At 47.3% G+C, this 41,460-nt stretch carries 38 protein-coding genes and 2 tRNA genes; 10 read left to right on the top strand and 30 right to left on the bottom strand.

The genetic code is table 11. The features are described from left to right. Positions 1-85 precede the first annotated feature (85 nt). The 23 genes from A1OO_RS22420 to rpmH form a co-directional block, all read right to left on the bottom strand. Positions 86-162: transfer RNA gene (locus A1OO_RS22420), tRNA-Arg, on the bottom strand. A gap of 2 nt (positions 163-164) precedes the next feature. Then, a tRNA-Gln gene (locus tag A1OO_RS22425) sits at positions 165-239 on the bottom strand. Between the two features lie 125 nt (positions 240-364). Then, positions 365-1,726 (bottom strand): bifunctional UDP-N-acetylglucosamine diphosphorylase/glucosamine-1-phosphate N-acetyltransferase GlmU, encoded by a 1,362-nt coding sequence (gene glmU, locus A1OO_RS22430; protein ID WP_017005034.1) that lies wholly within the window; start codon positions 1,724-1,726, stop codon positions 365-367. 205 nt (positions 1,727-1,931) lie between these two features. Then, on the bottom strand, positions 1,932-2,354 hold the full coding sequence (locus A1OO_RS22435) for a F0F1 ATP synthase subunit epsilon (protein ID WP_016961818.1): 423 nt from the start codon (positions 2,352-2,354) through the stop codon (positions 1,932-1,934). An 18-nt stretch (positions 2,355-2,372) separates the two neighbouring features. After that, positions 2,373-3,776, bottom strand: a complete 1,404-nt coding sequence (gene atpD / locus A1OO_RS22440; RefSeq protein ID WP_016961817.1) for a F0F1 ATP synthase subunit beta — start codon at positions 3,774-3,776, stop codon at positions 2,373-2,375. Positions 3,777-3,812: 36 nt separating this feature from the next. Continuing rightward, complete coding sequence (gene atpG, locus A1OO_RS22445) at positions 3,813-4,679, bottom strand: F0F1 ATP synthase subunit gamma (RefSeq protein ID WP_016961816.1); 867 nt, start codon at positions 4,677-4,679, stop codon at positions 3,813-3,815. A gap of 46 nt (positions 4,680-4,725) precedes the next feature. Next, complete coding sequence (gene atpA, locus A1OO_RS22450; protein WP_016961815.1) at positions 4,726-6,267, bottom strand: F0F1 ATP synthase subunit alpha; 1,542 nt, start codon at positions 6,265-6,267, stop codon at positions 4,726-4,728. A gap of 16 nt (positions 6,268-6,283) precedes the next feature. Next, on the bottom strand, positions 6,284-6,817 hold the full coding sequence (gene atpH / locus A1OO_RS22455) for a F0F1 ATP synthase subunit delta (RefSeq protein WP_016961814.1): 534 nt from the start codon (positions 6,815-6,817) through the stop codon (positions 6,284-6,286). A gap of 15 nt (positions 6,818-6,832) precedes the next feature. Then, positions 6,833-7,303, bottom strand: a complete 471-nt coding sequence (gene atpF / locus A1OO_RS22460; RefSeq protein ID WP_016961813.1) for a F0F1 ATP synthase subunit B — start codon at positions 7,301-7,303, stop codon at positions 6,833-6,835. Between the two features lie 47 nt (positions 7,304-7,350). After that, a complete protein-coding gene (atpE, locus tag A1OO_RS22465) occupies positions 7,351-7,608 on the bottom strand; it encodes a F0F1 ATP synthase subunit C (protein ID WP_005372317.1) in 258 nt (85 codons plus the stop codon). A gap of 68 nt (positions 7,609-7,676) precedes the next feature. After that, positions 7,677-8,486, bottom strand: a complete 810-nt coding sequence (gene atpB, locus A1OO_RS22470; RefSeq protein WP_016961812.1) for a F0F1 ATP synthase subunit A — start codon at positions 8,484-8,486, stop codon at positions 7,677-7,679. 8 nt (positions 8,487-8,494) lie between these two features. Further along, positions 8,495-8,884, bottom strand: coding sequence for a F0F1 ATP synthase subunit I (locus A1OO_RS22475; protein WP_016961811.1), 390 nt, complete (start codon positions 8,882-8,884; stop codon positions 8,495-8,497). Positions 8,885-9,063: 179 nt separating this feature from the next. After that, positions 9,064-9,957 carry a ParB/RepB/Spo0J family partition protein gene (locus tag A1OO_RS22480; RefSeq protein ID WP_017005035.1) on the bottom strand — a complete coding sequence of 298 codons (894 nt, stop codon included), beginning with the start codon at positions 9,955-9,957 and terminating at the stop codon, positions 9,064-9,066. A 9-nt stretch (positions 9,958-9,966) separates the two neighbouring features. Beyond that, a complete protein-coding gene (locus tag A1OO_RS22485; protein WP_016961809.1) occupies positions 9,967-10,767 on the bottom strand; it encodes a ParA family protein in 801 nt (266 codons plus the stop codon). A 22-nt stretch (positions 10,768-10,789) separates the two neighbouring features. Continuing rightward, a complete protein-coding gene (gene rsmG / locus A1OO_RS22490; protein WP_016961808.1) occupies positions 10,790-11,404 on the bottom strand; it encodes a 16S rRNA (guanine(527)-N(7))-methyltransferase RsmG in 615 nt (204 codons plus the stop codon). A 6-nt stretch (positions 11,405-11,410) separates the two neighbouring features. Continuing rightward, positions 11,411-13,300 (bottom strand): tRNA uridine-5-carboxymethylaminomethyl(34) synthesis enzyme MnmG, encoded by a 1,890-nt coding sequence (gene mnmG, locus A1OO_RS22495; protein ID WP_017005036.1) that lies wholly within the window; start codon positions 13,298-13,300, stop codon positions 11,411-11,413. A 418-nt stretch (positions 13,301-13,718) separates the two neighbouring features. Continuing rightward, entirely contained in the window at positions 13,719-14,165 is a 447-nt protein-coding gene (gene mioC / locus A1OO_RS22500) for an FMN-binding protein MioC (protein ID WP_016961806.1), read from the bottom strand. Between the two features lie 67 nt (positions 14,166-14,232). Then, on the bottom strand, positions 14,233-15,360 hold the full coding sequence (locus A1OO_RS22505; protein WP_241819259.1) for a GGDEF domain-containing protein: 1,128 nt from the start codon (positions 15,358-15,360) through the stop codon (positions 14,233-14,235). A gap of 99 nt (positions 15,361-15,459) precedes the next feature. Beyond that, positions 15,460-16,824 (bottom strand): tRNA uridine-5-carboxymethylaminomethyl(34) synthesis GTPase MnmE, encoded by a 1,365-nt coding sequence (gene mnmE / locus A1OO_RS22510; RefSeq protein ID WP_016961804.1) that lies wholly within the window; start codon positions 16,822-16,824, stop codon positions 15,460-15,462. Positions 16,825-17,010: 186 nt separating this feature from the next. Further along, positions 17,011-18,630, bottom strand: coding sequence for a membrane protein insertase YidC (gene yidC, locus A1OO_RS22515; RefSeq protein WP_016961803.1), 1,620 nt, complete (start codon positions 18,628-18,630; stop codon positions 17,011-17,013). Positions 18,631-18,632: 2 nt separating this feature from the next. Then, on the bottom strand, positions 18,633-18,893 hold the full coding sequence (yidD, locus tag A1OO_RS23180) for a membrane protein insertion efficiency factor YidD (protein WP_083248064.1): 261 nt from the start codon (positions 18,891-18,893) through the stop codon (positions 18,633-18,635). Continuing rightward, complete coding sequence (rnpA, locus tag A1OO_RS22520; protein ID WP_026024076.1) at positions 18,857-19,216, bottom strand: ribonuclease P protein component; 360 nt, start codon at positions 19,214-19,216, stop codon at positions 18,857-18,859. Before rnpA ends, yidD begins: the two co-directional genes overlap by 37 nt. A gap of 13 nt (positions 19,217-19,229) precedes the next feature. Beyond that, on the bottom strand, positions 19,230-19,364 hold the full coding sequence (gene rpmH / locus A1OO_RS22525; RefSeq protein ID WP_002540783.1) for a 50S ribosomal protein L34: 135 nt from the start codon (positions 19,362-19,364) through the stop codon (positions 19,230-19,232). 539 nt (positions 19,365-19,903) lie between these two features. Here rpmH and dnaA point away from each other — a divergent pair. Genes dnaA through gyrB form a run of 4 tightly spaced genes read left to right on the top strand, consistent with a single transcriptional unit; the run spans position 19,904 to position 25,915 of the window. Continuing rightward, a complete protein-coding gene (dnaA, locus tag A1OO_RS22530) occupies positions 19,904-21,292 on the top strand; it encodes a chromosomal replication initiator protein DnaA (protein WP_016961801.1) in 1,389 nt (462 codons plus the stop codon). Position 21,293: 1 nt separating this feature from the next. After that, on the top strand, positions 21,294-22,394 hold the full coding sequence (gene dnaN, locus A1OO_RS22535; RefSeq protein ID WP_016961800.1) for a DNA polymerase III subunit beta: 1,101 nt from the start codon (positions 21,294-21,296) through the stop codon (positions 22,392-22,394). A 1-nt stretch (position 22,395) separates the two neighbouring features. Beyond that, positions 22,396-23,478 (top strand): DNA replication/repair protein RecF, encoded by a 1,083-nt coding sequence (recF, locus tag A1OO_RS22540; RefSeq protein WP_016961799.1) that lies wholly within the window; start codon positions 22,396-22,398, stop codon positions 23,476-23,478. A gap of 19 nt (positions 23,479-23,497) precedes the next feature. Beyond that, positions 23,498-25,915 (top strand): DNA topoisomerase (ATP-hydrolyzing) subunit B, encoded by a 2,418-nt coding sequence (gyrB, locus tag A1OO_RS22545; RefSeq protein WP_026024077.1) that lies wholly within the window; start codon positions 23,498-23,500, stop codon positions 25,913-25,915. Between the two features lie 381 nt (positions 25,916-26,296). Here gyrB and A1OO_RS22550 read toward each other — a convergent pair whose 3' ends face one another. The 3 genes from A1OO_RS22550 to glyQ all read right to left on the bottom strand — a co-directional run bounded on the left by A1OO_RS22550 (position 26,297) and on the right by glyQ (position 30,834). Then, positions 26,297-27,547, bottom strand: a complete 1,251-nt coding sequence (locus tag A1OO_RS22550; RefSeq protein ID WP_017005039.1) for a valine--pyruvate transaminase — start codon at positions 27,545-27,547, stop codon at positions 26,297-26,299. Between the two features lie 286 nt (positions 27,548-27,833). Next, positions 27,834-29,915: a glycine--tRNA ligase subunit beta gene (glyS, locus tag A1OO_RS22555; protein WP_017005040.1), complete on the bottom strand. Its 2,082-nt coding sequence runs from the start codon at positions 29,913-29,915 to the stop codon at positions 27,834-27,836. Position 29,916: 1 nt separating this feature from the next. After that, a complete protein-coding gene (gene glyQ, locus A1OO_RS22560) occupies positions 29,917-30,834 on the bottom strand; it encodes a glycine--tRNA ligase subunit alpha (protein WP_016961795.1) in 918 nt (305 codons plus the stop codon). 364 nt (positions 30,835-31,198) lie between these two features. Here glyQ and A1OO_RS22565 point away from each other — a divergent pair, with 364 nt between their 5' ends. After that, entirely contained in the window at positions 31,199-31,756 is a 558-nt protein-coding gene (locus A1OO_RS22565) for a TMEM165/GDT1 family protein (protein WP_017005041.1), read from the top strand. A 97-nt stretch (positions 31,757-31,853) separates the two neighbouring features. Then, positions 31,854-32,117: a hypothetical protein gene (locus A1OO_RS22570; RefSeq protein ID WP_017005042.1), complete on the top strand. Its 264-nt coding sequence runs from the start codon at positions 31,854-31,856 to the stop codon at positions 32,115-32,117. 57 nt (positions 32,118-32,174) lie between these two features. On the opposite strand, the gene tusA is transcribed toward A1OO_RS22570, so the two are convergent. Next, positions 32,175-32,420, bottom strand: coding sequence for a sulfurtransferase TusA (gene tusA, locus A1OO_RS22575; protein WP_026024078.1), 246 nt, complete (start codon positions 32,418-32,420; stop codon positions 32,175-32,177). A gap of 395 nt (positions 32,421-32,815) precedes the next feature. On the opposite strand from tusA, the gene A1OO_RS22580 reads away from it, so the two are divergent. After that, positions 32,816-33,757, top strand: a complete 942-nt coding sequence (locus A1OO_RS22580; protein WP_017005043.1) for a LysR family transcriptional regulator — start codon at positions 32,816-32,818, stop codon at positions 33,755-33,757. A gap of 53 nt (positions 33,758-33,810) precedes the next feature. Here the strand turns inward: A1OO_RS22580 and A1OO_RS22585 are convergent, their stop codons facing one another. The 3 genes from A1OO_RS22585 to fadB all read right to left on the bottom strand — a co-directional run bounded on the left by A1OO_RS22585 (position 33,811) and on the right by fadB (position 38,349). After that, a complete protein-coding gene (locus A1OO_RS22585; RefSeq protein ID WP_016961776.1) occupies positions 33,811-34,791 on the bottom strand; it encodes an MDR family oxidoreductase in 981 nt (326 codons plus the stop codon). 196 nt (positions 34,792-34,987) lie between these two features. Beyond that, entirely contained in the window at positions 34,988-36,151 is a 1,164-nt protein-coding gene (gene fadA, locus A1OO_RS22590) for an acetyl-CoA C-acyltransferase FadA (RefSeq protein ID WP_016961775.1), read from the bottom strand. Positions 36,152-36,183: 32 nt separating this feature from the next. Continuing rightward, positions 36,184-38,349 carry a fatty acid oxidation complex subunit alpha FadB gene (fadB, locus tag A1OO_RS22595; protein WP_016961774.1) on the bottom strand — a complete coding sequence of 722 codons (2,166 nt, stop codon included), beginning with the start codon at positions 38,347-38,349 and terminating at the stop codon, positions 36,184-36,186. Between the two features lie 260 nt (positions 38,350-38,609). On the opposite strand from fadB, the gene A1OO_RS22600 reads away from it, so the two are divergent. From A1OO_RS22600 to hemG, 3 genes are read left to right on the top strand one after another with little or no spacing between them, the layout of a single operon-like run. Continuing rightward, the gene (locus A1OO_RS22600) at positions 38,610-39,236 is read left to right on the top strand and encodes a YigZ family protein (protein ID WP_016961773.1); all 627 of its coding nucleotides are present in this window, start codon (positions 38,610-38,612) and stop codon (positions 39,234-39,236) included. Positions 39,237-39,279: 43 nt separating this feature from the next. After that, complete coding sequence (locus A1OO_RS22605; RefSeq protein ID WP_016961772.1) at positions 39,280-40,737, top strand: TrkH family potassium uptake protein; 1,458 nt, start codon at positions 39,280-39,282, stop codon at positions 40,735-40,737. A gap of 18 nt (positions 40,738-40,755) precedes the next feature. Then, the gene (hemG, locus tag A1OO_RS22610; protein WP_017005044.1) at positions 40,756-41,280 is read left to right on the top strand and encodes a menaquinone-dependent protoporphyrinogen IX dehydrogenase; all 525 of its coding nucleotides are present in this window, start codon (positions 40,756-40,758) and stop codon (positions 41,278-41,280) included. The last annotated feature ends 180 nt before the right edge of the window (positions 41,281-41,460 follow it).

Here is a 41,460-nt window from a genome sequence, read left to right on the forward strand (position 1 = left end):
CGCCAGAACCTAAATCTGGTGCGTCTACCAATTTCGCCACTTCCGCAAACCTAGTTCTCTCTCACCTTTCCCTTAAGGGAGAAGATGGTGCGCGCGGGAGGATTCGAACCTCCGACCGCCTGGTTCGTAGCCAGGTACTCTATCCAGCTGAGCTACGCGCGCATTGGCTGGGATACCTGGATTCGAACCAGGGAATGGCGGCATCAAAAGCCGCTGCCTTACCGCTTGGCGATATCCCAACTGAGGCGCGTATAATATTGCGGAATAGGAAAGCCGTCAACCCCCTATTTTTCGTTTGCTGATGTTTTAACCAACCAAATAAAAAAACACCGCAAATGCGGTGTTCTTATGGCTAAATAGTCAGTTATTTTTGCTTGATCGGACGCTGCCAATCAGCAATCGCACGGGCTTTGGTACGCGTAATTACCAATTGGCCTTCTTCCACATTATTGGTCAATGTCGTGCCTGCACCAATCGTTGCGCCTTTTTTGATGGTAACTGGCGCGACCAACTGACTGTCTGAACCGACAAACACATCATCTTCAATAATGGTTTTGTGCTTATTCGCACCATCGTAATTACAGGTGATCGTACCTGCACCGATATTCACACGATCGCCAATTTCAGCATCACCGAGATAAGTCAGGTGGTTGGCTTTAGAGCCTTTGCCTAAGCGTGCGTTCTTCACTTCAACAAAATTACCGACATGGGAATCACCCACTAGCTCAGCCCCGGGACGCAAACGAGCAAAAGGACCAACAGTACAATCTTCCCCAACAGAGGCGCCTTCGATGACACTCATTGGGCGCACTAATGTGTTATCGTCAATTTCACAATCTTTCAGTACACAGCCAGCACCGATAACCACGTTATCGCCCAAGGTAACAAAGCCTTCAATCACAACGTTCACGTCAATTTCAACGTCAATGCCGCACTGCAGTTGACCACGTAAGTCAAAACGCGATGGATCACGAAGCATCACGCCGCTTTCCAACAGCTTCTCAGCCTGAGCTGCTTGAAACGCGCGCTCAAGACGCGCCAATTGAATACGGTTGTTAACGCCCTCCACCTCAATGACACTTTCAGGGTGCACGGCTTCAACTGCACGCCCTTCGTTATGAGCAATAGCGATAACGTCAGTCAGGTAGTATTCACCCTGAGCGTTTTCATTTTTCAACTGGGACAGCCAGCGACGCAGATCACGGCCAGTGGCGACCATTACGCCAGTATTAATCTCTTTGATCAGCTTTTGTTCTTGCGACGCATCTTTGTCTTCAACAATCGCGACCACTGGCCCATTGCGACGCACAATACGTCCATAGCCTGAAGGGTTATCAAGCACCACCGTGAGAAGAGCAATACCGCCGTCGGGTTGTGCCTCTAGCAAGTTTTCGATGGTTTGCTCTGAGATTAATGGCACGTCTCCATAAAGAATAAGTATCTGCTCATCATCCCTAAATTCCGATGCCGCCTGATTAACGGCATGACCCGTGCCAAGCTGCTCAGCCTGAAGTACCCAGTTAACTGGCTCTTGAGACAATGATGCTATCATCGCATCACCACCATGCCCGTAAACAAGATGCAGATCTTGAGCGCCTAATGAGCAACACGTATCAATGACGTGCTTCACCATCGGCTTACCTGCAAGCGTATGCAATACTTTAGGCAAATTGGAATACATGCGGGTTCCCTTGCCCGCCGCAAGAATCACAGCACTGAAATTCATGGGAAACTTATCCTTGGAATAAAAATGTCACATCACAATAATGGCACGTATTGTAACGACTCGTGGTGTAAAACGGCATGCTCGATAACGATAAAATCTTAATTTTCCGTCACTTTGTAGCAAAAAGCAGGCTTATTCTCGCCATTAATATAGAAAAAAGGCGACCATTCGGTCGCCTTTTCAGCTTGCTGTGTTACCTGGCTATTTAGCGTGCCTTTTTGGTCAGCTCGATAACTCGTAGCTGGGCAATCGCTTTGGCCAGATCACTGGCCGCCTGAGCAAAGTCCATGTCTCCGTGCTTATTGAGGATACGATCCTCAGCACGACGCTTCGCTTCTTCTGCCTTCGCCTGATCCAGATCGGCACCACGAATTGCGGTGTCCGCCAACACAGTGACTGTGCTTGGCTGTACTTCCAACATGCCGCCAGAAAGATAAATAACCTCTTCGTGGCCGTGCTGTTTAGTAATACGGATCATGCCTGGCGTAATGGCGGTCAGCAGCGGGGTGTGGCTTGGGAAAATACCCAGCTCACCTTCGCTACCAGTTACCTGAATAGCTTCGGCTCGACCAGAAAACAATTGTTTTTCTGCGCTTACTACATCCAGATGGAAGGTCATCGCTGCCATATCGCCTCCTAACAACCGTTACAGGTTCTTCGCTTTTTCGAGGACTTCTTCGATAGCACCACAGTACAGGAATGCCTGTTCTGGGATATCGTCATACTCGCCACTCATCATGCCTTTGAAGCCATTGATGGTGTCTTTTAGCGAAACGTAAACACCTGGTTGACCAGTAAAGACTTCTGCTACGTGGTAAGGCTGAGTCAGGAAGCGCTCAATCTTACGTGCACGAGATACAGCAAGCTTATCGTCTTCTGATAGCTCATCCATACCCAAGATAGCAATGATGTCTTTTAGTTCTTTGTAACGCTGAAGAATTGACTGAACGCCACGCGCAACATCATAGTGCTCTTGGCCGACCACTAATGGGTCCAACATACGAGATGTTGAATCCAGAGGATCGATCGCAGGGTACATACCCATAGATGCAATGTTACGTGAAAGAACAACGGTTGCATCCAAGTGAGCAAACGTGGTTGCAGGAGATGGGTCAGTCAAGTCATCCGCAGGGACGTAAACGGCCTGAACAGATGTGATAGAACCACTCTTGGTAGACGTGATACGCTCTTGAAGCACACCCATTTCTTCTGCCAGTGTAGGTTGATAACCTACCGCAGAAGGCATACGACCTAGCAGTGCTGATACTTCAGTACCGGCCAAGGTGTAGCGATAGATGTTATCAATGAACAGCAGTACGTCACGACCTTCGTCACGGAACTTCTCAGCCATTGTCAGGCCAGTCAAAGCAACGCGTAGACGGTTACCTGGTGGCTCGTTCATTTGACCGTAAACCATGGCTACTTTTGATTCAGCCGGATTTTCGATGTTTACAACACCTGCTTCCTGCATTTCAAAGTAGAAGTCGTTACCTTCACGGGTACGCTCACCAACACCTGCAAATACTGACAAACCAGAATGCTGAAGTGCGATGTTATTGATAAGTTCCATCATGTTAACGGTCTTACCTACACCCGCACCACCGAACAGACCGATTTTACCGCCCTTAGCGAACGGACACATCAAATCGATAACTTTAACGCCGGTTTCCAGCAGTTCAGTCGCGTTTGATTGGTCTTCGTAGCTTGGCGCTTCACGGTGAATAGAGTAACGCTCTTCTTCACCAATCTCGCCACGCTCATCGATTGAATCACCCAGGACGTTCATGATACGACCTAAGGTTGCTGTACCTACTGGTACTTCAATTGGCTTGCCTGTGTTCTCTACTTCCAGTCCACGACGCAGACCATCTGACGAACCCATCGCGATGGTACGGACGATACCACCACCCAGCTGCTGCTGAACTTCCAGCACCAGACGCTCGCCTTCACGTTTCACGTCCAGGGCGTCATATACCTTAGGTACAGACTCCTGTGGAAACTCTACGTCGACTACCGCACCGATGATCTGAACGATCTTACCTGTAGCCATCGTTATTCCTCTAAAAATATTTCGTTGACCCTTGCCTTACACCGCCGCTGCACCGGAGACAATCTCCGATAGCTCTTGTGTAATTGCAGTCTGACGGGCTTTGTTATACACCAGTTGCAGATCATCAATGATGTCACCTGCATTATCTGTTGCAGCCTTCATCGCAACCATTCGCGCAGCTTGTTCACACGCAAGGTTTTCAACCACGCCTTGATAAACTTGAGATTCGACATAGCGAACTAACAAGGTATCCAGCAGAGGTTTTGGCTCGGGCTCATAAATATAATCCCAAGAGTGGCTGCGTTTCATTTCTTCGTCTTCTGACTTAGGCAAAGGCAGCAATTGATCGATCACTGGTGCCTGCGTCATCGTATTTACAAACGTGTTGTAAACTAGATACAAGCGATCCAGCTGGCCTTCATCATATTTTTTCAGCATGACACCGACAGTACCAATCAAGTCTTCAAGTGACGGGTTATCGCCCAAACCTGAAGCTTGTGCTGATACTGGTGTACCGTAGTTGTTAAAGAATGCCGAGGCTTTAGAGCCAATCAGGGCAGTATCAACTTCTGCGCCTTTTTGAGTCCACTCCTGCATCCCATTGATAGCACGTTTGAACAGGTTAATGTTCAAGCCACCACACAGACCACGATCTGAAGATACGATGATGTAACCGACGCGCTTGGCTTCTCGCTCTTCCAGATATGGATGACGATACTCTAATTTACCAAGGGCGACATGACCGATCACTTTGCGCATAGTAGTCGCGTATGGACGGGAGGCTTCCATGGCGTCTTGCGAACGACGCATTTTAGAAGCGGCAACCATTTCCATCGCTTTGGTGATCTTCTGTGTGCTTTTAACACTTCCGATCTTGTTACGAATTTCTTTTGCGCCGGCCATCGTTACTCTCCGTTGTTAGAAGGCCGCAAAGGCGGCCTTCTACGCATTACCAGGTTTGAGTTGCCTTGAAGTTTTCAACCAATTTGGTCAATTGAGCTTCAATATCGCTGTTGTAGTCACCCTTCTCTTCGATCAGGGCTACCAGCTCGGCATACTGTGCCTTAGCATATGCAAGCAGAGCAGCTTCGAAATCAGCCAGTTTATCCAGAGCAACGTCTGTCAAATAGCCTTTTTCAGCTGCAAAAATCACCATGCCTTGTTCAAAAACAGACATTGGTGCGTATTGCTTCTGCTTCATCAACTCAGTCACTTTCTGACCATGATCTAGCTGTTTCTTCGTTGCTTCATCAAGGTCAGACGAGAATTGTGCGAATGCCGCCAATTCACGGTACTGTGCCAATGCCGTACGGATACCACCAGACAGTTTCTTAATGATCTTCGTCTGAGCAGCACCACCTACACGCGATACTGAAATACCTGGATCAACCGCCGGACGAATACCGGAGTTGAACAGTTCAGACTGCAGGAAGATCTGACCATCAGTGATCGAGATAACGTTGGTAGGTACGAATGCAGATACGTCACCCGCTTGGGTTTCAATGATAGGTAGCGCAGTCAAAGAGCCTGTTTTACCTGTCACTTCACCGTTGGTGAATTTTTCAACGTAGTCAGCACTTACACGTGCTGCACGCTCTAGCAAACGCGAGTGGAGATAGAAAACATCACCTGGGTAAGCTTCACGACCTGGTGGACGACGCAGCAGCAACGAAATCTGGCGGTAAGCAACAGCTTGCTTAGACAGATCATCATATACGATCAGTGCATCTTCACCGCGATCACGGAAGTATTCACCCATCGCACAACCTGCATAAGGTGCCAGGTATTGCAGTGCAGCAGCTTCAGACGCTGATGCCACAACAACGATGGTGTTTTTCAGTGCATCGTGCTCTTCCAGTTTGCGAACCACGTTAGCGATGGTTGACGCTTTCTGGCCGATAGCTACATAGATAGAGAAGATGCCAGAGTTTTTCTGGTTGATGATCGCATCGATTGCCAGTGCTGTTTTACCAGTCTGACGGTCACCGATAACCAGCTCACGCTGACCACGGCCGATTGGAATCATAGCATCGACTGCTTTATAACCAGTTTGTACTGGTTGATCGACCGATTGACGAGCGATTACACCCGGTGCAATCACTTCTACAGGAGAAGTCAATTTCGCGTCGATTGGACCTTTGCCGTCGATTGGTTCGCCAAGTGTATTCACGACACGACCCAACAGCTCAGGACCCACTGGCACTTCAAGAATGCGGCCAGTGCCGGTCACTTTCATGCCTTCCTGAAGGTCGGCATAAGGACCCATGACAACCGCACCTACAGAATCACGCTCAAGGTTGAGCGCGAGTGCAAAGCGGTTGCCAGGTAGTTCAATCATTTCCCCTTGCATAGCATCAGCAAGGCCATGGATGCGAATGATACCGTCACTGACTGACACGATGGTACCTTCGTTGCGTGCTTCACTAACAACGTTGAATTTTTCAATGCGTTGTTTGATCAGATCGCTTATTTCCGTGGAATTAAGTTGCATGCTCCAATTCCCCAAATCAAGACTGCAATGCATCGCTCAGTCTGCGGATACGACCGCTTACTGAGTTATCGATGACCAAGTCTCCAGCTCGAATCACAACCCCGGCAACCAGGGTCTCGTCTACACTACAGTTCAGCTTCACTTTGCGCTCAAGACGGGCTTCAAGTTTGCTGGTAATAGCATCCAATTGCGCTTGATCAAGCGCGATAGCAGAGAAGACATCAACGTCAATCTGCTTTTCGTAGTCTTGGCGCAGTGCCAAGAACTGGATACATACTTCCGGCAACGCTGTGAGGCGTCCGTTTTCAGCCATTACCTTAATCAGGTTTTGGCCAAGTTCATTGAGCTGTTCGCCACACACAGAGATAAAAATCTCAGTCAACTTTTCAGCTGAATGCATACCACCGATGTAATCAACGATGGTTTCATTGCGGGCAACTTCGGCAGCAAATGTCAGCATTTCAGACCATTGGTCAAATTCGCTTTTTTCTACCGCCAGATCGAAGGCTGCTTTAGCGTAGGGGCGTGCGATAGTTGTCAGTTCAGACATTGCGGCCCCTCCTTCTTAAAGTTCTGCAGTGATTTTATCGAGAATATCTTTATGAGCAGACTCATCAATAGAGCGCTCCAGAATTTTCTCAGCACCGATCACGGCCAGAGTTGCAACTTGCTTGCGAAGTTCATCACGGGCACGGTTGCGTTCAGCTTCGAGTTCAGCCTGTCCTTGGTGAAGGATATTTTCGCGCTCAGAATTCGCTTCCTCACGGGCTTGGTCGATTATTTGTGCTTTACGCTTGTTTGCCTGTTCGATGATCTCACTTGCAGAGCGCTTTGCTTCTTTCAATTGATCGGAAGCATTAGCCTGGGCCAAGTTCAGGTCTTTTGCGGCACGTTCAGCGGCCGCTAAACCGTCAGCAATTTTCTTCTGACGCTCTTCAATCGCTTGCATGATTGGTGGCCATACATATTTCATGCAGAACCAAACAAACATCGAAAACGCGATTGCCTGACCAAACAGAGTTGCGTTTATATTCACAACAGCGACTCCTCACTAGTTAGCTATACAGGATCCGTTCAGCTAAATTAGCCAGCCAGTTGACCTACAAATGGGTTTGCGAAAGTGAACAGCAACGCAATAACGATACCGATCATTGGTACAGCATCTAGCAGACCTGCAATGATGAACATCTTAACTTGCAGCATTGGAGCCATTTCTGGTTGACGCGCTGCACCTTCAAGGAATTTACCGCCAAGCAGTGCGAAACCAATCGCGGTACCCAGGGAAGCAAGACCTACAATGATGCCAACGGCAATTGCAGAAAAGCTCAATAAAGTTTCCATCACTATCTCCAGTTTCTTGTTGTCGGCTTATATGCCGGAAGGTCTAACAAAGTTGCTTACTAAAACTATTAATGATCTGAATCTTCATGCGCCTGAGACAGGTACACGATAGTCAACATCATAAAGACGAACGCTTGGATGGTAATAACCAAAATGTGGAATATTGCCCACGGTAATGAACCCAACCATTGCGCCCACCACGGCAGAAGTGCCGCAATAAGGATAAATACCACCTCACCGGCGAACATGTTACCGAACAAACGCATACCCAATGAAATCGGTTTCGCCAATAGCGATACCACTTCGAGAAGCAGGTTGAAAGGAATCATACTCCAGTGATTGAACGGGTGAAATGCCAGTTCTTTCGCAAAACCGCCCAAGCCTTTGATCTTAATGCTGTAATAAATCATCAAGAAGAAAACGCCTAGCGCCATTGCTAAGGTGATGTTTACATCTGCCGTTGGTACCACTTTTAGATAAGGAATACCAAGCCAGTGCTCCGCTGGATAAGGAAGAAAATCGATTGGAATTAAATCCATCGTATTCATCAAGAAAATCCAGACGAAAATGGTCAGAGCCAGAGGTGCAATCAGTGGATTCTTTCCATGGAAGGTTTCACGAACGTTTTCATCAACGAACTCAACCAACATTTCCACAAAACACTGAAGCTTGCCTGGTACTCCGGTTGTTGCTTTCTTTGCCACAGAACGGAACAGCCATAGGAAGCCGACGCCGATCAGGACAGAGAAAAACAGGCTATCAATGTGCACCGACCAGAAACTACCTTCACCCGCTAAACCTAATTTGTCCGTAGACAGATTGGTTAGATGGTGAGAGATATAACTGGATGGTGTAAGCGCTTCACCTGACGCAGCCATAACTCATCCTATTTGTTGTTGTTAATGAATAAAACTGGTGCAAGGATATTAATTCCAAGTACCAGCAAATAGGCCAGTTTGAGGGGAACAAGTTCCACCTCGGCATACAGGTAAACAACGGAAAATAAAACGACCGTTAACAGGATTTTGAGCACTTCACCGCCGAAAAAAGATGCAACGATAAGTTTTGCGGCTCTCGCCCCACTAAACAGGAATGCACACAATGCAAAGGCTGCGTTGGCTATCACAAAGATGCCACCGCCAATGAGTGCGGAAATTCCCCAGTCGACATTGATGGTGGTCACCATCAAGATTGCCGTTGCTAACACGACGCACAACTGTAACAGCAGCAACCTTGTCGCAAGCTTGCGACCTGGTCGCGTGAGCGTCGATACCATGTATTCGTTCCTCGATTCCTTTCCTCTTAGCACTTAGTCGTGCTGGGAAAACTGCGAAAATTATACGGGTCACCCTTTCGAATGCAATCTCATCACATCAAAAAGAGAGGCTAAATTTTACAACAGGGTAACCTGATCACAGTAAGCAAAAATTTGTAACAAAAACCCAACGCGTTGCGTCACAATTTCTCATCGAGAATTGCAAGAATTTGCATAAGTTTTTCGTTCTGGTCAAAGTTGATGACAAGCTTACCACTGCCTCCTTTGCCCTGAGACAAAGAAACTTTGGTACCAAGCTTATTCATGAGCCTATCTTGTACAGCCAAAATTTGATCTGACAGAGGCTCAGTTATCTTTTCAACCACGGGCGATAGTAACTTTTTCACCAGCGCTTCGGTTTGTCTTACTGTGAGTTTTTTATTAACGGAGGCAAGTGCTGCTTCAATTTGCGATTCACCTTCCAAAGCCAGCAATGCGCGTGCATGGCCCATTTCAAGTTGTCTACCCGACAACAATTTTTTCACGCCAACTTCCAGGCCATTCAATCGCAGTAAATTACTGATGGTAGTACGGGATTTACCGAGTGCCTCGGCAAGCTGTTGGTGGGTGAGGGAAAAATCCTGGATAAGTCGGTTAAGCGCTTCCGCTTCTTCCATCGCATTGAGATCTTCACGTTGAATATTCTCAATCAGAGCAATGGCACTGGCGGCTCTATCGTTTAACTCACGCACCAAGCAAGGCACATGGGTGAGGCCCGCTAATTTAGAAGCGCGAAAACGACGCTCACCAGCAATGATTTCATACTGCTGGTTGCCAACTTGACGCACGACCAGTGGTTGGATAACACCTTGTGCTTTAATAGATTCAGCCAGCTCTTCTAGCGCTTCTGACGCCATGTCCTGACGAGGTTGATAAACCCCTGGACGCAACGCAGTCAGCGGTAGATGCTGTAACTCGCTGTTACTAATAGCTTCACGGGTATCAGCATTCAGGTCTACGCGTGCCTGTGCTTTTGCACTGGTTGCAAGAAGCGCATCTAACCCTTTGCCCAATCCACGTTTGGTCGCGTTCATTAAATATCCTTAAGACGCATTAGCAATATCTGCAGCTTGTCTGGCCTGCTCTTCACGGCGCAGTATTTCACCAGCTAAAGCCAAATACGATTTGGCGCCACTGGAATACTTGTCGTAGTACATGGCGGGTTTACCATGACTTGGTGATTCTGCAAGACGAACATTACGTGGAATCACGGTGCGATAAACCTTGTCACCAAAGTGTTTCTTAATTTGATCAGACACTTCAGTGGCCAGACGATTCCGCGGATCGTACATGGTTCTTAGCAATCCTTCTACATGCAAGTCGGCGTTTACTACGCTGGCAAGCTTACTAATGGTGTCCATCAGCGCAGTCAGACCTTCCAATGCGAAATATTCACACTGCATGGGAACCAACACAGAGTTTGCCGCCGTCATGGCGTTGATTGTAAGAAGGTTAAGAGAAGGGGGACAATCAATGAAGATGAAATCATAGTTTTCACGAACGTCTGCAAGGGCATTTCGCAACCTGACTTCACGAGCAAACACTTCCATGAGTTTGATTTCAGCCGCCGTCACGTCACCATTGGCAGCAATCAAGTGATAACCACCGGTTGTTTCTGTTACGACGACATCGTTAAACGGCGTTTCTTCAACCAGCAACTCATAGGCGGTGGCATGCACGTCGTATTTGTCCACACCACTAGCCATGGTTGCATTGCCTTGAGGATCAAGGTCTATAACTAGCACCTTACGCTGTGTCGCGGCTAACGACGCAGCCAAATTAATACAGGTCGTTGTTTTACCAACGCCCCCTTTTTGGTTTGCTATTGCTATGACTTTTCCCACAAGTAGACCTCGCCGAGTGATCCTATCTAGCCAAGATTACTAGATGACGTTGTCCTTCCAATCCGGGAACACTCAAAGGTTTGATACCGGTCACAGAACAATCAGCCGGAAGCTCATCAATCTCGACCTGATCAACTTGTCCTTTCAGCGCAAGGAAGTGTCCGTGCTCTGATGGCAAGTGATGGCACCAGTTAACCATGTCACTCATAGAGGCAAATGCACGACTCAATACGCCATCAAAACCCAGATCTGGCTGGAAGTCTTCAACGCGGCTTTGAATCGGCGTCACATTGTCAATTTTTAACTCGTGGATCACCTGACGAATAAAACGAATACGCTTTCCTAGGCTATCAAGCAAAGTAAACGATTTATCAGGATTAATTATCGCCAATGGAACCCCCGGCAAGCCAGGACCCGTGCCCACATCGATAAAGGTTGATCCTTCCAGATGTTGGCTAACCACAATACTGTCCATAATATGCTTAATGATCATCTCTTGAGGATCACGCACAGACGTCAAATTGTAGGCTTTATTCCATTTGTGGAGCATTTCAACGTAACCAATGAGCTGGTCTTGTTGATAAGCAGGGATATCCATCCCTGCTTGTTCAATTAATTTTGCTAGTGTTTGTTTCACAGAAAATCAGGCTCCCTTTTTGAGCATGCCTTGCTTTTTCAGGTGTACCAGCAGAATCGAAATAGCTGCTGGCGTGATCCCTGAAATACGTGATGCCTTGCCGACAGTTTCAGGACGTGCATCCTGCAATTTGGCGACGACTTCGTTAGACAACCCTTTGATATGTTTGTAGTCCAATGCAATAGGGAGAGATGTGTTTTCATGGCGAACTGACTTTTCAATCTCGTCTTTTTGACGGTTGATATAGCCTTCGTATTTGATCTGAGTTTCAACTTGCTCACGTGCTTGTTGATCCTCGTTCGCAGGACCAAATGCTGGGATTGAAACCAGTTGATCGTATGTCATTTCCGGACGACGTAATAACTCTTCACCATTGGCCTCACGAGACAACGGAGCCTTGAGGATCATGTTGAGAGCCTGAGCATCCTCAGAGGTTGGGCGAATCCAAGTACTGCGAAGACGCTGTGCTTCCAGCTCCATGTTTTCAAGTTTTTGATTGAAACGCGCCCAGCGCTCGTCGTCTACGAGACCAAGTTGACGGCCCGTTTCGGTCAAACGCAGATCAGCATTATCTTCACGAAGCAATAAGCGATATTCCGCACGGGATGTGAACATGCGATACGGTTCTTTCGTGCCCATGGTCGACAAGTCGTCAATCAATACGCCCATGTAGGCTTGATCACGACGAGGACACCAGCCCTCTTTGTCTTGTGCAAATAACGCAGCATTTGCACCTGCAAGCAAGCCTTGTGCCGCCGCTTCTTCATAACCAGTAGTACCGTTAATCTGGCCAGCAAAGAACAAACCTTTTATAAATTTAGTTTCAAAGGTTTGTTTCAGATCGCGTGGATCGAAGAAATCATACTCGATCGCGTAGCCCGGACGGATCACTCGAGCATTTTCAAAACCCTTGATCGTATGGATGATCCCCATCTGCACATCAAATGGCAGGCTGGTGGAGATCCCATTTGGGTATAACTCATGGGTTGTTAACCCTTCTGGCTCAACGAAAATTTGGTGTTTGTCTTTGTCGGCAAAGCGCATCACTTTGTCTTCAATGGACGGGCAATAACGTGGGCCAATACCTTCAATCACCCCGGAATACATTGGGCTGCGATCTAAGTTATTGCGGATCAGTTCATGTGTATTTTCATTGGTATACGTGATGAAACATGGCACTTGACGAGGATGATCTGCCGCCTTACCCATGAAAGAAAACACTGGGCGTGGATTGTCACCATGCTGAGTATCCATCACGCTGAAATCGACAGTACGAGCGTCAATGCGAGGTGGTGTACCGGTTTTTAGGCGATCAACGCGAAAAGGCAATTCACGCAGTCGATCAGCTAATGCGATAGATGGCGGATCGCCTGCTCGGCCACCGGAGTAGTTTTCCAACCCAATATGGATTTTTCCACCAAGGAAAGTACCCACCGTCAAAACAACGGATTTTGCTCGAAACTTAAGCCCCATTTCAGTCACAACGCCGGTGACTTGATCTTGTTCAACAATGAGATCAATAACGGCCTGTTGGAAAAGCATTAAGTTCGGTTGGTTTTCCAATGTCTCTCGAACGGCCGCTTTGTAGAGCGCGCGGTCAGCTTGTGCACGAGTAGCGCGCACTGCAGGACCTTTTGAAGCGTTCAGCGTTCTGAATTGGATCCCACCCTTGTCGATTGCACGGGCCATTAGGCCACCGAGCGCATCGACTTCTTTCACCAGATGTCCTTTTCCGATCCCGCCAATAGCCGGGTTGCATGACATTTGCCCCAATGTATCGATGTTGTGCGTTAGCAGAAGGGTTTGTTGACCCATACGTGCAGCGGCTAGTGCAGCTTCCGTACCTGCATGACCACCACCAACAACGATGACATCAAAGTTATCCTGGTAAAACATGGTGTGACCTCAAAAAGGAAATGGTTGATTTGGGTATTGCGAAAAAGAGGATCATTCTACCGCTTTTCCAGAAGGGTGAGAACCAAAAGTGTGATCTTTGATCGAGCGGGAAGCTCTTAAATATATATAAAGATCTTTATATAGATCTTTGTATTGATCATTATTAAGGAAGACGATCTCTGTGGATAACTGGTAAATGATCAATATGATCATTCATTTAAGGCGGATCGTTTTCTGTGTGTGAGCTTGGATCAAGTTATGTACTTCCTGGGATCAAAATGGGTACTTATCAACAGGGGGGTAAAAGTGCCAAAGTTGTTATTGGGATAACTATAGGTTGATCACCGTTTAGATCCATAGTTATCCACAATTTACAGGTCACAAAATAGAATAAAATTTACCCTCTTAGCGGGCAATTTTATTCACAGAGTTGGTTTTTGTACTGTGATAACCACAATTCGGCTGGTTCTTCTGGCAATGGATGCGTGCATATATCGATATCAAGTCGGTCAATTACACGCTTTGCACCAAGTGTTTTCAGCTGTTTGTCGGCATTGATTCCTGCACCGCAAAAGGTGTCATAACTCGAATCTCCTATCGCAATGACGGCATATTCTAAGCCTGATAAATCCGGTTTATCTGTGTTTAAGGCTTCCATTAGTGGCAATAAATTATCAGGGTAGTCACCCGCACCATGTGTTGAGGTGATCAGTAACAGACATTTACTGCTTGTTACATCAACTAATTCTGCTTCATTAATGACCTTAACCGTATATCCCTCTTGCTCCAGTAGAGCGGCCAAATGGTCGCCAACGTATTCGGTACCACCCAGTGTGCTTCCGGTGATCAGGGTTATTTCACTCATAGACTCTTCTCTAAACCAGTGTAAATACGGGTAGCTAGTATTGAAGTCAGGCTATGGGCAAGTCAAGTTAACTGGGTTGACAAAATTCGTCGCGAAACAGGGGATTGATACCTTTGGGGGAGAGAGATTGGATTTTATTTTTTCCACGTTTCTTGGCGTTTGTCATCGCAACCAACGCCGTATCGATCAACTGATAGCCCGCAAGACAGCCTTCATTAGATGTAGTCACGCCTAAACTCGCTGTGCGTTTAACGGCTGTGTTATCCAACAAAACGACGCTACGACTGATGGCTGCTTTTAACTGTTCGGCGATACGCATGGCATCGTTTGCTGGTGTTTCACTCAGCAGCACAACAAAGTTATCAGCATGCATTCTGCCCAATGGTGTTATTGGGGAAAGGTTTTCTTTCAATAGGTTAGCGACATGGATGAGCACTTGGTCGCCAGTACTTCTACCATGCATTTCATTTATTTGTCGGAAACCGTCAAGATTTATCGCAATGATTGATAACGGTTTTTTCTTACGTTGTGCGCGGAAAAATAGCTCGTCAGCTTGTGTGTAGAGGCTTTGGCTATTGGCAGTTTCAGTCAAAAGATCTTCATGGACAAGCTTCCGTGATGATTCATCAATGGTATGTAAATCAACAAGATAAAAATCGGTGAGCGCCACGGAAGCCATGACTAAAACAAGAATGACACAGAGATAAGCTGCACGAGCATCAGCATCGGTTAGTGAAAGGATTGGATCTGATGATGGAATTGTTTTTGCTAAAAACAACAAAATGATAGCGATCAATGATAACCCATATCGAGGAAGACGCTCACTGGGATCAAACACCAATACTACCGCCGTTGGCACCACCAGCAGTAGAAGTTCAGTTTCAAAGTTATCTGATAGTACAAACAAAGGCAGTGTAAATTGCTGGATGAAGAAGACGAAAAACACCCAGTATTTAGCCAGCCATAGCATTCCTTCTCGCGTTAAAACAAAGGCAATAAAATAGAGGAAAGCATAGAGACCGTTGAGTAATGCGGCTGATGCATTGTCGAAAGCAAACCAGAATAATGCTGAAAAAAGTAAGGTCCCGCCTGCACATAAGCCTGCCAATAGGTTCACCATCCGTAAATGGTGAACCTGCAATTTGTCGCAACGTTCTATCCCTAAATTGAGTATAGGGCTCAGGCTATTGATCATTTAATGGCTTGAATAACGGGTAGTTGACAATAAGTGTAGCAAAGGAGGGATGAATCGTGAGGGGAGAAAAAAGCTGCCGATTGGCAGCTTTAAGTGTCTTTATTTACCAATACAGAATGAACTGAATATTCGTCCAAGAAGATCATCTGAGCTGAATTCACCCGTGATTTCGCCAAGGTGTTGCTGTGCAATGCGCAGCTCTTCAGCCAGAATTTCACCAGCCATATAGCCTTCAAGCTGCTCTTTTCCTATATCAAGGTGGCGTGCGGCTGCATCGAGCGCTTCCAAATGACGACGGCGTGCCATAAAGCCTCCTTCGGTGGCTCCTGAGAAGCCCATACAAGCTTTGAGGTGATCGCGAAGCGAATCTACACCAGTGCCTGTTTTGGCACTCAAGCGGATAAGGGTAGGCTGACTGGCGTGACAAATACCCAGTGTTTCGCCAGTCATGTCCGCTTTGTTGCGGATAACTGTCATGCCGATATTAGCCGGTAAGCGGTCAATAAATTCTGGCCAAATTTCTTCAGGTGATGTGGCATCTGTGGTGGTGCCATCAACCATAAATAGCACGCGATCAGCTTGTGCTATTTCATCCCAAGCGCGCTGAATACCGATACGCTCTACTTCATCTGACGCGTCACGTAAGCCTGCTGTATCGATAATGTGCAATGGCATGCCATCGATGTGGATATGCTCACGCAAGACGTCACGGGTGGTGCCAGCGATGTCAGTGACAATCGCACTTTCTTTCCCGGATAAGGCATTAAGAAGACTGGACTTACCTGCATTTGGTCGCCCTGCAATCACGACTTTCATCCCTTCACGAATGATAGCGCCTTGGTTGGCTTCTTTGCGCACATCACTTAGCGTGTTGATAATGCCATTGAGATCGTTAGCGACTTTGCCGTCTGATAGAAAGTCGATCTCTTCGTCGGGGAAGTCGATGGCCGCTTCTACATAGATACGCAAGTGGATCAGCGCTTCCACCAGCTGATTAACTTTGTTAGAAAATGCACCCTGTAGACTTTGTAGAGCGCTTTTTGCGGCTTGCTCAGAGCTGGCATCAATCAAATCAGCAATGGCTTCTGCTTGAGCAAGGTCGAGCTTGTCATTTAAAAAAGCGCGTTCAGAGAACTCACCAGGGCGTGCGGTACGCACACCGTCAATGGTTACGATTCGTTTGATCAGCATGTCCATAATCACAGGGCCTCCATGGCCTTGTAGTTCTAGCACATCTTCGCCTGTAAATGAGTTTGGTGATTGGAAGTACAGTGCAATGCCTTGATCAAGAGCGGTGCCTTCTTCATCTTTGAACGGCAGATATTCAGCACGACGAACAGGAAGCTCTCGACCTGTCACGGCCATGGCGACCTGTTTCGCTTTTGGTCCTGAAACGCGAACGATACCCACACCGCCGCGTCCTGGCGGGGTAGCTTGTGCGACGATAGTGTCTGTGTAACTCATGGTAGCTAAACCTGCTGATGAAAAATGTTGCTAGTGTAACCCCAAACTTCTCCAATATGCAGGTTTCAGCATCAATCTCGCTGATAGTGCATTGATGAAATGTGGAGATCCAATCGAGATAAAAAAGGCCTATGGACATAAACGAAGAAAGGCGGCCAATGGCCGCCTTGTCATCATTCGTTACCACTACTTACGGCTGTGAAGGCCTTTCTTCTCGAGCGCACGATAGATCAACGTTTGCTGGATAAGTGTCACGACGTTCGACACCAGCCAGTACAGAACAAGACCTGCAGGGAACCACAGGAAGAAAACGGTGAACATGACAGGCATGAACGTCATTATCTTCTGCTGCATTGGATCCGTTACTGTACTAGGGCTCATCTTCTGAATCAGGAACATAGATGCACCCATTAGAAGTGGCAGCACATAGTATGGATCTGGCGCCGACAAATCTTGAATCCACAGCATGAACGGAGCATGACGCAGTTCTACAGATTCCATTAACGCCCAATAAAGCGCGATGAAGATTGGCATTTGCAGGATAAGTGGAAGACAGCCACCCAACGGGTTAACTTTTTCCTTCTTATACAGCTCCATCATCTCTTGGCTCATGCGTTGGCGGTCATCACCAATGCGCTCACGCATCTCAGCCAATTTTGGCTGCAGCATACGCATTTTTGCCATTGAGGTGTACTGCGCTTTGGTCAGCGGGTACATGGCACCGCGGACGATAAACGTCAGGATGATGATCGCAACACCCCAGTTACCAACAAAGCCGTAGATGGTTGCGAGTAACCAATGCAGCGGGCTCGCAATGAACCATAACCAACCATAATCAACGGTAAGATTAAGATTCGGCGCGGTGGCTTCCATTTGGTCCTGAAGTTTAGGACCTACCCACAATGTTGCATCCATGGTGGTTGTTGTACCTGGTGCAATGGTGGTGGTTGGATAGCGAACACCGATAAAGCCTTGACCATCGCTGGTACGGGTATACAAGTTTGCATCACCGTCAGCATGAGGTATCCAAGCGGCAACAAAGTAGTGTTGCATCATGGCGGCCCAGCCGTCTTTAGAGATAGTCAGGTTAAGGTTCTTATCCTGCATATCATCGAAGCTGTATTTTTTGTATTTGGTGTCATCGGCTGAATACGCGCCACCTGTGTATGTCGGCATGGTCAAACTACCACCGTCATCCATCAGATTTTGTTTCAGCTGAGCATACATTTGAACCGTGGCTGCTTTATCGCTTTTGTTGTCGATAGTGTAATCAACATCAACTGCGTAGTTGCCGCGTTTCAGGATGAATGTTTTGGTGTAAGTAATGCCATCTTTCACCACTGTCATCGGTACACGCAATTCATCTTGGCCGTTGGCCATAGAGAAATCAGTGCCGTTTGTGGTGAATTCAGCGCGACCTTTAAGGGTGTCGATACCGTCAGGACCAATTAGGCCACTTTGAGCAACGAAAACATGATTAGGCTGATTTTTCAGTAGTAGGAACTTGTCTTTCGAATCAAATTCCGCGTCATACTTGTTCAACTCGGCACGGACAATGTCACCGCCTTGTGTGTCAACGGTCAGCGTCAGCACGTCACTATGGAGGGTGATAAGCTTGTTAGAGACGGAATCCTGCGTCAGAGGCTGAGACGCATCTGAGCCGGCAGGTACATCACCACTGTGTTGTGCTTGCTGTGTTACGCCCTGACCCTGTGGTTGAGGGTTGTTAGTTTCGTTCCAGTTGAGATACAACATGAATGAAACAAACATAAGGGCAATCAACAGGATATTACGTTGAGAATCCATTGCTAATTGTCTCGATTGTTAGGATGACGCGGGGGCACAGGATCGTACCCACCATGATTAAGAGGATGGCATTTTAATAAACGTTTGCTCGCTAACCAACACCCTTTTGCAACACCGTGATGGTTGACCGCTTCTATGGCATATTGTGAGCATGTCGGCGTGAACCGACAGCGAGGCCCTAGCAGTGGGCTAATGAGGAGTTGGTACCCGCGAAACAGCCCTACGACTATTTTTTTCGCGGTGGTTGAGATAAACGTTGCCATAACTTATCGAGCAGCATTCTCAATTCTTCGTTACTGAGCTCGTTAGCACTTTTCTTTGCGATCACAACAAAATCCTTCGCTGGCAGCGAGTGCTGACGCAGACGAAAACTTTCGCGAACGAGACGCTTAAAGCGATTACGGTCAACGGCAAGTTTGATTTGTTTTTTTGGCACAGCCTGACCTAAACGTGGACGGTCAAGAGTGTTTTTGCGGGCAAGTATAGTTAAGTGTGGCGAGCCAGCGCGATGAGGTTGCTGGAAGACAGAGTTGAAATGTTCGGGAGTTAACAGACGTAACTCCCGAGAAAAAGCTAGCTTATTCACTAATCAATAAAGATTATTTTGAAAGCTTGCTACGGCCTTTCGCACGGCGAGCGGCGATTACCTTACGACCGTTCTTAGTTGCCATGCGCGCACGGAAACCGTGAGTGCGCTTACGCTTTAGAACTGAAGGTTGAAAAGTGCGTTTCATGGTTTCTACCTTAAATTACTGATCAGTTTTTAGGTTTGTTAACCCGACGTGGGACAAAGTCCGACGCCTCTCAACAAAGAGGGCGGATTGTAAACATTGACTGAGTTATAGTCAATCGTAAAACCACGAATGGTTTTACAACACTCCGGGCGCGCAATTATACGTGGTCATCTGTTAATCGCAAGGATCCTTTATCGATCTTATCCACTTTATTCTGTGTGTTAGCTGTGATGTTCGCGAGGTAATAAAGGTATAACTCGGGCATAACTTTTTTAGCGTGATCTATATAGAAGAGATCAACCGAGATTCACAGTGGTACACGGCGTTATTTAGAAGATAGGATCTTTGCCCATTTATTCCACTTTTGCATAATTCTGTGAGTAAGTAGGGGGTCAACTGTGTTGATCGGCGAGTTAAATGTGCGATCTGTGTGTATAACTTAGATCTTATTCACTGCAAAAGGGATCTTCTCGCTAGCGATCCTCGTCGTAGAAGTATAAAATTGCTTCCCTTTTCTTTTATCAAGTGTGGAGTCAGACGTGTCATCTTCGCTTTGGTTGCAGTGCCTTCAGCGCCTTCAAGAGGATCTCCCTGCAACAGAATTCAGCATGTGGGTTCGACCGCTTCAGGCGGAGTTAAATGACAATACCTTGACTTTGTTCGCGCCAAATCGTTTCGTTTTAGATTGGGTTCGCGATAAATACCTGAATAGTATCAATCAGTTATTGAATGAGTTTTGCGGTAATGACGTGCCCATGCTGCGCTTTGAAGTCGGCAGTAAACCTGTCGCATCCGTGACACGACCGAGTCAGCCTGTTGCCCCCGTGCCAGCTGCACCCGTCGCAAGACCTAGCGTAGGCCGTACTTGGGAGCCTGCGCCTTCACCGGTTCAATCTGACGCTAACCATCGCTCAAATGTTAACCCTAAACACAAGTTCACCAACTTTGTTGAAGGTAAATCTAACCAATTAGCACTGGCGGCAGCTCGCCAAGTGGCTGATAACCCTGGCGCTGCGTACAACCCGCTTTTCCTATATGGCGGTACAGGCTTGGGTAAAACGCACTTGTTGCACGCGGTGGGTAATGCCATTAGCGATCGCAAGGCAGATGCACGTGTGGTTTACATGCACTCAGAACGTTTTGTTCAAGATATGGTGAAAGCACTACAAAATAATCAGATTGAAGAATTTAAGCGCTACTACCGCAGTGTTGATGCGTTGCTGATTGATGACATCCAATTTTTTGCCAATAAAGAGCGTTCTCAGGAAGAGTTTTTCCACACCTTTAATGCGCTTCTCGAAGGCAACCAGCAAATCATTCTGACGTCTGATCGTTACCCTAAAGAGATCAATGGGGTAGAAGACAGGTTAAAGTCCCGCTTTGGTTGGGGTTTGACCGTTGCGATTGAGCCGCCAGAATTAGAAACACGCGTGGCGATTTTGATGAAGAAAGCGGAAGGGCATAACATTCGTCTGCCTGATGAAGTGGCGTTCTTTATTGCCAAACGTCTGCGGTCTAATGTTCGTGAGCTCGAAGGTGCGCTTAACCGCGTGATAGCGAATGCTAACTTCACCGGTCGTGCCATCACCATTGATTTTGTTCGTGAAGCCCTACGTGATTTGCTGGCTTTGCAAGAAAAGCTCGTTACCATCGATAATATTCAGAAGACAGTCGCTGAGTATTATAAAATCAAGATGGCGGATTTATTATCCAAACGTCGCAGTCGCTCTGTTGCACGTCCTCGTCAGGTCGCGATGGCCTTGTCGAAAGAGCTGACAAACCACAGTCTTCCTGAAATTGGTGATGCATTTGGTGGCCGAGATCATACTACGGTACTTCATGCGTGCCGAAAGATTGAACAGCTGCGCGAAGAAAGCCACGATATAAAAGAAGATTACTCAAACTTGATCCGGACTCTGTCGTCTTAATATGAAATTTATTATTACTCGTGACCAATTTTTGAAACCCTTGCAACAGGTCTCTGGTGCGCTAGGGGGACGTCCAACGCTGCCGATCCTTGGCAACATTCTATTGAAAGTACAGTCCGGCCAGTTGTCGATGACTTGTACTGATTTGGAAGTAGAATTGATTGCTGCGATTTCGCTAGATGGCGAATCAGAAGATGGTGCAGTGACAGTACCTTCCCGTAAGTTCCTCGACATCTGTCGCGGCTTACCAGATAGCGCGCCGATTAACTTCTTGGTGGAAGGTGACCGCGCTGTTATCCGTTCAGGGCGCAGTCGTTTTACTTTATCAACCCTACCTGCCTCTGATTTCCCTAACATTGAAGATTGGCAGAGCAGTGTCGAATTCACTGTTGAGCAAGGCAAGTTGCGTCAGTTGATTGAAAGCACCTCGTTTTCCATGGCTAATCAGGATGTACGTTACTTCCTAAACGGCATGTTATTGGAAACGGATGGCACAACATTGCGCTCAGTCGCGACAGATGGTCACCGTATGGCTGTCGGTATCACTGCACTGGAAAGCGAGCTCGAAAATCAGCAAGTTATTGTCCCTCGTAAAGGGGTGACAGAGTTGATGCGTCTTCTTGATCAGCCGGAAGCGCCCGTTACCATCCAGATTGGTAGTGCAAACATTCGTGCTCAGGTGAATCAGTTTATCTTCACCTCTAAGTTGGTTGATGGCCGTTTCCCTGATTACAGACGCGTGTTGCCGCAATCATCAAACAAAACGATGGAAGCGGATTGTGACGAACTACGTCAAGCGCTGTCTCGTGCCGCCATTTTGTCGAATGAGAAATTTCGAGGTGTTCGTCTTAATTTAAGTAACGGGCAACTACGCATTTCTGCGCATAACCCTGAGCAGGAAGAAGCGGAAGAGTTCGTGGATGTGAATTACCAGGGCGACGATCTCGAGATCGGCTTTAACGTTAGTTATGTGATTGATGTACTCAACACGCTGAAGTGCGAGCAAGTGCGTTTCTCAATGACAGATGGAACCGCGAGTACGCTGGTTGAAGATGCTAGCCGTGATGATGCCATGTACGTGGTGATGCCGATCCGTCTTTAATATGGCACTGTCCAGATTATCTATTCATGATCTGAGAAATATTGAAGCCTGTGACCTTAGCCTGTCATCAGGCTTCAATTTTCTTGTTGGTCCTAATGGCAGCGGAAAAACCAGTGTACTAGAGGCGGTGTATTACCTTGGTCATGGTCGCTCTTTTCGCAGTCCGTTAACGGGACGTGTTATCCGATATCAGCAAGATAGATTGGTCGTGCACGGTCGTGTTACCAATCCCGATACCGATGCCTTGTTGCCCGTAGGGCTTCAAAAATATCGTGACGGTTCTACCGATGTGAAAATCGGCGAAGAAAAAGGGCAAAAGCTGGTTCAGTTGGCTGAAGTGCTACCGATGCAACTTATCACCCCTGAAGGGTTTGAGTTGCTGACTGGTGGCCCTAAGTTTCGTCGGTCGTTTATCGATTGGGGCGTGTTCCATGTGGAACCTCAGTTTTACCCTGTTTGGTCTCGTGTTAAACGGTTGACTAAGCAGCGCAATGCGCTATTAAAAACAGCAAGAAGCTATCGCGAGCTGAGTTATTGGGATGCCGAGTTGGCACCACTAGCGAATCAAATTGATCAGTGGCGACGCGAGTACATTAGTAAGTTGGCTGAACGCGCATCGACATTGTGTCAGGCTTTTTTGCCTGAATATGAAATTAAGCTGAGTTATACACGAGGCTGGGACAAAGACACCGATTATGCTGAATTGCTGAAAGATAACTTCCTTCGCGATCAACAACTCGGTTATACCGTCAGTGGTCCACATAAGTCTGATTTACGCCTGCGTATAAATAATACGCCAGTGGAAGATGTGCTCTCTCGAGGGCAGCTAAAACTGATGGTATGCGCCTTGCGTCTGGCGCAAGGGCAACAGCTTACCGAAGACAAAGGTAAGCAATGTATTTATTTGATAGATGACTTTGCGTCGGAGCTGGATAGTCAGCGTCGGGCGCTCTTGGCCGCGCAGTTAAAGGCCACAGGTGCTCAGGTATTTGTTAGTGCCATTAGTGCCGATCAGGTCGCTGAAATGTGCGACGAAAATAGTAAGATGTTTCATGTGGAACACGGTAAAATAGCCGCAGAATAAAATAAGCGAGAGTAACTCAATGTCCAACAATTACGATTCATCGAGTATCAAGGTACTCAAGGGTCTGGATGCGGTAAGAAAGCGTCCGGGGATGTATATCGGTGATACTGACGACGGTACCGGTTTGCACCACATGGTCTTTGAGGTCGTCGATAACTCTATCGATGAAGCTCTCGCTGGTCACTGTAGCGATATTTCGGTAACTATCCATGAAGATGGTTCAGTATCCGTTAAAGATGATGGTCGCGGTATTCCTGTCGATATCCATGAAGAAGAAGGCGTGTCAGCGGCTGAAGTTATCATGACGGTACTTCACGCGGGTGGTAAGTTCGATGACAACTCTTACAAGGTATCAGGCGGTCTTCACGGCGTGGGCGTGTCAGTGGTTAATGCACTGTCTGAAAAGCTTGAGTTGACCATTTGGCGTCATGGACATATTTATCAGCAAATTTACGTTCATGGTGTGCCACAAGCACCATTAGCGCCAATTGGTGATACGGACGAAACGGGAACTCGCATCCGTTTCTGGCCAAGTGACCAAACCTTTACTGATCTTCTCTTCCATTATGACATTCTGGCTAAACGCTTACGCGAACTGTCATTCTTGAACTCTGGCGTATCAATTCGTTTGAACGATGAGCGTGAAGAAGACAAGCATGATCACTTTACCTATGAAGGTGGTATTCGCGCATTCGTAGAGCACTTGAACCGCAACAAGACGCCAATTCACCCATCTGTGTTTCATTTCGAACATGAGCGTGAAGATGGTGTGACGGTTGAAGTTTCAATGCAGTGGAACGATGGCTTCCAAGAGAATATCTACTGCTTTACGAATAATATTCCTCAGCGTGATGGTGGTACTCACCTTGCCGGTTTCCGAGCAGCGCTGACCCGTACGCTTAATAGCTACATGGAAAAAGAAGGCTACTCGAAAAAAGCCAATGCCGCGACGTCTGGAGACGATGCGCGTGAAGGTTTGACTGCGGTTGTTTCGGTAAAAGTGCCTGATCCTAAATTCTCTAGCCAGACCAAAGACAAACTGGTGTCTTCTGAAGTGAAGTCAGCGGTTGAGTCGGCAATGAACGAGAAATTGGGTGAATTCCTAATTGAAAGCCCACAAGACGCCAAGATTGTCTGTAGCAAAATCATTGATGCAGCTCGTGCTCGTGAAGCCGCGCGTAAAGCACGTGAAATGACTCGCCGTAAGGGCGCGTTAGATCTGGGTGGCTTGCCAGGTAAGCTTGCTGATTGCCAAGAAAAAGACCCTGCACTTTCTGAACTATATATTGTGGAAGGGGACTCTGCTGGCGGTTCAGCCAAGCAGGGACGTAACCGTAAGAACCAAGCTATCTTGCCTCTGAAAGGTAAGATCTTGAACGTTGAGAAAGCACGTTTCGACAAAATGCTTTCTTCTCAAGAAGTGACCACACTCATCACGGCCATGGGCTGTGGTATTGGTCGCGATGAATACAACCCAGATAAGCTGCGTTATCACAGCATCATCATCATGACCGATGCCGATGTCGATGGGTCGCACATCCGTACGCTACTGTTAACCTTCTTCTATCGCCAGATGCCTGAGCTGATTGAGCGTGGTTACATCTATATTGCTCAGCCGCCACTTTACAAAGTGAAGAAGGGCAAGCAAGAGCAGTACATCAAAGATGATGAGGCGATGGAGCAATATCAAGTTGCGCTGGCGCTTGAAAATGCGTCTTTGTATGTTAACCAAGATGCGCCTGCACTTGGCGGTGTCGCTCTTGAGTCACTGATCAAGCAATACAATGGCGTGATGAAACTAATCGCACGTATGTCACGTCGTTACCCATCAGCCTTGTTGAATGAGTTGGTTTACCAACCGCGTTTACCTGTTGATTCATTGCAAGACGAGTCAGCGGTACAAGCATGGATTGAAAAAATCGCTGCAGTACTGAATAAGAATTCGTCGGGTGAAAGCCAATACAGCTCAGTGGTTAAATTTGACGAAGAGCGCAACGCCTACCAACCAGAGCTGGTCGTTCGTACCCATGGTGTTGTTCATGAGTATCTGATCAGTTATGACCTACTCAATTCAAAAGAGTACGGACGTATTGCTGATTTGGCAGAAGCGCTTGATGGTCTGCTTGATGACACAGCGTACATTCAACGTGGCGAACGTAAGCAGCCGGTTAAGAGTTTTGCTGACGCACTTGCATGGCTTATTAAAGAATCGAACCGAGGTCTTTCTCGTCAACGCTATAAAGGTTTGGGTGAGATGAACCCTGATCAGCTTTGGGAAACCACGATGGATCCAGAGTCACGCCGTATGTTGCGTGTAACGATTCAAGATGCAGTTGCCGCGGATGAATTGTTCACTACCCTGATGGGTGACCACGTTGAACCACGTCGTGCATTTATTGAAAACAATGCGCTTAAAGTGGCCAATTTGGACGTGTAGACACGTCGAGCTACGTAAAATCTGAGTACCTAACGCTGCTTATGCGGCGTTTTTTTTGCGTAGCGTTATGTGGTGATGCAAGTACATGAAAAATATAGATATAACTTCATTCTGAATGTTTGGACATCTACATTCGAGTGAAATTGTGTAAGAAAGGCATCTTCTATCACTTCATGATATTTATATTCTAATCGTGTTTTGGCTAAATGATTGATGAGACTTGATGGGGGTTCTGTGTTCATCGATGTTTCATTGAGCGAGGGCCAAAGATAGACAGGGTTTGAAACAATAAAATGCCCGCACGATTGGCGGGCTATGTATTCAGAACATCTGATGGTATCAATTGAAGATTAATTGTTCCACGTGAAACATCACCTTGGGTTAGGATTCGCTATATGCTTTTTCAATCTCTTCTTTTAGGATTTCTACCCCACGCTGTATCTTCTCATCATCCTGAACATAGTTCATTCGCAAGCACTCGTGAGTATGGCTCCAATCAATTTCTGATCCGATAAAGAAGTATTCCCCAGGTACAATAAGTAAGCCACGTTCCTTTAATCGGCGATACAATTCTTTGGTTGTGATTGGTAAACCTTCAAACCATAGCCATAGGAAAATCGCGCCTTCGGGTTTATGAATTTTGAACCTTGGGTCGGGTATTGCTTGTTGAAGTAGTTCGATACTTCTCAATGCTTTTGCATGATAGAAGGGCTTTATTACATCCTTACTCAGACGCAGTAGATCACCAGACTTGATCATTTCTAGTGCGAGTGCTGGGCCAACACCACACGGAGATAGGCTCACAATACCATTGATGTTGGTTAATGCTGTGATGGTCTCTTCGTTCGCGATGATGATGCCACAACGCACACCGGGCAGTCCGAGTTTAGATAGGCTTGAGCATAATATGGTGTTGTCATTCCAAAACGGCTTAACATCTTCAAAGATGATGTTTGGGAAAGGAACACCATAAGCATTGTCGATGATAAGCGGAATGTTGTGCTTACGGGCAAGCTTATCAAGCTCTTCTATTTCTTCGTCTGTGAGCACGTTTCCTGTTGGATTCGTTGGACGTGAGGCGCATATCGCACTGATCGAATCATCGATCTCAAGTGCTGAAAAATCGACATGGTACTTAAACTGGCGATTGTCTAGGTACTCGATAGTCGGTTTTAGGCTCGTAAAAATATCAGGGTCTAAACCAGCATCGGCATAGCCAATATATTCAGGTGTCAGAGGCAGAAGTATCTTCTTAAAGCTACCATCATCATATTTACCACCGAACAGATTGAACAAGTAGAAAAATGCACACTGGCTGCCGTTAGTGAGCATGATATTTTTGCTGCTTATCTGCCAACCAAACGTCTTATTGAGAAGCTCAGCCAGCGCTGCGATAAACTCAGTCTTTCCCTGCGGGCCATCATAATTAGAGAGGGCAGCAACAAGCGACCCATCTTCTAGCATTTTTTGGCTGAGTTGTTCGAAATGCTCAATCATCTCAGGAATAGCGGCTGGGTTTCCGCCACCTAGCATAATGGCATCAGGGTTTCTTAGGCCGTCGTTCAGGTCATCCATCAACTGGGTTATACCTGAGTGTTGGGAAAATTTTGTCCCGAAAGTTGAAAACTGCATACCTGTAAGACCTTTCGTTATATCAATTCAATCCTTGTGTTATAGCAGTCAACATACAGTAATCAGTGCACAAAATGAACGTGCAAATTTGGCTGAGTTTTATCGAGGATATGAAGCGATGAGTATCATTCGGCCGTGGACTTCTCGGTGGTAATGTTTCACGTGGAACATTGAATGTGAAACGAAAGTGTTGATGTGCGATAGATAGAAAAAAGCCCCGCGAGAGCGGGGCTAGATTAGCGTATTAAATCGACTAACTTGTGCAGCGACTTAATCTGTTTTTCGTCTATTTCTGCAGTAAAGAGATGTCAGCAACATTCATAAATTGACTACGTAAGGTACTTAGCAAAGCAAGACGGTTCGCTTTAAGCGCTTCATCTTCTGCCATTACCATCACGTTATCAAAGAAGTTATCGACAGGCTCGCGAAGGTCAGCCAATTGTGTCAGCGCCGTTTGGTAGTCACCAGCAGCAAACATCGGCGCTAGGTCGTTAACCAATGCAGTGACTTTTTCAGCCAATGCCTTCTCTGCATCTTCTACTAGAAGGTTTGCATTGATAGACGCGGGTAGCTCACCGTCAAATTTCGCGAGGATGTTACCAACACGCTTGTTTGCAGCAGCCAAAGACTCAGCAGCTTCCAGTGAACGGAAGTGAGTCACGGCCTTAACGCGCTGGTCAAAGTCAGCCGGTTGCGTTGGGCGTCTAGCAAGAACAGCTTGAATTACATCAACGCTATGACCTTCATCTTGATACCAGGCGCGGAAACGACCCAGCATGAAGTCGATAACCTCAGACTCAACGTTGTCGTTAGTCAGGCGGGTGCTTCCGTCTTCTTTTTCAAAAAGAGACTTTGCTTTCGCCACAAGGTCGACCAGATCGAGACCGTAACCGTACTCAACGATAATACGAAGCACACCCAGTGAAGCACGGCGAAGTGCAAACGGGTCAGATCCTTTAGGCGCTTGTCCAATACCGAAAATACCAACAAGGGTATCAAGCTTATCTGCCATAGATACTGCGGCAGACACACCATCGCTTGGCAGATCATCGCCAGCAAAACGCGGCATGTATTGCTCGTTCAGCGCAACTGCAACTTCTTCAGCTTCACCGTCATGACGCGCATAGTGCATACCCATCACGCCTTGTGTCTCGGTAAACTCAAAGACCATTGAGGTCATCAAGTCACACTTAGACAGCAGGCCTGCGCGCTGCGCTTTTTCGACATCGGCGCCAATCTTGTCAGCGATGTAGCCAGCAAGCTCAGTGATGCGGTCAGTCTTGTCTTTAATGGTACCAAGCTGCTTCTGGAAAATAGCGGTTTCCAGTTGTGGCAGGCGATCAATCAAAGGGCGTTTGCGGTCAGTATTAAAGAAGAATTCTGCGTCAGCGAGGCGAGGGCGAACGACTTTCTCATTACCTTCGATAACATGACGAGGTTCTTTCGATTCGATGTTTGAGACGAAGATAAAGTTCGGCAGCAGTTGCTTGTCTTCGCTATAAACAGGGAAGTACTTCTGATCGCCTTTCATGGTGTAAACCAATGCTTCAGCTGGAACCTTCAAAAATTCTTCTTCGAAGGTTGCAGTCAGCACTACTGGCCACTCAACCAAGGAGGTGACTTCTTCGACCAAGTCATCTTCGAGGTCGGCGATACCACCCACTAATTCTGCGGCTTTCTTTGCATCGGCAATGATGATGGCTTTACGTTTGTCGTAGTCCGCCATGACTTTACCGCGCGTCTCCAAAATCTCTGGGTACTGATCGGCATTGTCGATGGTGAACTCCGCTTCACCCATAAAACGGTGACCGCGGATAGTGCGGCTCGACGCCACTCCCATAATGCTGCCTTCGATCAATTCGTTGTCGAGCAGAATGGTTAGGGTTTTAACCGGACGGATGAACTGGGTGTCTTTGTCACCCCAACGCATTGGCTTGGCGATAGGCAGGTTAGCCAGTGCCTTATCAGCCAGTGCTACCACGATAGATTTAGTGTCTTGGCCTTTCACGTCTTGTTTGAACAGCAGCCATTCGCCTTTGTCAGTTTTCAGACGTTCGGCTTGGTCAGCGGTAATTCCACAACCACGCGCCCAGCCTTGAGCGGCTTTGGTCGCGTTTCCTTCGGCATCGAATGCCGCAGAAACGGCAGGGCCACGCTTTTCAACTTGCTTGTCAGCTTGTTGCTCAGCCAGCGCTGCCACTTTCAATGCCAAGCGGCGAGGAGAGGCAAACCACGTAACGCCTTCGTGCGTCAGTTCAGCGTCTTTAAGCTCTTGCTCAAAATTCGCTGCAAAGGCTTCTGCCAGTGTACGAAGTTGTGTTGGTGGTAACTCTTCAGTACCTAACTCAATCAGGAAATTCTTTGCCATTTTACTTCTCCTCATCCTTTTTCAGCATCGGGAAGCCAAGCGCTTCACGAGAGGCGTAATACGCTTCAGCAACAGCTTTAGTCAGGTTGCGAATTCGTAGGATGTAACGCTGACGCTCAGTCACCGAGATGGCCTTGCGTGCGTCGAGAAGGTTGAATGCATGACCCGCTTTTAGAATGCGCTCATAGGCAGGAAGCGGCAGTGGCTTCTCAAGCTCAAGCAGGGTTTTACATTCTTTTTCGCACTGGTCGAAGTAAATGAACAGGAAGTCCACATCAGCGTGTTCAAAGTTATACGTCGATTGTTCAACTTCATTTTGATGGAAGATGTCGCCATACGTGACTTTGCCAAATGGGCCATCTGTCCAAATCAGATCGTAGACAGAATCTACATCTTGAATGTACATCGCCAAACGCTCTATGCCGTAGGTGATTTCACCTGTAACAGGCTTACACTCTAGGCCGCCAACTTGTTGGAAGTAAGTAAACTGTGTCACTTCCATGCCGTTCAGCCACACTTCCCAACCAAGACCCCAGGCACCCAATGTCGGGTTTTCCCAGTTGTCTTCTACGAAGCGGATATCATGTACTTCTGGATCAATGCCCAAAACACGTAACGAACCCAAGTACAGCTCCTGAATATTGTCAGGAGACGGCTTCATGATGGTTTGGAACTGATAATAGTGTTGCAGACGGTTAGGGTTTTCACCGTAACGGCCATCAGTCGGACGACGTGAAGGTTGAACATAGGCTGCTGCAATTGGCTCGGGGCCGATAGCACGCAGACAAGTCATTGGATGAGAGGTGCCAGCACCTACCTCCATGTCGAGAGGTTGTACGATAGTACAACCTTGTTGGGCCCAGTAATCCTGCAGCGCGAGGATCATGCCCTGAAAAGTTTTAACGTCGAATTTATGCATCGTCAGGTTCGCGCGGTTATGTAAATGAATGGAAAATAACACGAGATTATAACGCGCTAAACGAGGGATAAGTAGCGCTGATGGCGGTTTTTTGTCCGTCTAACGTTATAGGAGCGACGGAACTCGAAAGGGAGAAATTTAGGGCATTGAGTTTTTGAATGATTTGACGATAGAATGCGCGCGCTCTTGGGGAGTAGTCTCTCGCGCCAGCGAGGCCATTATCAACATATTTGAAGCCCATCTTCATGGTAATGGCGACATACGACAACGTAGGTTTGACGAGACCAATGACACATCACACGAACCGGGCGGGGCGTGAGATCTGTCATGGTTATCGATAATAAACCCTGCCCCGGAAGACAGTATGAGCGTTCTAGCAATCTCTATCACCACTGTCGCATTGGCGGAAATTGGTGATAAAACACAACTCCTTTCACTGCTATTAGCAAGCCGTTACCGTAAACCTGTACCTATCATTCTTGCCATTTTGTTTGCCACCTTGTTGAACCACGCCATAGCCGCTTGGTTAGGTGTTGTTGTGGCAGACTATTTAACGCCGGACGTATTGCGTTGGGTGCTGATCGCGAGTTTTGCGGTAATGGCACTTTGGATTTTGATCCCGGATAAACTGGATGATGATGAAAACCCATCCAGTAGGGGTCCGTTTGTGGCCAGCTTTATTGCTTTTTTTATCGCTGAAATTGGTGACAAAACCCAGGTGGTGACCACAGTGTTAGGGGCACAAAATAGCGATGCGCTGACAATGGTGGTGATTGGTACAACTCTCGGAATGTTACTGGCTAATGTGCCAGTCGTGCTTCTGGGTAAAAAAGCCGCCAATGCATTGCCACTAAATGTCGTACGGTATGTTACGGCGGGTCTGTTTGCTGTGCTTGCAATAACCACATACGCAATGGGGTAGACACAGAACAGTAATGGAATATGTGAGTCTTTCGACAATCAAATTGCATGTTTAATGGTAATTTGAAACAGGTTAAATGGTGATTGAGGAGCATGTTATGGACAGGTTTCAAGTGATCAGCCCCAAAAGCCAGTTATGGCTGTTTCACGTTGCATTAGTCTTGAATATCCTGGGTATGGTTTTAACAGACATGTGGCTACCCATGGTTGTTGGTGCCATAGTAACCACTTACTTATCGGTTGATGCAATGATACGTGTTCGCTATGTGTTTCCCTTGAAAAAGGCGATTCGAGAGCTCGAACATGAGAACGCCTTGTTAAGGCAAAAAATCAGCGATGTTCAACAGACGCCACCCTACTGACAAACAGAAAAAAGGCAGCCAATGGCTGCCTTTTTTATGGGCGTTTCGTGATATTTGCTACAAACCTTTGCGGATCAGATATCGGTAAGGGAGCGTATCTGATTCTTGTGCAATCAGTGTGTGATCCATAAAGCGACAAAAGCTTGGGATATCACGAGTGGTAGACGGGTCATCTGCGGTCACCAGCAACGTTTCACCGTCAGACATATTACGGATTGTCTTCCTGACCATCATGACAGGTTCAGGACAGCGCAGACCTTCTGCGTCTAAAAGGTGATCCGGACTTCCAAATTCTGAATTCATTTTCTCGCGTCACACAAAAAACATCGACCTGATCATACTTATGAAGAACAAATAATCAACAGGGCTTGGAATTGTAAAAAACCTGTGTAGATTAATTAACAAGTTGTTAACGAAGGTGCTCGATATTACTGAGCAAAGCGAAGCAGCTTGGCTAACTCACTCATCGACTACACTCACTACCCAGTTTTCTTGGGCTTCCCCGCTTTAATGCGGGATTTTTTTACCTGTTACTTTTGCCTCTTGCTTTAGCAATCGTGCAGAAACGATAGGCAATAAATAATCTCGGTATCACTCAGCGCTTCATGGTGTTTTCTGGCAAAGCTTACCACCACATTTACCGATATCAACGCGTTGGTCAGGTATAATCGCTAAACATACCATTTGTTAGGCTGCCTATGGAACTTGAAGATATCTATCGCCGTGACCTTAACTTGCTTATCGCGCTTCGCGTGCTGCTTGAAGAAGGAAGCGTAAGCAAAGCGGCTATTCGTTTGAGCTTGAGTCAGTCTGCGATGAGTCGAGTACTGGGGCGCTTAAGAAACTTAACGAATGATCCGCTGTTTACAAGACACGGTCAGCAGCTTATACCCACGCAGAAAGCGCTAGAGCTTAATCAATCGTTGACCGTGCCATTAGATGCGCTGCGAACCGTGCTATCCCCTGAAGAATTTGACCCGGCTAAATGCGCGCAAAAATTTAAAATTGCGACGACGGATTATGCAATGCAAACTATCTTGCCATTTGCTTTGCCGCGTATTTACGAAGAAGCGCCGGGTTTGTCGCTAGAGTTTGCACCGCTTCACCATGAACAGTTGGTGCGTCAATTGACTACCGATGGCTGTGATATGGCTATCTGCCGTCCAACAGGCAGAGTAGACCCATTACAATCTGACACCCTCGGCTTGGTGAGTGTGTTTTGCTTAGTAGCAAAGCATCATCCATTGGCGGATAAAACACTGACATTGGATGACTACTTATCCTACCCACATGCAGTGATTGCCATCAGTGATGGTGTAAAAGCTCTGATTGATACTGCATTGCGTGGTCATCCAGCGCCAAAACTCGCACTTCGCGCTTATCATCTTGAAGCGGCTATCGCTATGCTTGATAGCCTTCCTTTGATTATTACGGTGCCCGCTGATCTAGCCTATTTGGTGGGGGATAAGCATGATCTGGTGATCAAGCCTTTACCGTTTGAATTTAAACCTTTTGATTATTCGTTGATCTGGCACCCAAGATCGGATCATTCGGCTTCTCAGATCTGGCTGCGGAATTTGATTAAAGAAGAGTGCGGCAGGCTGATATCTAGTCGGATAAAAGATATGGGCTTGGGGTAAACGTAGAAAAAAAAACGGAGCACTAGGCTCCGTTTTTTTGTATGGAAAGGGTATTACAGCTTAATCACGACGCGTCCGGTGATCTGACCGAGGGTGATCGCTTCTGCTGCCTCTGCAACTTCTTCGAGTGAAATTTCGCGGCAGCCTTGGTCGTAATAACTTGCTGGAAGCAATTCGGCGATGCGCTTCCATGCTTTTTGGCGACGCTCATATGGTGCGTTAACCGAGTCCACACCCAACAGTTTTACACCACGTAGAATGAATGGCATCACGGTTGTAGGGAGATCGAAGCCGCCTGCCAAACCACAAGCTGCAACAGCGCCGTCATAGTGAGTTTGCGCCAATACTTTTGCCAGCATCTTGCTTCCGACGGTATCAATGGCACCTGCCCATAGTTGTTTTTCCAGCGGACGAGCTGGTTCATCAAACTCACTGCGTTCTGCAATGCGTGATGCACCTAGTGATTTCAGCCACTCACCGTTTTCACTAGCACGACCTGTTACTGCCGCTACTTGATAACCAAGTACGCCAAGCAGAGTAACAGCAACTGAGCCTACGCCACCACTTGCGCCAGTTACCAATATCTCACCTTTTTCAGGTGTAATACCGGCATCTTGAAGGGCTTGAACACACAACATGGCAGTAAGGCCTGCTGTACCAATTTTCATGGCTTGATCGCCAGACAATGCTTCTGGAAGAGGCACCAACCAATCAGCATTTAAACGCGCTTTCTGCGCCATTCCGCCCCAATGGCCTTCACCTACACCCCATCCGGTGAGAACGACTTTTTGACCGACGGTATAGCGAGTGTCTGATGATTCGGCAACAGTGCCGGTTAGATCAACGCCCGGCACCATAGGGAAATCGCGGACGATTCGCCCTTTACCTGTGATCGCAAGGCCATCTTTGTAGTTCAGCGATGAATAGTCGACGTCGATAAGCACGTCGCCTTCAGGTAGTTGGCTGACATCAAGTTGTTGAATCGATGCGGTGGTAACTTTGTCTGCTTGCTCTAGTACAAGTGCCTTAAACATGGCGAGTCCTCCGGAAAGGGGAAGAAAAATAGAAGGTTATCAATATGCCTACAGTGTAGAACCAAATAGGCCATGAAAATAATGAAACTAACTCATCTTATCTATGCGTTCAGTGCATATATAACAAAAAGACAGAATGAGAAATAGAAAAGCCGGAGAAATTTCCCCGGCTTTTTGTGTTTGGTGAGGGTGGCGTTTAGACGCGTTCGAAAACAGTCGCGATGCCTTGACCCAAACCGATGCACATGGTCGCAAGGCCCATTTCTACATCATTGTGTTCCATTAGATTGATAAGCGTAGTCGAGATCCGCGCCCCAGAGCAGCCGAGCGGGTGACCGAGCGCAATGGCACCGCCATTGAGGTTCACTTTCTCATCGACCTTGTCGAGTAGGCCGAGATCTTTGGCACATGGCAATGATTGCGCAGCAAAGGCTTCGTTTAGTTCAACCATGCCGATATCGTCAATGGTTACACCAGCACGCTTTAATGCTTTGTGGCTAGCAGGAACAGGACCGTATCCCATGATAGACGGATCGCAACCAGCGACTGCCATTGAGCGAATACGTGCACGAATTGGCAAACCGAGTGCCTTGGCTCTCTCTTCGCTCATCACCAACATGGCGGCAGCGCCGTCTGATAGAGCCGAAGATGTACCTGCTGTGACGGTACCATTTACCGGATCAAACACTGGGCGCAGACCCGAAAGGGTTTCAACCGTTGTCGCAGGGCGGATAACTTCGTCGTTTTCCATCAGAATCAAACCGCCTTTGTCATCATGGCCTTCGGTCGGCATGATTTCATTTTTAAAGCGGCCTTCGAGTGTAGCTGCATAAGCACGTCGATGTGAACGTGCGGCGAACTCATCTTGCTGCTCGCGGCTAATGCCATGAATGCGGCCAAGCATTTCTGCAGTCAAACCCATCATGCCTGCGGCTTTGGCAACGGACTTTGACATCCCTGGATGGAAATCAACACCGTGGGTCATTGGGACATGACCCATATGTTCAACACCACCAATCAAGCAAACATTGGCATCACCGACCATGATGGCACGTGTGGCATCATGCAGGGCTTGCATGGATGAACCACAAAGACGATTGACGGTTGTTGCGGCAACCGAATGCGGAATGCCTGCCAGCAGCGCAGCATTTCGAGCAATGTTGAAACCTTGCTCTAGGGTTTGTTGCACACAACCCCAATAGATGTCTTCAATCTCGGTGGGGTCGAGTTGTGGGTTTCGGGCTAGAAGAGATTGCATTAGGTGCGCAGATAAATCTTCCGCACGAACATTACGGTATGCGCCGCCTTTTGAGCGACCCATTGGGGTTCGAATACAATCGACAATCACGACGTTTTTCATGGTGTTTCCCTCTTAATCTTGATCCGTATGGGTTAGGCTGACTGTCGTTGGGCATCGTAATACCCTTCGCCTTGGGTCGCTTTATCGCGAAGGCCTTGTGGTATTTCATAGGCCGGACCAAGGTCTGCCAGTTTGTCTGCCATTGCGACGTAATTTGCCAATCCAATCGTATCCAGATAGCGGAAAACACCACCACGGAATGGAGGGAAACCTAAGCCATAGACCAGTGCCATATCTGCTTCTTGTGGAGTGGCAATGATACCTTCTTCTAGGCAGCGAACGACTTCATTGATCATGGGCACCATCATGCGATTGATGATTTCTTCATCGCTATAATCTGTGTTTTTGCCAACCACGGTAGACAGCAACGGCGATACTTCCGCGTCCACGTCTTTCTTTGGTTTACCTTTTCGATCTATCGAGTATTGATAGAAACCCAATCCGTTTTTCTGCCCAAAACGTTGTTGCTCGAACATGACGTCAACGCCGTCGCGATAATCTTTCGCCATACGCGTTGGGAAACCCTCTGCCATTACCGCTTGGGCATGGTGAGCGGTATCAATGCCTACCACATCCAACAGGTATGCCGGTCCCATTGGCCAACCGAATTTCTTCTCCATCACTTTATCTATCTTGGTGAAGTCAGCGCCATCACGAAGCAATAAGCTAAAACCGGCAAAGTACGGAAACAGTACACGGTTGACGAAGAAGCCCGGACAATCGTTAACAACGACTGGGCTCTTGCCCATTTTGGCAGCGTAAGCAACAACGCGAGAAACGGTTTCGTCTGACGTGTCTTTCCCGCGAATCACTTCGACCAACGGCATGTGGTGAACGGGGTTGAAGAAGTGCATACCGCAGAAGTTCTCTGGACGCTTTAACGATTTGGCGAGCAAATCGATAGGAATGGTAGAGGTGTTCGACGTGAGTACGGCATCTTCGCTGATCAAGCTTTCAACTTCACTTAAGACGGCGGCTTTGATTGTCGGGTTTTCGACCACAGCTTCTACGATGACGTCAGCTTGCTCAATACCCGCGTAATGCAGGCTAGGCGTAATAGAAGCAAGAACGTCTGCCATTTTTGAACCATTAATACGGCCACGCTCTAGCTGTTTGTTGAGTAGTTTTGAGGCTTCCTTCATGCCCATCTCCAGCGATGATTGACTAATGTCTTTCATCAATACCGGAACGCCACGACTTGCGGATTGGTAAGCAATGCCGCCACCCATGATGCCCGCGCCCAATACGGCGGCGTGATGAGTCTCTTTCCCTTCTTTCGCCGCTTTTTTGGCTTTAGACTTTAGGAATTGGTCGTTAAGGAACAGGCCAACCAAAGCTTGGGTTACAGGACCTTTTACGAGTTTGACGAAGTGTTTGCTTTCAATCAGTAGCGCTTCGTCGCGATTTGCGCGGGATGCTTCTTCTATCGCAAGGACGGCGGCCATTGGGGCGGGATAATGCGCGCCTGCAACTCGCGCCACCATACCTTTCGCCATGGTGAAGCTCATGGTTGCTTCCATTTTGTTAAGCTGAAGCGGCGCTTTTTTCTGTTCGCGGCGTTTTTCCCAATCGAGCTTGCCGTCAATGGCTTGTGTAATGAGTCGTATAGCTGCATCACGTAAATCATCAGGTGCGGTGACTGCATCAACCAAGCCTAGTTTGAGAGCAGCAGGGGCTTTGCTTTCTTTACCTGCCGTGATGAGTTCCATGGCGGTATCGGCACCAACGAGGCGTGGCATACGAACGGTGCCACCAAATCCTGGGATGATGCCTAGCTTGGTTTCAGGCAGACCAATACGCGCCGTGGTATCGGCGATACGGAAATCTGTCGACAAGATACATTCACAACCGCCGCCAAGTGCAAAACCGGCGATAACAGAAACGGTCGGGAAGGGAAGATCTTCGATTCTTGAGAAGACACTGTTTGCATCAGCAATCCATTGTGCTAGATCTTCGTCAGGGCTTGAAAACATGTCCAAGAACTCAGTGATGTCTGCACCGACAACGAAGGTCGACTTGGCGGATGTCAGCAAAAGACCACGTACATCTGTTTCTGATTCGAGTGCGCTTAGTGCATCCGCTAGGCTTTTTAGCGTCGCACGATCAAACTTATTGACGGAACCTGGTGCGTCGAGGTTGAGTTCCGCGATGCCATCTTCCAGATAGCGTACGGACAGAGTGTCACCTTGGTAAATCATGTTCTATCTCCGTATTGCCAGCTCTGCGTCTGGTATTTGGTTTACCGTTAAGTAGGGATTCGATCTGGTAAGACCAGCTTTCACTAGTCTGAGCCGCACCAATCGAAAAGGCAAATAAAATGTTAAACGATTGTTTGAATTTTGTGTTTGATCTATATCTCATCTCGCGTGAGAGGGTATGGTGTCCTACAAAAGCAGTTAGCAATGAAAGGACGTTACTGTGTTAAAATCCCGCGCCTTTTCAATGATAGGTCTTTGAAATGAATATCACCCCTTATCTGATCCCTGCGAGTGCGGTGGTGTCGGAAGAGGAAATAAAAAAAAGCCGCTTTATCACTTATCTTGCACATACCTCGGGCATTGAAAGTGCAAAATCCTTTGTGGCAGAAATTAAAGCCAAACATGGCGATGCGCGTCATAACTGCTGGGCGTTTGTCGCAAGTCGTCCTGAAGATTCGATGTGTTGGGGGTTTAGTGATGATGGTGAACCCTCTGGAACGGCGGGGAAACCTATCCTTGCACAGCTCACAGGAAGTGGAGTTGGCGAGATCACCGCAGTGGTTACGCGCTATTATGGTGGGATCAGGTTAGGTACTGGTGGGCTGGTTAAAGCGTACGGCGGAGGGGTTCAACAAGCCCTCGCAATACTGACAACAAATGAAAAGGCAATTACGGTTCAGTTCACACTAAGCTGTGAATACACTCACATTGCCTTGATTGAATCTATATTGGCATCCCATAACGCGGTTCAGGTTAGTACTGAATTCAGCCATAATGTGTTGATGACAGTGGAAGTGGATGCACGGAGTGCCGATCAGATGGCGAGTGAGATTGTAAATCGTACTCGTGGTCAGGTAAGTGTGGCCGGGCTAAATAATAACTCATGATTCAGGTCTACACCTGAATACAAGGATTGAGCCCTCTTAGGCTATGCAATTTCGTTCAATTATCCGAATCGTCGGGCTTCTCCTGGCACTATTTAGTATCACCATGCTGGCGCCAGCAGTGGTGGCATTTATCTATCGTGATGGCGAAGGTTTTCCTTTTGTTCTCACTTTCTTCCTACTTCTTGCTGGTGGTGGTTCGCTGTGGTTTCCAAACAGAGGCTATCGGCATGAACTAAAAGCTCGAGATGGCTTTCTTATTGTTGTTCTATTCTGGACAGTTATCGGTAGTGCGGGTTCCATTCCCTTTATGCTCTCTGAGCAGCCCAATATGTCCGTGACCGATGCTTTCTTTGAATCCTTCTCAGGACTGACAACCACGGGGGCGACGGTCATTGTCGGCCTTGATGATTTGCCAAAAGCTGTACTCTTTTATCGTCAGCTTCTGCAATGGTTTGGTGGTATGGGTATCATTGTGCTGGCAGTGGCTATTTTGCCTGTGCTGGGTATTGGTGGCATGCAGCTTTATCGGGCTGAAATTCCTGGGCCAGTTAAAGACAGTAAAATGACGCCGCGTATCGCTGAAACAGCAAAGGCGCTCTGGTATATCTATCTGGCGCTCACGATATCGTGTGCTGCGGCCTATTGGTTGGCTGGCATGTCGGTGTTTGATGCCATTAGTCATAGTTTCTCGACGGTGGCTATTGGCGGTTTCTCAACGCACGATGCGAGTATGGGCTACTTCAATAGCTCAGCAATCAACTTCATTACTGTTTTCTTCCTCTTTATATCTGCATGTAATTTCTCTTTGCACTTTGCGGCGTTTGCCAGCGGTAAGCTACATCCTGGCTTCTACTTTAAAGACCCTGAATTTAGGGTCTTTGTTGCTATCCAAATCATCTTACTGGCGATTGTTTTTGGCATGTTGATGGATCATGGGACCTATGACTCAGAGTTTGAGGCGTTTAACCAAGCTATTTTCCAGACCGTGTCTATCTCAACGACCGCGGGATATACCACGACCAGTTTCGCTGAGTGGCCACTATTCCTCCCTGTGTTACTTCTGTTTTCCTCTTTTATTGGAGGATGCGCCGGTTCTACTGGAGGTGGAATGAAGGTAATCCGTATTCTGCTTTTATCCCTTCAGGGGTCTCGAGAATTAAAGCGATTGGTTCACCCTCGCGCGGTTTACACCATTAAAGTGGGAAGCAAGGCTCTGCCGCAACAAGTTGTAGATGCTGTTTGGGGATTCTTTTCCGCTTATGCATTGGTGTTTGTGCTTTGTATGTTGGCATTGATTGCGACGGGGATGGATGAATTAACCGCTTTCTCCGCGGTTGCAGCAACATTGAATAACTTGGGGCCGGGTCTGGGTGAGGTAGCTGTTCATTTTGGTGATGTGAATAGCAGTGCTAAATGGGTCTTGATTGTGTCGATGCTGTTTGGGCGACTTGAAGTATTTACGTTACTGGTCCTCTTTACCCCTACATTTTGGCGCAGCTAGCGTTTAATAGGAATTTATATGAAAAAGGCACTTCTTCTTCATTCAAGCCGCGAAGGGCAGACGGTTAAGATCCTGCACTTTATCGAAAAGGAATTAGCGGGTGACTATCAGTGTGAGCTGGTGGACTTGCATGAGATACCAAATGTGAATTTGGCGGATTACGATAAGGTACTTATTGGCGCATCTATTCGCTACGGGCACTTTAATAAGAAGCTTTACCGCTTTATTGATAATAATTTTTCTGCATTGAAAGCTTCTAACGCTGCATTTTTCTGTGTAAACCTCACGGCGAGAAAGCCAGGAAAGGACACGCCAGAAGGAAGTGTCTACGTACAGAAGTTTCTCAAGTTATCGCCGTGGCAGCCAGAAACAATAGATGTATTCGCTGGTGCACTCTATTACCCGCGTTACCGGTTGTTCGATCGCATCATGATTCAATTCATTATGAAGATGACTGGCGGCGAAACGGATTCTAGTAAAGAGGTGGAATACACCAACTGGGACCGTGTGAAGCAATTCTCAAAGCGTTTTGGTTCGCTTTAACAGCGTTTCGTGTGAAAAATGAACGAACAACCTGTTTTAGATAAAAAACCGCAATAAAGCCCTTGCCAAGATCTCAAACCTCCCTATAATGCCGCCTCACTGACACGGAGCGCGGCGCTAACTAAGGCATTGCACACCCAATCAGTACGGCGAAAACGGCTTCAAAACTGAATGGAAATA

Origin of the sequence: Enterovibrio norvegicus FF-33, assembly GCF_000286835.2 — a bacterium.
In the GTDB taxonomy this organism is placed as follows: Bacteria; Pseudomonadota; Gammaproteobacteria; order Enterobacterales; family Vibrionaceae; genus Enterovibrio; species Enterovibrio norvegicus_A.

Coding starts and splice junctions, on each gene's coding strand:
- dnaN (WP_016961800.1), top strand. CDS start 21,294: ATGAAATTTATTATTACTCGTGACCAATTTTTGAAACCCTTGCAACAG.
- A1OO_RS22600 (WP_016961773.1), top strand. CDS start 38,610: ATGAATATCACCCCTTATCTGATCCCTGCGAGTGCGGTGGTGTCGGAA.
- yidD (WP_083248064.1), bottom strand. CDS start 18,893: ATGGCAACGTTTATCTCAACCACCGCGAAAAAAATAGTCGTAGGGCTG.
- A1OO_RS22580 (WP_017005043.1), top strand. CDS start 32,816: ATGGAACTTGAAGATATCTATCGCCGTGACCTTAACTTGCTTATCGCG.
- A1OO_RS22475 (WP_016961811.1), bottom strand. CDS start 8,884: ATGGTATCGACGCTCACGCGACCAGGTCGCAAGCTTGCGACAAGGTTG.
- A1OO_RS22550 (WP_017005039.1), bottom strand. CDS start 27,547: ATGCAGTTTTCAACTTTCGGGACAAAATTTTCCCAACACTCAGGTATA.
- atpE (WP_005372317.1), bottom strand. CDS start 7,608: ATGGAAACTTTATTGAGCTTTTCTGCAATTGCCGTTGGCATCATTGTA.
- yidC (WP_016961803.1), bottom strand. CDS start 18,630: ATGGATTCTCAACGTAATATCCTGTTGATTGCCCTTATGTTTGTTTCA.
- A1OO_RS22435 (WP_016961818.1), bottom strand. CDS start 2,354: ATGGCAGCGATGACCTTCCATCTGGATGTAGTAAGCGCAGAAAAACAA.
- atpG (WP_016961816.1), bottom strand. CDS start 4,679: ATGGCCGGCGCAAAAGAAATTCGTAACAAGATCGGAAGTGTTAAAAGC.
- atpA (WP_016961815.1), bottom strand. CDS start 6,267: ATGCAACTTAATTCCACGGAAATAAGCGATCTGATCAAACAACGCATT.
- fadA (WP_016961775.1), bottom strand. CDS start 36,151: ATGAAAAACGTCGTGATTGTCGATTGTATTCGAACCCCAATGGGTCGC.
- atpB (WP_016961812.1), bottom strand. CDS start 8,486: ATGGCTGCGTCAGGTGAAGCGCTTACACCATCCAGTTATATCTCTCAC.
- fadB (WP_016961774.1), bottom strand. CDS start 38,349: ATGATTTACCAAGGTGACACTCTGTCCGTACGCTATCTGGAAGATGGC.
- glyQ (WP_016961795.1), bottom strand. CDS start 30,834: ATGCATAAATTCGACGTTAAAACTTTTCAGGGCATGATCCTCGCGCTG.
- A1OO_RS22505 (WP_241819259.1), bottom strand. CDS start 15,360: ATGATCAATAGCCTGAGCCCTATACTCAATTTAGGGATAGAACGTTGC.
- A1OO_RS22480 (WP_017005035.1), bottom strand. CDS start 9,957: ATGAACGCGACCAAACGTGGATTGGGCAAAGGGTTAGATGCGCTTCTT.
- hemG (WP_017005044.1), top strand. CDS start 40,756: ATGAAAAAGGCACTTCTTCTTCATTCAAGCCGCGAAGGGCAGACGGTT.
- tusA (WP_026024078.1), bottom strand. CDS start 32,420: ATGAATTCAGAATTTGGAAGTCCGGATCACCTTTTAGACGCAGAAGGT.
- atpD (WP_016961817.1), bottom strand. CDS start 3,776: ATGGCTACAGGTAAGATCGTTCAGATCATCGGTGCGGTAGTCGACGTA.
- atpH (WP_016961814.1), bottom strand. CDS start 6,817: ATGTCTGAACTGACAACTATCGCACGCCCCTACGCTAAAGCAGCCTTC.
- mnmE (WP_016961804.1), bottom strand. CDS start 16,824: ATGAGTTACACAGACACTATCGTCGCACAAGCTACCCCGCCAGGACGC.
- mnmG (WP_017005036.1), bottom strand. CDS start 13,300: ATGTTTTACCAGGATAACTTTGATGTCATCGTTGTTGGTGGTGGTCAT.
- glmU (WP_017005034.1), bottom strand. CDS start 1,726: ATGAATTTCAGTGCTGTGATTCTTGCGGCGGGCAAGGGAACCCGCATG.
- A1OO_RS22565 (WP_017005041.1), top strand. CDS start 31,199: ATGAGCGTTCTAGCAATCTCTATCACCACTGTCGCATTGGCGGAAATT.
- rpmH (WP_002540783.1), bottom strand. CDS start 19,364: ATGAAACGCACTTTTCAACCTTCAGTTCTAAAGCGTAAGCGCACTCAC.
- A1OO_RS22585 (WP_016961776.1), bottom strand. CDS start 34,791: ATGTTTAAGGCACTTGTACTAGAGCAAGCAGACAAAGTTACCACCGCA.
- glyS (WP_017005040.1), bottom strand. CDS start 29,915: ATGGCAAAGAATTTCCTGATTGAGTTAGGTACTGAAGAGTTACCACCA.
- A1OO_RS22605 (WP_016961772.1), top strand. CDS start 39,280: ATGCAATTTCGTTCAATTATCCGAATCGTCGGGCTTCTCCTGGCACTA.
- gyrB (WP_026024077.1), top strand. CDS start 23,498: ATGTCCAACAATTACGATTCATCGAGTATCAAGGTACTCAAGGGTCTG.
- A1OO_RS22570 (WP_017005042.1), top strand. CDS start 31,854: ATGGACAGGTTTCAAGTGATCAGCCCCAAAAGCCAGTTATGGCTGTTT.
- mioC (WP_016961806.1), bottom strand. CDS start 14,165: ATGAGTGAAATAACCCTGATCACCGGAAGCACACTGGGTGGTACCGAA.
- recF (WP_016961799.1), top strand. CDS start 22,396: ATGGCACTGTCCAGATTATCTATTCATGATCTGAGAAATATTGAAGCC.